The organism is Bartonella queenslandensis (genome assembly GCF_018155095.1).
Classification (GTDB): domain Bacteria; phylum Pseudomonadota; class Alphaproteobacteria; order Rhizobiales; family Rhizobiaceae; genus Bartonella; species Bartonella queenslandensis_B.
This window is the reverse complement of the sequence record NZ_NAAI01000001.1, coordinates 115344-173014: the sequence shown is the minus strand read 5'-3', so window position 1 is coordinate 173014 and position 57671 is coordinate 115344. Positions and strand designations below refer to the sequence as shown.

Sequence of the window (57671 nt, the reverse complement as noted above, 5' to 3'; positions counted from 1 at the left end):
TTATAAAAATAATTTATTAGCTTGTATAATAAAATATAAAATCCAAAATATCGTAGAATACTCTCATTTCAAATGACGTTGAATCAATAAAAATTAATTTCTTGCTCTTCACAGGTAGGGTTGATGTATCAATATAAAAAACTATTAAAGAAAAAATGTCTCTTATGAAGGCTCTAAAATGCAAAAGCTATAAGCAACATTAGAGATTGGCAAATACAATGATAGTACCAATTTGCTCCTTCATAAGAATAAATATGATGATGCACAAAGGTTTTATACTCTATCATTTAAACAAGCGACTTCGTGAAATGGGGTTGAAATCTTTGAGAGATGTTTCTTGTGAAAGAGACACAAAACTACCCTCTCAATGCTATTAGCATATTACTATTTTACGGAAATAATAATCTTCTTATATCAGCACTATAATTCTGTATTAATGAAAACTTTGTATGATAAGTATTGGAAGCACTTTATACACTTTTATATTTTTCCTTTTCCCTAGCGACCAGTAGGTGCAATCTTTGCCGGTTGGCGATAACTTAAAGGCGGTTCCGTGAGATAACGACGGTATTTTGAACTTCCAACTTGTGCTCTCTGACGACGTAAATATTCTTGTCGTTGTTTTTCATTCAACTGTGAAGGATTTTCTGAACCAATACCATTAACTGAAGACCCTTTGTGCGGAAAAGAAGGACTTCCTTGATGCTGTTTTGATTCTGCTATTTTATTGACAGATCTATCTTGTTGTGGCAGCGGTAAAAAACTGCGTGAGCTAGGACTTGGTATTACAAGTTCTGGGCGGGGTTTCAGAACAATCTGACTGTTGTTATTTACTGGTGTTAACGAAGCAATATTAGCAACATCTTCAAAAAACTGTATCGAAACCGGTTTATTTGTCCCATAGGTAGGAGCAGACAAACCGCACCCCGTTAAAACAAAGCATATACTTAAAATTCCCATTGGAAATATTTTTACTTTACGTTTTCTCACTGCTTATTCCATTCCCTAAGTATATGGATGACTAATATTCCCGCTACTCATGAGAGAACAGTCCATACACAAATTCCCCCCCTGCAGATAAAACAACGGAACTCACCTCGTACCACAAAAAACTATATTCATCAATATCAGAAATCTACTTGCATTTCTTTCCTTTGATTTAAAATTTTAAATCTTGCCAAGAATTTTTAATTCTCGTAAAGCAGCTGCATCACGAGCAGAGACATCAGGATAAGTCGGATCACTCCCAACATCTTGCGTATAACGCCATGATCGAGCACACTTTTTTCCCAATGCCTTCTCTGGATATACACCAACACCTTCAACATCATTCAAAGTAAAAGCATCAAAAGGCATTGCATCTTGCGTAATTGTGAGAGCACTGGTAATACAAATTTCCGCCATATCCACATTTTCTAATGCTTCTCGTAAAATCGGATTGGAAATAAAAACAACAGGAGCTGCTTCTAACGAGGATCCAATACGCTTATTAGCGCGTTCAAGCTCTAGGGCACCTGTTACAACTTTACGGACTTGGCGAATTTTTTTCCAACGCTCAGCCAAAGATTGGTTTTGCCATTCTTCTGGTACAGAGCGAAATTGTTCCAAATGCACCGATTGGCTTTCTGGGTAACGCTCTAACCAAGCTTCTTCCATCGTAAAAGGCAGCATTGGAGCAAGCCATGTCACCATTCGTTCAAAAATCTCACGAACAACCTGCAAAGAAGCCTTACGTTTTTGTGATGAAGGCGCATCGCAATAAAGAGAATCCTTACGGATATCAAAATAAAATGCCGATAACTCAATGATTGAAAAATCTAATAATGCGCGCATAATTTTTTTAAAATCAAATTCATCGTAGGCGCGATTTATTAACTGATCCAGTTCAAAAAGCCGATGTAATATAAACTTTTCAAGATCTGGCAGTGCATCATAAGATATTTTTTCTCCTTCATCATACGTTAAAGTTCCAAGCATCCAGCGAATTGCATTGCGCAATTTACGATATGAATCCACATTGGTTTGAAGAATTTTTTTACCTAAACGCTGATCTTCCCAATAATCTGTTGTCATGACCCAGAGACGAAAAATATCAGCACCAGATGTTTTAATGATCTCCTGTGGAACAACCGTATTGCCTAAAGACTTAGACATTTTCTTACCATTCTCATCCAAAGTAAAACCGTGTGTGATCACTGTCTTATAGGGAGAAAAAGCACGCGTGCCACAGCTTTCCAAAAGAGAAGATTGAAACCATCCACGATGTTGATCAGAGCCTTCAAAATAAACATCTGCAGGCCATTTCAAATCAGCACGATCTTCTAACACAAAGCTATGACTTGCCCCAGAATCAAACCAAACGTCCAGAATATCATAAACTTGTATCCAAGGCTCATGTGCACGGTCCCTTAAAAAACGTTCACGTGCTCCTTCAGCAAACCATGCATCGGCCCCTTCTGCCTCAAAAGCTCGTAAAATACGCTCGTTCACGCCTTCATCCTTCAAAACAACACCATCCTCATTGGCAAAAATACAAATAGGAACTCCCCAAGAACGTTGACGCGAAAGGACCCAATCAGGACGATCTTCTATCATAGAAGCAAGACGGTTTTGCCCAGAAGATGGCACAAAACGCGTTTTTGAAATGGCTTCCAAAGCCCGACTGCGTAAAGTTGAACCATCCCCAAGATCTTTATCCATTGAAATAAACCATTGCGGTGTATTGCGAAAAATAACAGGTTTTTTTGAGCGCCAACTATGGGGATAGGAATGTTTTAAACGCCCCCTTGCAAACAATCGATCTGCTTTAATTAAAGCGTTAATGACCTCTTTATTGGCATCACCCATTTTTCCATTATCATCAATAACACGTGCAGGTCCTCCTTCACGATCTGGTCCCAAACCTGGCACATCTTTCGTATAGAAACCCGCATCATCAACAGGAAAAGGTATCGATGTATCAATTCCCATTTGCTCTAATAAAAGCTTATAATCATTCCAAATTTCAAAGTCCTCACGCCCATGGCTTGGTGCTGTATGGACAAAACCTGTACCAGCACTCTCTGTCACATGAGCGCCCTCAAGCAGCGCAATCTTATAATTATAACCTCCAGCCAAACCTTTGAGTGGATGAGAAAGAACAAGAGCTTTCAATTCGTCAGCAGAAATAATACGCAAACGCTTCAAAACGAGTTTGGCTTTTTCTGCACAACTCATCGCTAAAGCATCTGCAAAGAGAAGTTTTTCTCCCACTTGAGGACCAAAATCATTTTCAGCACTTTCTACTTCGTAAATACTATAAGAAATCTGCGAAGAATAACTCACTGCACGATTGCCTGGAATTGTCCATGGTGTTGTTGTCCAAATGACAACATAAGCACCATATAGATCATCAGAATTTGCTTCAAAAATAGGAAACTTAACCCAAATAATCTCTGATTCATGATCGTGATATTCAATCTCAGCTTCTGCCAAAGCTGTACGCTCCACAACAGACCACATTACCGGCTTGGAACCACGATAAATCTGATCTGACATAGCAAATTTTATCAATTCACTTGCAATGCGTGCTTCTGCATGAAACGCCATTGTGGTGTAAGGCGCCTTAAAATCTCCCACAACACCAAGGCGTTTAAATTCTTCACTTTGAACGGTTACCCAATGCCGTGCAAATTCACGGCATTCTTGACGAAATTCGTTAAGAGGGACTTCATCCTTATTTTTCCCTTGTGCTCGATATTTTTCTTCAATTTTCCATTCAATTGGAAGCCCATGGCAATCCCACCCAGGAACATAATTTGCATTAAAACCGCGCATTTGGAATGAACGGACAACCACATCCTTTAGAACTTTATTTAAAGCATGCCCAATATGAATATGACCATTTGCATAAGGTGGACCATCATGCAGAATATAAAATGGACGATCTTTTGCTTGTTGACGCAATTGCGCATAAAGTCCCATATTTTCCCAACGTTCCATTAATTCAAGCTCTTTTTGTGGAAGCCCTGCACGCATAGGAAAATTTGTTTGTGGGAGATAAAGAGTTTTTGAATAATCTATTGTTTCATTTTTCACAGTCATTGTGAAATATTCCTGTCCACTTTTACGATTTCATTTTTGCATAACTTCCCTGAATCCTGCAACTCTGGTTTTTATCTATAGGGAAAGCCGAGCTTATCATTCGTATTAAGCAGCGATCAAGAAAATATATCATCACACCTCATGGGCTTTATCATGAAATTCACAAGAAAAGAAACAAAAAAATAATCTTTAAAAAATAAAGGCTCCACGACCAGTGGAGCCTCTTAGAGAATTACTCTTAAAATAATTTAGAATTTATAAGCGACACCAACACGGAAATCATTGGTTTTGTAGTTAACTTCAAGTTTTTCCTTTGCAAATTTCTTTTTACCAAAATCGGAATAACGATATTCTGCGCGCACAATCACATTATCCAACACAGCGAAATCAACGCCACCACCAAGTGTGTAACCAATCATGGTTTTAGTTTCATCGGTTAGATTCTTAGAAGAAACGACGCTCCCATCCTCATCCTTAACAGATACGGACACAGTGTCCTGGAACTGCCCATAAGCAATACCACCAGCAAGATAAGGCATAAAGCGATCAGCAGCAAAACCGATACGTACCCGTGTAGCCCCACCCCAATTTTGTTTGAAAGTATGGCTTAAAGTTTCAACTTCATCCTCTTGATCAAAACCAAGTTCAGAAGCCATCCTCTTCATTTGTTCTATACCATATACACTGGAATCATTCTTATCCGCTGCTTGTGGACTTTGTGGAGAGCCATGTGAATTACCATGTGCATGAGCACCAGAGCTATGTGGATTAGTACCATGTGCATGAGATATACTATACGGATGAGCATACCCATGACCATGGTGCCCCCCGTGTGCTCCACTCGTTCCATTTGAAGCCTTTGCCTCTGATCCAGAAGATGACCCTGATCTCCCAAGTACAAGTGGTGAACTCGGTACTGTTTTTTCGGCTAATGATGACTGTCCCAATGTAGGTTTTACAGGTATAGATTGACTTGTTTCTAACCTTGTTGATAAGGTAGAAGGCCCTGATGTTTCTTTAACCGTTTGTGTAGACGATAATTTTGCAGGCGTATTTGGTACATTTGAAACAGCTGATGATGATTGCTCTCCTGCGTCTGATCTTGCCAATAAGAGCGTTGTCTGCTTTGGCGAGCTTACTCCTGTGGTAGAGGATGTTGGTTTAAGTGCAACTGACTTTAATTCACTTACCAAGCTTTCTGCACCTGATCTTGGTAATGGAGTCCGTACTAATTTCCCCGAACTTTCCCCTACGCTGGAGGATGCTGACTGAGAAGTAATAACTCTTTCTGCGGGTGCCGCAGATGTTAACGCCCCTGATTCTTTTGTTCCCACCAGTGTTTCTTTTGCTGTAGAAATAACCTCGCCAACTTTTGCTGATACCGCTGATGAAGCTGATTTCACTTTAACAGATTTTTCTGATGCAGAATGTTCTGAAGAAACGATCTGTGTGGTTGTTGGTGTTCCCACTGCTGAAACTGTAGGCTGCGTTACTTTTGTTGATCTGCGGGATCTTAAAACTACATTTTCTACTGTAGCGTTATCAGGTGCACCTATAGTAATGCTCTTTGTGTGCTTTTTCCCAGATAGCGTTAAATCCGTATCGACACCAAAAATAAAGTTGTCTCCGAGATCAATATTAGACCCTGCATAAAAACCACCTGCAAAACCTGAAAGTTTAGGAGAAAACTCTTTATCCAGTGGCAAACTCTTTTCTTGACCGACAAGAGCCATATCCGCTTTGCTCGAAAAACCACCAGCGTGGACACCTAAATAAAGACCTGTCCATGAAAAAGTAGGTGCAACAATAGCAGCAGAAGAAGAAGTCGATGATGCTGGCTGATGAGGAATCATAACATCAGCAGCAAGCGCTGTAGACGCTGAAATTAAAGAAAAAATAGACGCTGTTATTAAACGTTTCGTATTCATAAAATCTCTCCAAATATCCAAAATGAAATGTATATAGAGCATCTTTTTTGAAAGATCTGTAGCAAAAATGACACACTCACAAAAAAATAAGAATATTGTGAAAATAAGGCTTCTTAACTATTTAATTTTGCATTCAATGAGGATTTGTAAATTAAATCACACTAAAATTATCTGTCTTAAAGTTGGATTTATTTTCACTAAATTTTCGCATGGCTATCAATAACAACATCCTTTACAAATTTCTTTTTACAGAAATCTAAATAATGCTATTCTTCATGCAACAGAACATTGCCTATCATTGAAAAATCAACGCCAACAAAACCCATGAAACTTTACTTTTTAAAAACCAAGCACCATCAAAGTTTCATCAAATAAAACATTCACAAAAAATTTTTAAATTCTTTGCAAAAATATTCCCGTCCTGTCGCATCACTTTGATTTATAAAGATAACTTATTGCTGGCATATTGAATGAGAAAAACTAATATCGTAGAATTTTCTCATTTAAAACCTATTCCATGTTGAATCAATCAAAAAGATGTCTCTTGTATGTCAAAACTAGAATGAACGTATAGGTAAAAATATTAAAGACAAGATTAAAAATATTTCTTATAAACGCTCTTAACAGCTAAGGTCCGCCTGCAACATTGGTGGCTAGCAAAATGTATGATGGTGCCACCTTGCTCTTTTTATGAAGCGTAAAGGTTAGTGGTACGCAATAGATTTTTATTATATTGGAGACTTTATTGCTTATTGCCGTACGCTTTTGTTTATTGCGTTCTTTAAATGGAGTCACGACCTTCATGTAAAATAGAATGCCATTGCATTGCATATTCACGGGCTTGTTTTAAAGAGACATCTCTCAAGGTACCCAAGCCTATTTCGCGACGGCGTCCATGAATAGTATAACGATAAAGCCATTGAGCACCTCCATCTTTACACTTATGAAGTAGCAAAACGGCGCCATCGTTATATTTGTCAACTCCCAATGTTGCAACAACTCTTGCATTAATACAGTTCATAAGAGCCATTTTTAGTCCTTTCTTATACAGTTTTTACCCACACGCCAGCCCCACTTGTGACGTGCAAGCAAGAGATTTTGATTGACTCAAGATAAACAGATTTGAAATGAGAGAATCTTACGTTATTCAGAGTTCTAACTCAATATGAATAACGCTAAATTATCATTATAAATCAATATATTGTAGCTTTATACCATTCACGGTTTCTGATATGAAACGGATGTGATATGCTCTGAGAAATATTTCTTTAAAACAAGCTTTTGAGTATGTAAAAATAAGTATACTTTGTTTGGGGTATTTTATTTTGCATAAGGAGTGCAATCCCCATTAGAAAACGCAATAAATAAAAGTATGAAATAATACGTTATCTTCATTATTTAAATGGCATTATTCTATTAAAAAAACATTACTCTCAATGGTTTTAAAAATCATAAAGCTCAATTAAAAGAAGATGGTAAAATTGCAAACTGGTTTTTCTCTTTATGACTTCATATGCTTTCCCAATGGGATTGTATTCTCGTTTGAGAGATTACTCCAACAGATATATTGTAGTACGCCCACTTTAACCTAGCATATAAAAGTAGACTAAAACGCGTCACTGGTTATGATCTTTTTCTATTTTTGAGATGAATTAAATGCTTTTCACTTAAGCGTGAAAAATAGCAGCAGCGATATAAGATTTTACGTACTAAATAGTTATAAAATCTTTTTATATATGGAACCAATTCACCCTTTATAATATAAAACTTCCTTCTTTAAAATTTTACACCATGCAATGGTATAATAAAAATAGAAGGGATTAAAAGAGATAAAATAGGGAGCTAATAAAATAAAAGGCCCCGTTAAACGAGGCCTTTTATTTTATACCTTTTTTGCTTCTAATTTCGTTATTTACGAAATTAGAACTTGTATGCAACACCTACACGGAAATCATTAGTTCTGTATTGAAGTTCAGCTGTGTCTTTAAAGTATTTCTTTTTACCGTAGTCTGAGTAACGGTATTCTGCACGCAACAAAACATTGTCTGTCATTGCGAAGTCAACACCAGCACCAAGGGTATAGCCAACAAGGGTCTTTGTTTCATCATATACGTTACCAGAAGCAATAACCTTATTAGCATCATTACCAGCATTAGCATCTTTTTTCACTTCAATTGCGGAAATGCCTTGCATCTGTGTATAAGCAACACCACCAGCGATATAAGGCATAATACGATCAGTAGCAAAACCAATGCGAACGCGCGTAGCACCAGACCACTTTTCTTTCATCGTAATACTTTCGGTGTATTCATCCAAGCCTGCAACTGTTAGACCATCTTTCCTCGCGATCTTAGCGTCATCAAGTAACTTATTAATTTCTGCAACAGTTTTATTAGTGTTTGATCCAACAAGCTTTGTAGCGTAATTAATTGTGTCTTTTTTACCAACAAAAGTGACATCTGTATCCAAGCCGAAGATCACACCATTGCCAAGATCAACATTGTAACCTGTGTATAGGCCACCGAGCATACCGGAAAGCTTAAGATTGTTTCTTGAAAAATAACCGGTATCTTTGTCAGATTTCATTGCACGACCACCAATCTGAGCACCAAGATAAAAACCTGTCCAAGAAAAGGTAGGGGCTGCGATAGCTGCTGGGGCTGTTTCATGAGGGATGATAACATCAGCAGCTTGTGCCGCAGAAGCAGCTGCCATAACAATAACAGAAGTTGTTACTAAAGATTTTATATTCATAAACTTTGCTCCTAATTTATTTATGAGCACAGTGCTACAAGATTAAACGGAGAAAAGCTGTAGTAAAAATAACACAGTCACAGGAAATGGAGAGTTTGCCGAAGATAAAATGACTTCATAGCTTCGTTTTATACGAGAAACCACAAACTTTGAATGTAAATAACTTATTGATTTTAAATATGATTATTGTATATGATTTTTTTTAATTAAATCTTAATAAGATTTTTTACGTCTACTATAAATATGAGATGTGTGATAATATAGCAACAGAGAATAACAAAGGCTCTGTCTTTGACAGAGCCTTTGTTATTTAACTTACCATCTGTTAAAATTTGTAAGCAACACCAACACGGAAATCATTGGTTTTGTAAGAAGTTTCATATTTATCATTTGAAAATTTCTTTTTACCAAAATCGGAGTAACGATATTCCGCACGGACAATAATATTATTGGTCATTGCTAAATCAGCACCCACACCGAGGGTGTAGCCAACAAGGGTTTTTGTTTCATCAGACAGGGTACCAGAAGCGATGACTTTGTCTGAATCTTTATCTGTTATTGAAATCGATGCAATATCTTGAAGCTGCGTATAGGCGATACCACCAGCAACATAAGGCATAATACGTTCAGCAGCAAAACCAATACGCACACGTGTTGCACCAGCCCACTTTTCTTTAAAAGTGAAACTATGTGTTCGTTTAAAACTAGGTTTAAGGGCATCTTGACTAACATTAATTGAAGCGTCTTTTAATAGCTTGTTAATATAATTAATGTGTTCTGGGGCAATGACATATGTTTTTCCTGTTTTTGTGTCATCTTTATTAGACCACATGATATCTGTATCGACACCTAAAATAAGGCCGTTACCCAGATCAATATTAGAACCTGCGTAAAGACCACCCATGAAACCAGATAATTTTGGCAAATAATCATCACTTACCGGAATCTTTTGTCCTTTAGCGAGAATATCCATCTTCGTTTTACCCGAAAAGCCACCAATCTGCCCACCAAAGTAGAAACCTGTCCAAGAAAAAGTTGGAGCAACAATAACAGGAGCAACGGGTGTTGGACTCGGGGGAACAACAACATCTGCTGCTTTCGCCGCTGAAACTGAAACAAAAGCGAAAGCAGAAGCTGTTATTAACCATTTCATATTCATATTTTCTCTCCATAGCTGAATATTTATTTGAACACATCATATCATATAGAGCCGCAACTCCAGATATCTGTAGCAAAAATGATACACTCATAAAAAAAACAAAATCCCAATCAAAGCACCTTTAATTGCTTGATCTGTAATCAATGAGAATTAAATGATGCTCATGCATAAATGTGTTCTTCTCATCATATTTTCTCTTCTTTATGAATTTTGCAAAAAACTGCGATATTTCCCCGTGTAAAATATATGCTATTGGCTATGGAAAGATGGTATATTGATTATAATGCAAAAATTATCTTTTCGTCTGTAATATTGAAGATGCTCTCATCATTAAATCATTTAAGAAAAATAAAATGCCTCTTATGAAACTTCTCAATATCAAGAACAACCAGAACTCTTACAATATTGAGAACAAGCCAAATGCAATCGTTCTATTTAAATTCATAAAAATAAATTTATACAAATAATGTTTTTAGCTTCATCATTTGTAATACCAAATGTGTATAGCTCTTTGATTATTTTTTACTGTACAGAATGTGTATCGCACATAAAAAAGTTTTGGATACTTCATAGATTGCAACAAGATCACATTTAACTTACCTGTTCTTTGTTTTTGCTTTAGGAATTTATTGTTTTTGAAAGATTGACCATTTTTACTCAACCTTATAGAATTTTTAAAGCTTCAGCATTTTTTGTAGGCGCCCTATTTCATAGTCTTTTATAAAATAAATTGAAAAAACAACTCATGATAAACACCTACCATAAGAAATCTTTCCTAAAGTTTTCAAACAAAACCTTGCTTTTTAAATCATGAATTTGGCAGAAAAGATATTCGATATCTTAAATCATAGACAAACAAAAAATATTTATAATCGAAAAATGCTAAAAAATCAAAAGGGTAACTTAAAATAAGATTCTTTAACTTAATTACAGACCTCTTTCTCGATTTTGATAAAAAATCCTACTCAGATCCTGTATGCAAACAGCCCAGATTTTTGTTGAGCGGGTTTGTCTTTATTTCCCGCTCATGTGATTTACTTAACTGGAGGTTTTTTAGACCAAGCCTTACTTTTGATCCGCAACCATATTCTAAAAACACTTAAAATAAGGGAGATCTCTACGGCTTATATAACCACACGTCAAATGAGAGAATTCACGAAATATGCGATATAATCGATATAATAGAGTAATCCAAAATCTACATATTCATATAATTCCATGAAATTTGTAACGAGCAACCACCATTATACAGTGTATTCTTTCACCAAAACCTCCCTCCCCCTATCTTTTCCGAACAATACCATTCATAACCTCGCACAGAATCATAATACCCTTCCCCAAAAATAGCTCCCTCCTGTTTTCAAATGATAAAAAATATTTCCTTTCTTAAACACCCAAACATACACTCTTTGATATCATTTTCTTACTTTTTAAAAACTCATTGGACCTCTTCTAAATAAATCTGGCCGTCTTCTCTTCCCTGGTCCTTTTTTAGGCTTTTTGCCAGAATGTGATACAGGTACTAAATCAGCTGCTGCCATGCATTGGCTGTTATGCGTGCAAGAAAGTTCCATTTGGACAATTTCAGATAAGATCTTGCTCAACTGTTTACTAGAAAAAAGATCTCTAGGAGGAATAACAGAAGATATTCCCTCTATTAACTTTTGAGAAGATAAAAAAGAAGAACCCTGAGCTACAGAGATTGAAGCAAAAGTAGCAAAAGCTGTAATAAAATATTTTATGTTCATAAATTTAACCTCGTATAAATATCCATAATGGATTTTATCTAGTGTCTTCATTGCAAATTTCCAGAAAAAAGAGCGTGTTTATAGATAAAAAGTGAGAATCCTCAAAAAAAACAAAGCCTTGGAGCATTTTAATTTTAAAATAAATACAAATTATCCTGCTCTACCAACGTAGAAATCACTTGTTTAGAAATGAATAAAGGTTCAACGTATCGCCTAGGAACAATAAACTACACAAATTTCATATTAATATATTGATTTATATAATTTTTCCTATCGAATGCGTGTTCTCCGTATCATAAGATTATCTCATTTCAAACTTGCTCATGATACATTAAGCAAAATTATTCGCTTACATGTGATAAATGAGGTTGATATATAGATAAAACTCGAGAAAAAGCCGTTTTTTTAATAAACTCATTTAAATGCTAAATTTATTATGACATTTTGACTTAGTCAAAAGCGTGTTCCTGCTGACTTTTTTCTAGATATCACTCTTTGTATTGTTCAGTGTAATCGTGGTTAATCTTTATATATTAAGCATACAACATTTTGATTTATAATGATAATATAGCTTTATCCATATTAAATTAGAACTCCGAATACCATAAAATCCTTTCATTCCAAATCTCCCTCATGTTGAATCAATCAAAACCTTTTGTTTGTACATTACAAGTGGGAAAGCCTATATGGAGTGAAACGGTCCAATATAAAGACTAAAATACCTCTTATGAAGTATCTCCTGTGCCAAGGGCCGTCACAAAATTGAGGGCTGGAAAATATAATGATAGTGCCGGTTCTCCTCTCCATAAGCGTAAAGGTGGAGGTGCTCAATAGCTTTATGGTTATACCATTCAAGGGCACCGTCGCGAAATGAGCTTGGGTGCCTTAAGAAACGTTTCTTTAAAAAAAGCCCGTGAATGAGTAAATCAATGGCGTTCTGTTTTGCATGAGGGGAGTAACTCAACTAAAGAATATGAAACACAAAAGCGTCAAGCAATGCGTAATCTGCATTATTTAACAGATATGCTTAGGTACTTTTGAAAGTAGTAAAGAAGAATTCAAAATAATGATAGGGGTAGAAATTGTTTTTTATATCGCTGCCTTTATATTTTCCCTCCATTAGCCTGTATACCAATTTCAGAGATTTAAGTCTCTCACCGTATGTTTCTAGCCTCTCCTCAAAGTCGTTTTTTTAAATAAAGGCTGATATAAACATAAAAAATATGAATTCGTAAATAGACTTTATATTGTTTAAAATTCAAATAAAAGAATACTGATGTATAATCCTTCTGAAAAGATGAGAGGACAAAAGACAAAATGCCTACATTATAGGCATTTTGTCCTCTTACATTAATAATTCACTCCATTAAAAGTCAATTTTTAAAGTTAGCTATGCGCAAAAATATCAACTTCCGACCATCCTAAGAGATCTAGCCTAGCTCTCATAGGCAAAAATTGGAAGCATGCCTTGGCAACACTTTCTCGCTCTTCGCGTCTTAGACGTTCTTCAAATATAACCTTTAAACGATGCAAATATAATACATCCGACGCAGCATATTCAATTTGTGCTTGTGATAACGTTTCTGCCGCCCAATCCGAAGATTGCTGCTGTTTAGAAATATTCACATTCAGCAATTCATTACAAATTTCTTTCAAGCCATGACGATCTGTATAAGTACGCGTAAGCTTTGAAGCGATCTTTGTACAAAAAACAGCCTCTGGCATAACATCAAATGTATGCGCTAAAATAGCAAGATCAAAACGCCCAAAATGAAATATTTTGGTAATTGCGTTATCTTTAAGAAGCTTGACCAAATTAGGGGCACTCTTTTGTCCTTTAGCAATCTGTACAATATCAGCAGTCCCATCTCCAGAAGAAATCTGAACAACACATAAACGATCACGATGCGGTTGGAGCCCTAAAGTCTCGGTATCAATCGCAATGGCATCAGTTTTATAATTGTCCAAATTTGGTAAATCACCTTGATGAACGCGAACCTCAGCCATTCAGCCTCCTATTTGCTAAAGCGACAAGAATACGCGCCCAAGACCGTTGCCCCTTATGAAACGATTTTAAATTATACTTTTCATTAGGTGAATGAATACAATCATCAGCGAGTGCATAACCAACCAAAACAGTTTCCATACCAAGAATTGACTGAAAGTCTGCTACAACCGGAATCGAACCACCCATAGCTGTCAATACAGTAGGAACTCCCCACTCTTGCGATAAAGCATCCTTTGCCACCTTGATAAAAGATGAATCATGGGAAAGCTGAAGAGCTGGAGAAGAACCGTGATTCTTAAATTCAACTGTACAGTCAGCAGGAATTGAACTACGGACATAATCACGCAACGCTTGGCGTATTTTCTCTGGATCTTGTTTATGAACGAGACGACATGACACCTTTGCACTCGCTTGAGAAGCAATAACCGTTTTTATCCCTTCCCCTTCATAACCGCCACTAATACCATTCATTTCCATGGTAGGACGTGCCCATGTGCATTCTAAAATGCTCCGCCCTTTTTCACCAGAAGGAATAGAAAGACCTATAGGACCAAGAAAATTTTCAGCCGTACAATTAAGCTCATTCCATAACTGCAAAATCTGTGGAGATGTTTCTTCAACCCCATCATAAAAACCTGGAAGTGTTACCCTATTATTTTCATCATGAAGGCCTGCCAAAACTTTAGCTAAAATACGAATGGGATTAGCTGCTACTCCTCCAAAATAACCAGAATGCAAATCACGATTAGCTGCTGTGATAATAATCTCTTCTGCCATAATTCCTCGAAGAGAAAGAGCAATAGACGGTGTATTCGCGTCCCACATCGACGTATCACAAACCAATGCGCAATCAGCCTTAAGCTCCTCCTTATTTTCTTTCAAAAAAGGAATAAGGGAAGGAGAAGCACTTTCTTCTTCTCCCTCAAATAAAACAGTCACTTTAATGGGTAGCTGCCCCGTTTCTTTCTTAAATGCACGACATGCCTCAACAAAGGTCATGAGCTGCCCTTTGTCATCTGAAGCTCCACGAGCACAAATAACTTTCTCTCCATTTCTCTCTTTTAAAGAAGGTGTAAATGGATCATCCTCCCATAAACTCAACGGATCAACAGGTTGAACATCATAATGTCCGTAAAACAACACGTGCAAACAATCATCTGAAGGTCCTGGATGATGCCCAACAACCATTGGATGACCCGGTGTATCACGGCGTGAAACTTCAAAACCAATGCTTTTTAAATCCTCTACTAACCAATCAGCTGCGCTACGACATGCATCCTTATAAGCTGAGTCTGTAGAAATCGATTGAAAACGTAAAAGAGAAAAAAGGCGTTCAAGGCTCTTTTCTATATTTCCATCAATATGTGTTAGTACTTTATTCAGCATAAAAAAACCTCTCAAGCCTCGTATATTCATATATTGTAAGAATTTGACTTTAACCCTCTTGTAGGATTTTGCAAGACACCTTATTCATTTTTGACACTGTGAGCAGTAAAAACTTGAACGCCCAGACTGTAAAATACGGATAATAGGCGTTCCGCATTCCAAACATTCTTTGCCTTCTCGTCCATAAACTGAAAAAGCATGTTGAAAATAACCAAGTGAGCCATCTATATGCATATAATCACGTAAAGAAGAGCCTCCAGATAAAATAGCTTCAGAAATTACATCGCGTATATTCTGTACTAAAAAATCTGCAAGTTCACATGCATAAACCGTTTTTGATGCCAATGTAAATGCACCACGCTGTGGAGATAAGCGACTCCGCCAAAGTGCTTCGCAAACATAAATATTCCCAAGACCCGCAACGATAGTCTGATCAAGTAAAACGCCCTTGAGAGATGTTTTTTTATTAGCAAAAGCCTTTTGTAAATAACAACCAGAAAACCCATGACTCATAGGTTCAGGCCCTAGTTTATTTAAAAGCGGGTGTTTATAAAGCTTATCCGTATCAACTAAAAGCATAAACCCAAAGCGGCGCACATCATTATAAATAAGATGGTAAACTTCACCATTCTTTGTCTGAATATCCATGATAAAATGATCATGCTTAACCAATTTACTGGTCGTTGAAAAAGCTTTTCTTAAAAGATTATTCTCTATACGCCATGATCCAGACATTCCTAAATGGCTTAAAATCGTTTCATCCTGAGAAAGATGAAATAATAAATATTTCGCACGCCGACCAAGTCCTAGAATTTTTCTGCCAATAAGCCGTTCAGAAAAAGCCTCAGGAAAAGGAAAACGCAAATCTTTACGATTAAGTTTGATAGATACTATCTTTGCATCAGTGACAACAGACTCGAGTCCACGACGAACCGTCTCTACTTCAGGAAGCTCAGGCATCACTCCTCTTTAATAATTGTGCAATTTCCAGTCGTATCAGTGATAAACTGATCTCTTCCCCGCTCTCAAAGAACGAAAAATTTTAACCCTATCTAGTCTGTAAAAAACTGCAATTCTTGTCAAGCGGTCTCCACTTGACTTCATACTCATGCGACTCACTTAATGAAAAGCTCCACGATCAAGACCTGTCTTGAACATTCATCCTCGTACTCTAAAAAAACTTACCCTGTCAAGAAGACTTACCTACCTTAAATGACGTTTTATGGCATAACAAGATTAATCCCATTCACCCTTACGAAATACAGGAACTCTTACACCTGCCTGCGTAATTCCATCTATGTCAATTTCACCAGAGCCAATCATCCAATCAATATGAATAACGCTTTTATTACCACCACGGACTGCAATCTCTTCTGATGTCAATGAGGCTCCATCTAAAAAGCATTTGGAATAACACTGCCCTAAAGCAATATGGCAGGCTGCATTTTCATCAAACAAGGTATTATAAAAAAGAAGATCACTCTTAGAAATTGGTGAAGAATGAGGAACAAGGGCAACTTCGCCCAATCGGCTTGCACCCTCATCACTTTGCAAAATCTGTTGTAAAACTTCTTGGCCCGTTGATGCACGCGCCTCAACAATACGCCCTGCATCAAAACGTACTTCAATATTATCAATCAGTGTCCCTTGATAGGAAAGTGGCTTTGTTGAGCGAACGAAACCTTCAACCTTATGAGCATGAGGAGTCGTGAAAACTTCTTCTGTCGGAATATTAGGATTGCAAACAACACCATTTTGAGCAACGGAGGCACCACCATGCCATTCGTGATCATCCGCCAAACCAACTGTTAAATCAGTCCCTGGTCCTGTGAAATGCAAGGCAGAAAAACGCTGCTCATTCAACCAAGATGACCGTTTCTTCAAATTTGCATTATGAATAGTCCACGCCTGCACTGGATCTTCTCCTGTAACGCGTGAAGCAGAAAAAATTGCATCAGCTAATTTTTTAATCGCCTCATTAAGCGGTAAAGAAGGAAACATCGTCTCAGCCCACCCTGCTGTTGGATAAGCAACAATCGACCAATTCATAGCAAAATTTGATATTTTTTTGAGAGCAGGTTGGTAAGCTAGGGAAGTTGCTTTATTTAATCGTGCAACCTTATCAAAATCCTGATTGGAAAGGAGCAAAGGATTATCACCAACAATCGCTAAACGCGCGGCCCCATTTTCAAAAGCCTTCGCCATCCCCTCATAGAGCCAAGAAGGCGCACAATCAAAACTAGCCATATGGGCATTTTCAAATCGTGTCAGCGATAACATATCATCACTAAAAATTGGTGTAATGACACCAACACCAGCCTTATAAGCATGATAAGCAATACGCCGAACAAGAGGGAGGGCTGAAACTGGAGCAGTCAAAACAAGATCCTGCCCCTCTTGTAAATTTAACCCTACTTTTACTGTAATCTCTGCAAGACGATTAAGCATTTCAGGTGAAATTTTCTCATGAATATCAAAGTACATTACCCATACCCTTCTTTAAATAAAATGCATTCCTTATGCCGCCATATTCTAAATTGTTTTTCAAGATCCTTTAATTTGGCTTTCTCTACACATACTTGTAGATGCCATTTTGCTAAAGGATTTACTTAATGCATAAACCGCAATGGAGCATAAAATCTTCTTTGGTCGTGTAAAAACCTACCAATTTCTGTGTCGTTTTTCTAACATTGCAACAATTGCATTTAACTGATCTGATGAAGGCAATGCCATAATCGTTTTATTTTCCTCTTTCCTCACTAGATGTTGAGGTGCATAGGTGGGAATAGGAATTTTATCAAGCTGTACCACAGCAAAAGACGTAGGTTGCACTGTCTTGGATTGTGCCACTTCTATCGAAGGAGATACGCTTTTCTCTGCCTTTACTCCCTTAATTTCTAAGTTATCATCGATAAAGCTTGGTGCATGACCAGAGCGTTCTTGAGCAAAAGCATAAGCAACATCATAAGGGCGATTATTCGTAGGAACTTGAAGTGATCCATCACGTGATCGTTTTTCATAAAAAGCATTTCCTCCCGCAACTTGAACATAGTGCATATTTTTATAAGGAAAAGACAAACCAGCCGTATGAAAAAACTTAGCGTATTTAACTTTCTTATCTCGCTCACCCCGCAAAACGGCATCAGCAGCCTCTCTTACACGAGCAACAGATGCTTTCTCTGTCATAGGACGCGTTAAAACACCAGGAGCAAATTGCTTATATTGACCAACAACACCACAAATCGTCTTGGGATAAGCGCTTGAATTAACACGATTCATAACAACTGTCCCAACAGCAATCATTCCTTCACGGCTTGAGCGATTTGATTCAAAATACATCGCACGCATAAGACATTGACGCTCTGTCAATGGATACGTAATTGTTTTTGTATTCTTATTATTTACGTTTCCAGCATCTAAATGATTTGCAGCACACCCCACAACAAACAACGGCGCTACGCAAAAGGTAACAAAAACACTCCAATGATTTTTTTTCATCTTATGCAACACATTCCTATAATTTTCGAGCTATTCAAATTTTGAAATGAGCTTTAAATGTATCTCTCAATAAAGTACACAGCTAATTGTTACCACTCAGTAAAATTTTAATACAAATGGTAATCAAAAACTATCTATGCGAAATAAAAAATAAAAAAACCTTAATTTATAGATCAATATTGTCACTCTTCATGATACAATATAGGCCTATAACAACCTACATATTTCAATCGCAATAAAATAACACTATCCACTCATTCTACATACGAAAAAGATTTGGCAAAAAAGATTTGAATACCAAAACTCTTTGCATCAATATTGAAAAAATAATACAGATATCCCCTTTAATATAAAACTTTAGCAAAATGATCAGAAAGAAAATTCCTCTAGAAAACGCCCCTTCCGGCCATATTACGAGTGATGATATCATCCAACACACAAATATGTCAAATTAAGTGTTGAGAATCTTCCCTGCTCCTCCCATTTGTTGCTTCTTTGTACTTTTCCATAATACGGTTATCATATTTTTCTTATAGCTGTACTTTAAGAAACGGCTCAACGTATCTACAAATTTATTTAAACATCTAAGAAAATTTAATCTATTTTCTTCTCACCTATCCCAACTTTATAAGTAAGGTCATCGCGAGGACGATCAGATGACATATGGTAACCCGTTATGATATAATGCAACATTTCAGCAATATTGGTCACATGATCACCAATTCGTTCAATATTTTTTAAACAAAATAGTAAGTGTGTACAAACTGTAATATTGCGCATATCTTCCATCATATACGTCAGAAGTTCACGAAAAAGAGAAGTATATAAAGCATCAATCTTCTCATCACGCTCACGCACAGCATCAACACGCTCTAATAGGCGACTCGTATAAGCATTTAAAACTTCTTTTAATTGATTAAGCGCTAAAGCTGTAATTGTCTCAAGCCCATGATAAAAGGAAGCGGATTGACGTATTTCTGAAAGAGCAACAGTCCTCTTAGCAATGTTTTTCGCCATATCTCCAATCCGCTCAAGATCAGAAGAAATACGAATGGCTCCAATAATTTCACGCAAATCTACAGCCATCGGTTGGCGCTTGCAAATAATAGCAACCGCTTTTTCATCAATATCACGTTCTGCCTCATCTAAAAACACATCATCGGCAATCACTTCTGTTGCAAGTTGAAGATCACTACATACAACCGATGCAACAGAACGTTCAATCATTCGTTCTGCATGGCTCCCCATTTCTGTAATTCTTGCTTTTAGATATTTTAGTTCTGCGTCATAAGAACGAACAGTATGGTTCATAGACATATCTTACACTCCTCAATTCACCTATCCAAAACGCCCTGTGATATAATCTTGCGTCCGTTGTTCTTTTGGTGAAGTGAAGATCATTTCAGTTGCGCCAACTTCAACCAAATGCCCTAAATGAAACATGGCCGTATATTGAGAAACACGTGCCGCCTGTTGCATGGAATGTGTTACGATAACAATTGTATAATTTTGCCGTAACGCATCAATAAGCTCTTCAATCCGAGCCGTCGCAATGGGATCAAGAGCTGAACAGGGCTCATCCATCAAAATAACTTCGGGACTAACCGCAATGGCACGCGCAATACACAAACGCTGTTGTTGTCCTCCTGATAAACTTGTTCCAAGATCATGAAGACGGTCTTTTACTTCTTCAAATAAGCCGGCTTGCCTCAAACTCTTTTCAACCACATCATGTAATTCAGCGCGCGTCTTTACTAAACCGTGAATTCGCGGCCCATAGGCAACATTTTCAAATATAGATTTTGGAAAAGGACTAGGCTTTTGAAAAACCATCCCAACACGAGCACGCAATTCTACAACATCAATCCGTGTGTCATATATATCCTCCCCATCTAAAGTAATAAGACCCGTTATTTTAGCCCCTTCAATCGTATCATTCATACGATTAAAACAACGCAAAAAAGTCGATTTCCCACATCCTGATGGACCAATCAAAGCAGTGACTTGATGTTCAGGAATATCAAGGGTAATACCATGAAGTGCTTCTTTATCTCCATAAGAAACCTTCACATCCTGACCACGCATTTTAATCTTCATGACAAAAACTTACCTTACAAAAATCTTATCAAAATTGTTATTTTATTAAAATTACTGGCGGCGTTCAAATCGTCGACGTAAAAAAACTGCAGAAATATTCATGATCGCAAGAAAAACCATTAATACAATGATAGCCCCCGAGGTCTTTTCAACAAAAGCGCGCTCTGCTTCACCCGCCCACATAAAAATTTGAACAGGCAAAGCTGTTGCCGGATCCATGGGAGTCATAGGAATATTAACAACAAAAGCAACCATGCCAATCAAAAGCAAAGGGGCTGTTTCACCTAAAGCCTGAGCTACACCAATAATCGTGCCTGTTAAAATACCAGGAGCAGCTAAAGGGACAACATGGTGAAAAACCATTTGTGTTTTTGATGCCCCCAATCCTAAAGCTGCCGAGCGAATAGAAAGAGGAACAGCCCGTAAAGCAGAACGGGTCGCAATAATGATCGTTGGAAGAGTCATGAGTGCTAAAACAAGACCACCAACAAAAGAGGCTGAACGTGGTAGCCCTAAAAAATTAACAAAAACCGCAAGTCCTAAAAGACCAAATACAATCGAAGGAACAGCTGCAAGGTTATTGATATTAACTTCAATAAAATCTGTAAATTTATTTTTACGTGCATATTCTTCCAAATAAAGAGCCGTTGCTATGCCTATCGGGAGCGAAACCAATAAAACGATACCTATCATATAAAGGGAACCGATTATAGCAACACCTAATCCCGCAGTCTCAGGACGACTTGAAGCACCAAATGTAAAAAAACCAATATTAAATGTTTTATAAAGTGTTCCATCACGGGCTAAACGTTTTATCCACTCTATTTGCCGATTAGAAACTTTTCGATTTTTTTCTGCTACATGGAAATCAATCTGCCCCTTATAAGCAGAATCGATATCCGCAGCGGTTAAAACTTTGATTTTCTGCATTGTGCCAATCAGTTTTGGATTCTTTGTCACTATTTCACGGAGTTGCACACGTACACCATTTGAAAACATACGGTTAATATCCCGCAGAGAGGCTCGATCATTTTGATTGACATCAAGTTTTTTTGCTAAAGCATTGCGTACAAGAAGCGGATAATTTGCCGTTATGAGAACTTGTGGTTTTGTTTGACGTTGACCACTTGGATCAATGATCTTTTCATCCAAATAAATCGATAACATCATTTCACTTTGAAAAAAAGCTGTATAGCCTTGACTAATAATAGACCATAAAAGCGCAAATAAAAAAAACAAACCAATAAAAATAGCAATCAAACCATAGGCACGAAAACGACGTTCAGCCCAATAGCGACGCTTAAGGCTAATATTGCGACGAGGAAAAAAATCTTCATTCATTCATATTGTTCCCGATATTTACGCACAATATAAAGAGCGAGAATATTCATCAAAAGTGTCATCACAAAGAGTGTCATCCCCAAGGCAAAAGCCACCAGAGTTTGCGGAGAATTAAACTCAAAATCACCAGTCAATTGATTAACAATCTTAACAGTCATCGTGGTCATTGATTCAAAAGGATTGAGTGTTAAGTTTGCTGCAACACCTGCCGCCAAAACGACAATCATTGTTTCCCCAATTGCACGCGATGCTGTCAACAAAATAGCCCCCATAATCCCTGGAAGTGCTGCTGGTATAACGACTTTTTTAATTGTTTCAGATTGCGTTGCTCCTAAACCATAAGAACCTTCACGCAAAATGCGTGGAACAGCCATAATAACATCATCCGATAAAGAGGAAACAAAAGGAATCAACATAATCCCCATCACAATACCAGCTGTTAAAACACTTTGAGCCATAATAAACCCACCCCCATCTGAGAGAGATGCTGAGAGATCACGTAAAAATGGCCCTACAACCTTCAAAGCAAAAAAACCGTAAACAATGGTTGGGATGCCAGCAAGAACTTCCAACAATGGCTTCACAATTGCACGCAATCGCGCAGAAGCATATTCGGCCATATAAAGAGCTGAAAATAATCCTATGGGTACAGAAAAAAGCATAGCGACAAATGCAATATAAAGCGTCCCAGCAAGGAGCGGTATTAAACCAAATTGTCCCACTTCATCACTTGAACCACTCGCGGAAAAACGCGGATCCCAAACCGTTCCTAAAAAGAAATTTGAAAAGGATACAGACTGAAAAAAGCTTATTGTCTGAAAGAACAGAGAAAGTGCTATAGCTATTGTCGTCAAGATGGCAACGATAGAAGCACAAGCCAATCCAATAATAATTAAAGATTCAACCTTATTGCGCGCACGTTGATGAGGCGCAATTTGTATTATTCCACAGATAAAACCAAAGGAAGCAATAGCAAAAAGGAAACCATAACCAATAAACTGAAGCTTTTTAGAAGAAAACACCCATGACTGGGCTATTTTGAACACATCATCCGATACTTCATGAGATAAAATCAATCCTTTCGCAAGTAATTGTGCCTGCACTTCCTTATAGGAAGCGGTAGAAAGATCCCCTTCAAAGCGGTGAAGCATTTTGACGAGGCTTCGAAGAGTTTCCCAAAGTAGATCATGATTGACAGGTTCTGTTACATGCGCACTATACGCACCAAGCTCTCGAGAAGCATTATATTCTAAATAAATTGTACTCCCAGCATCCCATAAAATTAAAAAAATAAAAGCTGGAATAACCGTAATCAAAAATGTCCACCAGCCATAATAATACGCACGAGAATGCATTTTTTGTTGTCTGTATTCAAGAGTGCGTGCTCGCATGTAAGAAATACAAAAGCCACAAAATCCAAGAAGCAATAACAAAAAAATGATGAAAGAAATGCGCATTTTATCTTTCAGTTTTTATAAAAAAAATAGCACAGAAAACGCCTACTCCGGCAATCCAATAAATTATTCCCAGAAAATTATTTCAACATCATTACCCGACCAGCAGAAAAATCAGTACGTTGTGCTTGGCGCTCTTTTTCAGGAGCAACAATCAAACCATATTCAGCCAAAGGTCCATCTGGACCAATCATTTGATCAGAAAGGAAAAAATCAACATATTCTCGCAAGCCTGGAACAATATCTAAATGTGCTTTTTTAATATAGAAAAAAAGCGGACGAGAAACTGGATATTGTCCACTAGAAATTGTCTCAACTGTTGGTGCAAAACCATTAATATCGGCAACCTTTAGCCTATCGGCATTATTTTGATAAAAAGACAAACCAAAAATGCCAACCCCTGTTTTATTCGAAGTTAGACGCGCAAATGTTTCAGAATAATCACCATCAATATCAACCGCTTTTCCATCCTTACGGACCGCAATACAAGCACCGTGTATCTCTTTATCATCCATCCCTAAAGACTTCATCGCCTCAACTGCTCCACTCTCTTTACAGCCTACAGCAAGTAATTTTTCTTCAAAAACTTCACGCGTTCCATGCTTTTCTCCAGGAATATAGGCGGCTATCGTCCAATCAGGAAGAGCACTATTAACAGCACTCCATTTCGAAACATTATTGGGCTGCAACTTGCCATCTATGATAATTCGAGCCGCAAGGGCTTTATAAACATCTACCGGCTGTAATTTCCAATCAGGTCCCTTAATATCTGTTGCAAAAACAATGCCATCATACCCAATGCGTATCTCCTCAACATCTTTCACACCAGCATCAAAACAAGATTGCAATTCACTCGATTTCATTGCTCGTGAAGCATTAACAATATCAACGGTGTTCTCCCCAACACCACGGCAAAATTCCTTAATCCCCGCCCCTGTTCCACCTGATTCGATAACAGGAACCTTAAAATGGGGATAAATTTCTCCAAATGTCTCAGCGACAATCTTTTGATAAGGTAAAACTGTAGATGAGCCAGTAACCTGTATTTGATCACGCGCATTGCCTACATTTGCTGACAGTAGCAATGCAAAAACCAATCCTATGCCAATTGATAATACTCTGCCCATCTATAAACTCCCTAAAAATTGAAGATAAAGCCTTTTAATTTATATTATACGATCATTCTAATTCACATTTGTAACATAACAAATGTAAAAACAACATGGATCATTTTTTACAAAACCATGGTTGAGCTCTGTGTCAATTAATTTGAACGTTTGAATTCAATAACATCCCAAAATAAATGAGCAACATCTGTACCAGAAAAGCGTTTAATTTCACGAATTCCCGTAGGAGATGTTACATTGATTTCTGTTATATAATCTCCAATGACATCAATCCCCACAAAAAGAAGACCACGTTCTTTTAAAGCTGGACCAATACGTTCACAAATCTCATAATCACGTTTTGTCAACTCAATGTTTTCCGCGCGACCTCCAACATGCATGTTAGAACGCACATCTGTTGTTGTCGAAATTCGGTTAATGGCTCCAACAGGTGTACCATCAAGCAAAATAATCCGTTTATCTCCTTTTCGTACTGCCTCTAAATAGCGCTGAACAATAAAAGGTTCGCGATAAATTTCTGCAAACATTTCCAGAAGCGATGCTAAATTGTGATCATCTTGTTTTAAGTAAAAAACACCAGCGCCCCCATTCCCATAAAGTGGTTTCACAATAATATCGCCAAATGTCTCTCTAAAAGCTGTTATTTCTTCAATATCTTTGGTAATTAATGTTTCTGGCATCAAATCAGAAAATTCGGTAACAAAAATTTTTTCTGGACTGTTGCGTACCCATGCCGGATCATTCACAATAAGTGTTTTAGGATGAATACGTTCTAATAAATGAGTCGTGGTGATATAATTAAGATCAAAAGGGGGATCTTGGCGTAAAAGAACCACATCCATATCTGTTAATTCCGTGCGGACAGGCTTTCCTAACTGATAGTGTTTCCCCTCTTCATCATGAACGGTCAATGGCTCTAGCCATGCAATCACACAACCATCGCACAGAGATAAGCGATCTGGTGTATAATGGAAGAGAGAGTGGCCACGTTCTTGCGCAGCTAAAGCGAGTGCAAATGTCGTATCTCCTTGAATCCGAACTGTTGAAATATGATCCATCTGAATGGCAATTTTCATAAATAAATCCTCTCTATCCTAAATACAGACTGGTTTATGCACCATAAATTTAGTAAACAATAAAATAATGATGACAAGAGAAAATTTATGACACAAAAAATAGATACAAAATTCAATAATGAAGAAATCGAGCGCTATGCACGCCACATCATTTTGCCTGAGATTGGTGGTGCGGGACAACAAAAGCTCAAAAAGGCGCGTGTTCTTGTTGTGGGAGCTGGTGGTCTTGGAGCGCCTGTCTTAACTTATTTAGCTGCCGCAGGTGTTGGAACCCTTGGAATTGTCGATAACGACACTGTTTCACTTTCCAATTTACAACGCCAAGTTATTCATAAGACAAATGCAATCAACCAAAGCAAAACAGACAGTGCTGAAACCACTATAAAAGCAATAAATCCCCATGTTACGGTTGAAAAACACACTCTACGCTTAAATAAAAGTAATGTGGATAAACTGCTCAATGCCTACCATATCATTGTTGATGGAAGTGATAATTTTACCACACGTTATCTTCTTGCTGATCACGCTGCCCAATGCAAAAAACCTTTAATAAGTGGCGCTGTAGAACGTTTTAATGGCTCATTAACCGTCCTTATGCCATATAAAGACAATAACCCTCACTATCGTGATTTATTCCCCACCCCTCCTGCTCCCGATACTATTCCAACATGTGCTGAAGCTGGAATCATCGGTGCTTTACCTGGCGTTATTGGAACTCTACAGGCAATGGAAACTATTAAAATGATCACAAACATCGGAGATTCATTAGTGGGAAAAGTGCTTCTCTATGATGGGTTGTCTGCACAATTTAATGTTGTTACCTATAAACGATCAAATTCCAAAGAAAATGCCCGAGCGATTAAGTAAGAAGCTTGAAAAAGCATGATTTTATCTCTACTCATTTTCAAGAATCTCGTGATATGTATTGAAACTGGAACAGTGATGTTTTATCGTAAATTATCGAAACGCTGTAAACAGTGAGAATGCTTAAACTTATCACAAAGATTGAAAATTTTTTGTGAAAAAAGACGCCTCTATTAATGGATTATCAGCGTAATTTCATGTCATCTTTTATAAACGATTAGATACTTGTGCAAACGTAGCTGCCATCAGTGTTCTTGTGTAAAGAATTTTCGAGGTAGATAAAAAATACAATCAGAAGAGCTCTATTCAACTCTCTCCATTCACGCATAATAACCTCTTCATGTGACAGCGCTTTAATAATTCTAAGTCATACCCCATAAACAGATAACCTCGTGATATTTTAGTTATTGATGAAACGTCTGCGCACTTGCATCAAGACAAAACGTTTACTTTATCAAACATCAGAGCAATCCATTTGCTCTGTTCCTAAAAAATACAGAAGTAATAATGGCGTATAAAAAAGATAAGATCAACTTCATGCAGCGCTTCAATCATACAAACTTTGTCTTCAAAAATAAAAAACTATATTTCATAAATTGATAGTTCTTCAGAAATAATTGCATTTAATAAGAATATATGAAGGAAGTGAAGTAAAAGGCTCTTAAAAAAATAATCTGAATATCACTCCATAAAGAACACATTTTCTTAACAAGAAAATTGCGAGTATCAATATCATTAAAAGTGATCTACACCTAAAAAAAACGTTCGTATCAGTGTAAATTCTAATGTTACTTTATCTGAGATTTTCCTCTATAATCTCAGATATTTAACCAACATGAATGATAATATCTATACCTATAATCCTTTCACTGTAAAGATTCTTTTTAACGAGAAACCAAACACATTTTTTATTTTGAATCAAAATAGCTACACTCTCATCTGTTTAAAGAAGTTATCCCTTTTTATTGCCGACAATTGCTTTGTAATAGAAGGGTGAAAACTTTAGAACACGTAATTTTTTGAGCCATTTTCAATAATTTTTTCTTTCCTCAGCATAAGTATACACTGATTTATAATTTATGGCTTCATATATTAAATTAGTACCCCAAATACTGTAAAATTTTCTTATTTCTCCCCTTATATTAAATCAATCAAAACTATTCCCATCCCATAAGTAAGAATAGTACGTGGATAAAAATATTTAAGAAAAGAATAAAAAGTCCTCCTATGAACTATCTTAATAGACAAAGGCTATTGCAACGTTAGGAATTAGAATAATATGATAGGATCCCTATAGATCTCATCCCATTCACGAATGCCATCACACAATGAGCTTGGATGCATTGAGAAAGATCTCTTTAAAATAAACGTGTGAATGCGCAATGTATAAGCGTGTTGAGAAATGTTCCCTCTATCAAAACATTAATAAGAGCTCTTTTAATACCCCCTGAAACCAAAATTACAAAAAATCGGTTTTTTTCTAAAATAAATATCTATAATGTACGTTATTTTGGCTCGTTCACTTTGTTATTATCCATTGGTAAAGGAACGGGATCATCCGATAGACTGCGTAAATAAAGCAAAAGGTCGGCACGATCTTGGTCATTTTTAATTCCACGGAAAGACATAATGGTTCCAGGAAATGCTTCACGTGGAGAACGTAGATAACGATCTAACGTTACAAAATCCCATTTTTGATCAGAATGCGCACGCAATACCCGTGAATATGCAAAACCTGCGGCGGAGGCCAAAGGGCGGTCAACAATTTCCCACAGAACGGGACCAACGCGTCCTGCTTGATTGCGTCCAGAAGTATGGCATATGGCACATTGACGAAAAATTTTACGCCCATTTTCAAAATCGCCTTGTTGAAGGCGGCTATTTAGTGATATAGGAATATCAGATTCTTTCTGTTTTTCTTTAAATGTATCATTCTTGCTAACTGTATGATAGTATTGGACTGGTGTAGAATGATCGTAAACTATATCGCTGAGTGTGGAAATTCCCACAACAATAACCAGCACACATAAACAAGCGCCAATAAAATAGATAGCTTTCCAGCGATTCATAAAAACTCAAATGTTCACGGTTTCATTACCATTTCTAGTATAAGTTTTTTCTTCACAACACACAACATCATAAATATAGCACAGACGACGTTTGGAATCTTGCAATGGCTCTTGAACCGATTATTCTTATTCCTGCCCGTATGGGATCAACCCGCCTTCCTCAAAAAGCTCTTGCTGAAATCGGTGGAAAGCCGATGATTGTTCATGTCGCAGAACAAGCCAAAAAAGCAGCAATAGGGCGTACGATCATTGCAACAGATCACAATGATATCGCCAAAGCTGTTGCAGAGTATGGGCACGAATATATCATAACACGAGGTGATCATAAATCTGGATCTGATCGCATTTATGAAGCTTTAATGCGTATTGATCCTGAACAACGCTACAATGCTATTTTAAATATACAAGGTGACCTCCCAACAATAATGCCTCGTGAAATCATTCATGCATTACGTCCTTTAGAAAATAGCCTGACTGATATAGCAACCTTGGGGTCTCAAATCATGGAAGAAAGTGAAAAAAAAGATCCTAATGTTGTCAAAATCATTGGAACCCCGCTTTCTCAAAACCGCCTTCGTGCTCTTTATTTCACTCGTGCCACAGCTCCTTATGGAAATGGTCCTCTTTATCATCATATTGGAATATACGCCTATCGGCGCGAAGCACTTGAGAAATTTGTTTCATTCAAACCCTCTACACTCGAGATGCGCGAAAAACTTGAACAATTACGTGCATTAGAGCATAATATGCGTATCGATGTGGAAATAGTCGATACGATTCCTTTAGGTGTAGACACACAACGTGATCTCGAGAGAGTACGTAAGATTCTAGCATGAAAACACTCAAAAAAACCAATAAAATCTCTTTCCAAGGAGAATACGGTGCTAATTCTCATATTGCTTGCTCCAATATGTTCCCCAGTATGGAGGCTGTGCCCTCCGCTACTTTTGAAGACGCCCTTAATTTAGTGGAAAATGGGAAAGCTGATCTTGCTATGATCCCGATTGAAAATACTCTTGCTGGACGCGTTGCAGACATTCATCATCTTTTACCACAATCATCCCTTTATATTATTGATGAATATTTTTTACCTATCCATTTTCAATTAATGGTTTTACCTGGCGTTACCCATGACGAAATTAAAACCGTCCACAGTCATACGCATGCCCTAGCACAATGCCGAAAAATCATACGAAATAATGGTTGGGAACCTGTCGTTTCTGCGGATACCGCTGGAGCGGCAAAATTTATAAAAAAAAGTGCTCAACGTTCACAAGCAGCCTTAGCACCTCTAATCGCAGCAGAACTCTACGGGCTTGATATTCTTGAAAGAAATGTTGAAGATAACTCTCATAATATTACCCGTTTTGTCATCCTTTCACGATCCAAACGACATATCCCCAAACCTACAAATGGCGAAAAAATTATCACCAGTCTTCTTTTTCGAGTGCGCAATGTTCCTGCTGCTCTCTATAAGGCTATGGGTGGATTTGCAACAAATGGTATCAATATGACAAAATTAGAAAGCTATCAAATCGGTGGAAATTTTAATGCAACACAATTCTTTGTTGACATTGAAGGACATCCTGAAGATCCCATGATGAAACTTGCCTTAGAAGAGCTGTCTTTCTTTTCTGCCGAATTGCGCATCATCGGTACTTATCCAGCACAAAATGATCGAGCATCATATATATAAAAACAACAAAACCACCCGCATTTTTTGCTGATATCAAAGAATATTCTAAAAATCCTATAATGCCACGTCTCTTGGAGAAACTCGTTTTTTCTACTCAACGCCTTTCATGAATACTGGAGAAAAAAATAACGCATAAAAGAATATATAAATTTCTCCGATAATATTTTTTGATAAATTATATTATGATAAACAGCAATTCAACGTGTACAAAGATCTATGTGAAGAAATACATAACCAAAAATGAAAGCGTTTGGATCCTCCATTTTCCTTCATATTAAAGTAAAGACTCTTAAGAAAAAATATCATTTCCTATAGCAGTTTATCCTAATAAAAATAAAGAACTTCTAAATTAGCTCATCAAAACAATTTAACTTATCATCAGAATATATTTGAGATAATAAATCATTCAAACCTCTTGAGTTTAAATAATTTTCAACGTATTTTTATAAAACTATAAGATACCATTTAACCATATTTTTTGCATTACGTTTAAACTTTCATATTTATAAAAACTGATTTATGATTCACTTCATTTTAGAAAAAATGGAGAAGATAATGAAAAAAAAATTGATGCAAGGATTATTGGCTGCAAATATTTTCGCCTGCTCTAGTGTCGCATTTGCGGGATTTGGTGAGAGAGAATGGAATTTTGCGCCAAATGAAACTGTTACAATTGGTGCACCTGATACAATAAAGCAAGGTGTTGAATATGGGTGCAAAGCGTTTAACCCCCAAAAAGTATCCTTTACTTTATCGTATTCATCTCCTTCTGACGTCAACAAACTACATATTGTTGCAGATGATGAAAAGAAAATAACGCATGATAAAGAACATAAGATCTTTACGCTTAAAGATGTAAAATCCCTCGATATAGGTTTCCCTCCATCAGGATCTTATACTTTTAAAAATATTACTAAGGAAAAAGTTACTGGTATAGATTGTGATACAGGAGATTTTTAATAATATTTGCATTACCAAGATAACTTGTCTGTACTAAAACATTGTAGTGTATCTGTCTGTGCAATCGAAGCCTCTCAAAATTGCTACGCGTTGTATCGTATATAAACAGAGAAATACAAAAACTTTGTTCATGGCAAATCAGTGTAGGTGTTTATTTCTGAAAATTTAAATCTCCATTACTTTTTGTTGTCTATAATACAAGAATTAAGTTCAAAGAAAAAATCTTGGCTGTTCTTATGATATTTTTCGTTTCTGAGCTTGATTTTTCATTCCAAATCGACAATATAAACTTGGGAGGTTGGTGGTGGACGAACTACTCGCCAACTGGGTCAGGTCTGGAAAGAAGCAGCCCCAACGAGTTCTGGTACGGGTCATCGTGCCAGCCTCCTATTTTGCTGAAGAGGTTATTTTTGTGCTATGTTTTAGCGAAGTATTTTAAGCCTTCAGAGCGGTATTTTTGTGCAGCGCAAGTAAAGGGATTTGGTTTTTTTTGGCAAATTATCCCATAAAAAATGAATTGATTGAGAAAAAATCCTTTTATATGAGAGTACAGTATTGACCTATGTTTTGTGTATGATCAAAATATACGCATAGAGAACTTCAAAGTTGGAAACATTCATGGAAAATGTACCGGTAGAGACAGCCTATCGTGTTCTTGCTCGTAAATATCGACCTCAAAACTTTTCTGACCTTATTGGTCAGGAAGCTATGGTGCGTACTCTCACCAATGCCTTTGAAAAGGGCCGTATTGCACAAGCGTGGATGTTAACAGGGATTCGCGGTGTAGGTAAAACTACAACAGCACGGATTTTAGCACGTGCGCTCAATTATAAAACAAAAGATATTGATCAACCAACAACCCAATTAGATTCTCTTGGTGAACATTGCACACAAATTATTGAAGGACGCCATATTGATGTTATAGAAATGGATGCCGCTTCTCATACGGGCATTGATGATATTCGTGAAATTATTGAACAAATACGTTATCGTCCTGTTTCTGCACGCTATAAAGTTTATATTATCGATGAAGTCCATATGCTCTCAACACAAGCCTTTAATGGTTTGTTGAAAACTCTTGAAGAGCCACCAGCCCATGTAAAATTTATTTTTGCTACAACAGAAATTCGCAAAGTACCCATTACAATTCTTTCGCGTTGCCAACGTTTTGATTTGCGACGGATTGAATCAAAAGCTTTGAGTACGCATTTGCGCCAAATTGCGAAATATGAAAAGGTCGAAGTAGAAGATCAAGCGCTCTCTATGATTGTTCGTGCTGCAGAAGGCTCTGCACGTGATGCATTATCTATTTTTGATCAAGCGATTGCTCATAGCAATGGTAATGTCAGTGCTGTTGCAGTGCGTACAATGTTAGGATTAGCGGATCAAGCACGTATTATTGATCTCTTTGAATTTATCATGAAGGGCGATGTTGTCCATGCATTACATGAATTACGCAGTCAATATGATGCAGGCGCTGATCCTCTTACTATATTAACAGAATTAGCCGATTTTAATCATCTGGTTACACGTTTACGCTTCACACCAGAAATAGTGGAAGATTTCTCACTGACTGAAGAACAACGTTTAAGAAGTTTAGACTTTTCAAAAAAACTGTCTGTTCCTGTTTTATCCCGAAACTGGCAAATGTTACTCAAAGGCTTACAAGAAGTTAATCAAACTGCACGTCCACTGCAAGCAACTGAAATGCTTTTAATTCGTCTTGCACACACAGCTGACCTTCCAACTCTTGATGAAGCTTTAAAAAAAATTACGCAAGAAAAAACACCTCTCGCACTCGTTAAAAATTCTTCTCATCAAGAATCGATAAATGCAAATAATATAACGAAAGAAACAACAATTGATGTCTATGCTTCCTCGAGTGTTTCAAATACATTACCAAATCAATCAAACCTAAAAACATCCTTGCAAGACCAATTAAACCACTCCTTAAAACCAGAAAATTTCGTTAACGATCAAACTACTGACAACGCCAAAGTTCAAGAAGTAACAGAAACTCTTGAAACTTCTCAATCTACTGATCTTTCTGAAGATATTGCAAATTTATCGCATTCTGCCACTCAACCAATCGAAGAGATTACTAAACCTAAAACTCTCGTGATTAATTCTTTGCACGATATTGTTAAATTAGCCGAACAGCATAATGACGTGCCTTTCAAACTCCTTGTTAAAGAATTTGTTCATCCTGTTTCTTTTGACGCTGGGCATATTACTTTAAGACTTTCTGAGAATACCCCACAATTTCTTGCTCATGATATCGAAAAAAAAATCTCTCAATGGTCTGAAAAACGCTATGTGATAACTTTTGTCAATGAAGGAGGTGGTCCAACTTTACAGGAAGAAAGTATAGCAATTCAAAAGACTCTTTTTTCCAATGCAGAGACAGATCCTGATATCGCCAAAATCCTCAACTATTTTCCAGAAGCAAAAATTGTCGATATTCGACTCAATAGAGAAGAAAATGATCTTGATTTACCCTCCAATACCTTTAAAAATGTTGATCTCTTTAAAAGTGAAAATGATAGCAATGATGAATAAGGATATCTATTTCTATGCGTGAAATGATGAGTATGATGAAAAAAGCTAAAGAAATGCAAGAGAAAATGCAGAAAATTCAGGAGGAAATAGCTAATCTGCAAGCTACCGGCACTGCAGGGGGTGATCTCGTCAACATTACATTAAATGGCAAAAATATTATAACAGAAATTCAAATTGATCCTTCATTACTCAAACCTGAAGAAGCTGAAATTCTTGAAGATCTTATTATGGCAGCTTATAATGAAGCAAGAACAAAAATCGAAGTTGCGATAGAAGAAAGAACAAAGAGCATAACGGCGGGGCTACCACTTCCATCTGGTTTCAAGCTTCCGTTTTAATGAAACGGTTTTTTCCCAGGGGACAAATATATGTCTAAATACATTGCAGGCCCTGAGATTGAACGTCTCATTCAAATCTTAGCACGCTTGCCAGGTCTTGGTCCGCGTTCAGCCCGTCGTGCTGCGCTTCATCTTATTAAAAAAAAGGAAACTTTGCTGGAGCCTTTAGGAACTGCAATACAGGCCGCTATAGAAAAAGTCGGCATTTGTTCTATTTGTGGAAATGTTGATACCATTGATCCTTGTTCAATTTGTACAGATTCGCGACGCGATAATACAACGATCATTGTTGTTGAGGATATTGCTGATTTGTGGGCTCTTGAGCGCGCAAAAACTTTAGCCGCACGTTATCATGTATTAGGTGGACGACTCTCCCCGTTAGATGGAATAGGTCCTGACGAGCTTAACATTGCCACCTTAATACAACGTGTTGTACAAAACCCAATTACGGAGATTATTCTTGCTGTCAATGCGACTGTCGAAGGACAAACAACCGCTCACTACATCACCGATCAGCTTTCCAATTTTCCAGTCAAAATTACGCGACTTGCTCATGGTGTTCCTGTAGGAGGCGAGCTCGATTATCTTGATGATGGAACTTTAGCAGCAGCTGTACAAGCAAGAACAAATCTTTAAAACTTTTTCATCTTAACCTTTAGCTCTTCAATGATGGGGGAATATTCAAATGCTAAAGAAAAACCTCTCACTTTTAAATAACTTTGGTCCTGGTATTTTAGTATGTTTACTCATATCAGCTTTAGCGTATGGTTTAGAAGTTCTAGAAAAACAGCTTTTGGGGCAAGCATGGCTTGAAAGTCTTGTTTTAGCAATTCTCTTAGGATCTGTTACCCGTAGTTGTTTTAGGATGCCAACATATTTTCAAAAAGGTATAACTTTTTGTGCCAAAACACTTCTTGAAGTTGCTATTGTCCTTCTAGGAGCAAGCATTAGTATTCATTCCGTTCTTTCCGCTGGTTGGGGTTTGCTTGCAAGCATCGTATTCGTTATATTTGTAACAATTATTCTTAGCTTTATCATTGGTCGATTGTTCGGACTTTCTATGCATTTGGCCATGCTTGTTGCTTGCGGGAATGCTATTTGTGGGAACTCAGCCATTGTTGCTGTAGCTCCTGTTATTAAAGCAAAACATGAAGAAATAGCTGCATCAATTGCTTTTACTGCTCTTTTAGGGGTTCTTATTATTTTATTTCTCCCTTTTGCACAGCCACTTCTGAATTTGTCATTCAACCAATATGGTGTGCTTGCCGGTATGGTTGTTTATGCTGTACCACAGGTTTTAGCAGCAACCGCATCTGTCTCTTTTGTAAGCGTCCAAATTGCAACAATTGTTAAATTGGTACGCGTTCTCATGTTAAGCCCTGTTATTTTTATTCTATCAATTATCTATCATCGCTCAGCACAAACACGTTTTCGTCTACATACTCTTGTGCCATGGTTTATAATCGGCTTTATTATCATGATGCTTATCCGCTCAAGCGGACTTATTTCTGAAACGGCTATAAACCCGATCAAACTTATTGCTCAGATGTTCACGATCATTTCAATGGCAGCATTAGGTTTAGGTGTTGATATCCGATCATTAAAAAAAGCAGGATCGCGCGTTATTTTGGCTTCAACTTGCTCCATAATTATTCTCGGTATTTGTAGTCTTATCATGATACAATTGAATGATTTAAATCATATAACATTTTGAAATATGCAAAATTTTTAAAAATTTGCTCATTATCCTATATTCTATACAAAAAAAAGCGCTCTGATATGAAGTGAAAACTATCAAATTTGCTTTTTCAATGAGCTTTTCAGTCCATAATGATTTGCAACGGTATAGTATTAAATATGTAACGCATAAAAAATACCATTTCTTTCATCTCTGCTCTCATGAAGCTAAAGTTTTTATAAAAAATTGATAGAATATGCTCTTTAATGAAGTCATACCTCTCACGAAGAAACAACACCTAAAACAGAATATATTTATGTTGTACATTCACGTGCTTGTTAGCAAACACCTCTCAAGACATATGAACTCCCTTTCACAGCGGTGCCTATGGATAATATAATGTAAAATCCCTATATTGTGAATTGCCCTCTTCGCTTCATGAAGTAACAAGCCCTAGCATCAGACTATTGCTAACTCCCAATGTTGCAACAGCTCTTGCATTTAAATGGTTTATGAGAGAAATTTTACTCCTTTCTTAAATAGTTTTATCCACACGCCAACTCTCCTTATGTCGTGTAAGAAAAAGGTTTTAATTTATGGATTTGAAATGAAAAAATCTGATAATATCAAAGGGGGTTATTGAGCATGAAAACAATAAATTATTATTATAAATCAATTTATCGACAACCCCAAAAATAAGGATCAAATCAACGTCTCATCCTATGCCATAAAAAGATATTGTTGCTTATTGACACTAGCAACTTTCTTACAAATGAACTATACGATGATAGAAAAGATTAAAAAAATACATTAGACTTTTGTCTATTGTCTTATTCAATTAAAATTTTATGCTTATTCTTGCTATCGATACTGCTTCAATTTATTGTGCTGTTGCGCTTATTCGTCATAAGTCTGTTATTGCGCGGATCGATGAGCGCATGAATAAAGGGCATGCTGAAAGACTTATTGGGCAGATTACACAAATAATGACACAAGCCAATATGACGCTTGATCAAGTTGAGCGTATTGCTGTCAATGTTGGACCTGGATCGTTTACTGGTATCCGTGTTGGTATTGCTACAGCGCGTGCTTTGGCATTAGCACTTGAAATACCAGCTGTTGGAGTGAGTGCACTTGAAGCTTTAGCAGCACAAGTCACAACTAATACAAAGAGTGTATCAGCAATTACTGTCGTCATTGAAGCAGGGAGAGAGATGTTCTACCATCAAAATTTTCATAAGGATCTCACTCCTTTGGGAACACCAAAATTAAAAACAATTGAAAATATCCTTGAAGACTTGCCCAAAAAAACTCAATTAACTGGCCCAGCAGCTGATATCGTTATGCAGCATATTGAAAACCATAAAATAAACGAAAAAATTATCCTAGAAACAATCCCTTGTGAAGCAGCAGATATTGTGAACTACGCTTATCTTGCTGCAAACAGACAGCCACAAAATTCGCCTCGTCCCCTCTATCTACGCAGCTCTGATGCAAAACAACAAACCAATTTTGCTTTACCACGAAAAAAATAATGTTTAAATTTTCATCAACAAAAAAGCATTTTGGAATTTCCCCACTACAAGTTGATGATAGTGCTTCTCTTCACCAAATTCATCAACATTGTTTTACCCCTGCTTGGGGAAAACAAGCTTTTGATAATTTCTTAACAGATCACTCTGTCTTCGGCTACAAAGTCTTTTTCATTGATCGCTCTGATCAAATTTTAGGCTTTTGCCTCTGCCGTCTTATTCTTGATGAAGCAGAAATTATCACAATTGCTGTTCACCCTCATTATCGTCAACAAGGAATTGGTATCTTACTTATCGATCATACAATTCGCCATCTTCATGATAAGCGTGCTACAAAATTATTCTTGGAAGTAGAATCCACAAACCTTTCTGCTTTAAACCTTTATCAACGCTTTGAATTTCAAAAAATTTCTGAACGTCTGGCCTACTACCCGTCAAAAAATGGTCGCGGTGATGCAATTATCATGCAAAAAACTTTTAAGCAAATAGATTGAGATTTACGTAAAAAACATTTAGATATGCGCCATGAATAAAGTAAATCCTAAAAATACGCCTCCTGTTGCTCCTAAAAAGGTTTTTATCAAAACCTACGGATGTCAAATGAATGTTTATGATAGCCAACGGATGACTGATAGTCTCAGTTCACAAGGCTATGTGACAACACAAACTCCCGATGATGCCGATCTTATTCTTGTTAATACCTGTCATATTCGTGAAAAAGCAGCAGAAAAACTTTATTCTGATCTTGGTCGTTTGCGCATTATGCGTCAAGAGCGAACGCCTGATAAACCCCTAACAGTTGGTGTAACAGGTTGTGTTGCACAAGCTGAGGGAAGTGAAATCTTGCGTCGCGCTCCAACAGTGGACCTCGTTATTGGTCCGCAAATGTATCATCGCTTGCCAGAATTATTAGAAAAAGCCAAACAAGGCAAAAAAGTTATTGAAACGGATTATGCTGTTGAAGATAAATTTGCTCATTTACCACCTCATAATAAACGTGCAGTCAGAAAAAGGGGTGTTAGCGCATTTTTAACAGTACAGGAAGGATGCGATAAATTTTGCACTTTTTGCGTTGTTCCCTATACGCGGGGGGCTGAAATATCGCGCTCCGTCGAGCAAATTACCGAAGAAGCCCGTCAACTCATTGAAGCTGGTGTTAAAGAAATTACGCTGCTTGGACAAAATGTCAATGGTTGGCATGGGCAAAGTGCTGATGGCAAAACTTGGCGTCTTGGTGATCTTCTTTATCATCTTGCAAAACTGGATGGTTTAAAGCGTTTGCGTTACACAACCAGCCACCCGCGTGATATGGATGATAGCCTTATTGCCGCACATCGAGATCTTGATATGTTAATGCCTTATCTTCATCTCCCTGTTCAATCAGGTTCAGATCGCATCTTAAAAGCGATGAACCGCCAACACAAAAGCTCTTATTATCTTCATCTTATCGAAAAAATTCGAGCTGCACGACCAGATATTGCCTTTTCTGGTGATTTTATTGTAGGGTTTCCAGGAGAAACAGATGAAGACTTTGAAGAAACCATTAAGCTTATTCAACAAGTACAATACAGTTCAGCTTATTCTTTTAAATATTCCCCCCGTCCTGGAACAGTGGGGGCCACCATGAAAAATCACGTTGATGAATCTGTAAAAGATGCTCGGCTTCAACATTTACAAGTTCTTCTCCTTGAACAACAAAATACATTTTTACGTTCTAAAATTGGACAAAAAACCGATGTTCTTATCGAAAAACCTGGACGTCATTCAGGGCAAATGGTGGGGCGCTCCCCTTGGCTTTTACCTGTTGTCGTTGATACAGAATCCTCTACAGGTAGCGTAGTAGAAATTCATATTAAAAATGCTAGCTCAAATAGTTTTGTCGGTGAAGTAACAAATAGATAAATATGTATCTACCCTCTTGTTTACAATAAAGATTTTGAAAACTCTTTTATTTTCAAAGAAAATGATTACATCTAGAGAATGAATTTCTATGAAAGAAAATTTGTCTTTTATAAAGTTTACTCAAAAAAATGTTTAATACTTATGTCGATATGGAGAATAGACTGAAAGTTTCAACTGAAAAAATAAATACTGACATTGAAAAAACAGCCTCCTTGGAACAAGAAAGCGCTTCAGAGACGAGCCAAGTTGTTTTGATTTTCGAAAATAATAAATATGCAAAAGCAGTTTTTGGTAAATTTGATGAAAATCTTGCTTATATCGAAAAAAAACTCAAACTTAGTATTCATCCACGTGGTAATGAGATCTTAATTCACGGAAATATTTCTGTTATAAAGCGTGCGCGATATGTATTGCAGCAGCTTTATGAACGCGCAAAAACACATCAAGAGCTCACTTTATCAGATATAAAAGGAGCGATTGCTATGGCAGCTATACCACAAAAGCAGAAAGAGGATACCATAACACAAAAATCTGTAAAACGTATACCAGCACAGTTGAGTATCCATAAAAAAATAATTCATCCAAGGACTCCAACACAGGATGCTTACATACGTGCTATGGAGCATACTGAACTTGTGTTTGGTATAGGACCAGCAGGAACAGGAAAAACGTATCTTGCTGTTGCTCATGCTGCGATGCTTCTAGAACGTGGTATCGTTGAACGAATTATTCTCTCGCGGCCCGCTGTTGAAGCCGGAGAACATCTGGGGTTTCTTCCTGGTGATCTCAAAGAAAAAGTCGACCCCTATTTACGACCACTTTATGATGCTCTTTATGATATGATGCCTGCTGCAAAAATAGAACGTATTTTAGCTTCTGGTGTCATAGAAATTGCTCCTCTCGCCTTTATGCGCGGGCGAACACTTGCCCATGCCGCTGTTATTCTTGATGAGGCACAAAATACGACGCCCATGCAAATGAAGATGTTCCTCACACGTCTTGGAGAAGGAACACGTATGATTGTTACTGGTGATGTAAGCCAAATTGATTTGCCTATAGGACAAAAATCTGGTCTTATTGAAGCAATCCGTATTCTTTCAAATGTAGAAAATATTGCAATTGTGCGTTTTGATGAAAAAGATGTTGTACGCCATCCGCTTGTTGCTGCTATCGTCCATGCTTATGATCGTGATTCTATCATGCAAAATAAAAAAAAATCACTCGCGCGCGATGCATTAAAAAATGAATTTGATTCATGATGATTATTATTGATATAATGATTAAAAGCGCAGGGTGGAATGATGAGAAAATGCTTTATAATATCACCGAAAAAGCATTAACGGTAACAATGAATCATATTTCATTGGGAAATGTTGTAAGCGAAATTAGCCTGCTTTTTACGGATGATGAACATATGGCACAAATCAATGCACAATGGCGTGGTAAAAATAAATCCACCAATGTATTATCCTTTCCTGCTTTCCCCATTAAAGCTGGAAACCCTCCTGGCCCCATACTGGGTGATATTGTTATTGCCCGAGAAACTGTTGTGCTTGAAGCTGAAAAACAAGAAAAAACATTTCAAGACCATTTAACGCATATGATCGTTCATGGTATCTTGCATCTGCTTGGCTATGACCATGAAACCGATGATGAAGCACATCAAATGGAAAAGCTTGAAAGAGAAATTCTTCAAAAGCTCTCTATAAGGGACCCTTACGCCGAGTTATTGATCAATAATAAAATTTAACTTTTAAAATTGATATTACCAGCATACCATTTAAAACCTTTTATTTATCACTTATAAAAAGAAAGTCTAGAAGATTTCAAAATCATGGCAAACAAAATAAATGCACAAAATAATAGTCAAGCATCTTCTAATAATGAAAAAGACCCCTCTCAACAGACGAATCATACAGAAAAATATTCCTTGATGAATCATTTGTTTTCATTCTTACGTGGTCGTAATTGTGCGTCTACATCACTGCGCGATGATCTTACTGTTGCCCTCACAACTGACAATGAAAAAGACACCGCCCTTTTCTCACCTGAAGAACGTACGATGCTGCATAACATTTTACGCTTACGTGAAGCACGCGTGGATGATGTTATGATACCGCGTTCTGAAATCGAAGCATTAGAAATAAACACCTCTCTTGGAGAAGCCCTTAAATGTTTTGCAAAAATTGGTCATTCTCGCATGCCCGTTTATGCTGAAACTTTAGATGATCCACGCGGCATGATCCATATTCGCGATATTCTTAATTATATGACTCGCTTTATTATCACCCCTACACAAACTGAACAGAAATCCGATTTACTTCAATTAAATCATAAAGATTTACATACCCCAATCGGTGAATTAGATTTGATCCGAACCGTTCTCTTTGTTCCCAGTTCTATGCTTGCAAGCAAATTATTAACACGGATGCAAACCACACGAACACAAATGGCTTTAGTTATTGATGAACATGGGGGAACAGATGGTCTCGTTTCAATGGAAGATATTGTTGAATTAGTCGTTGGTGATATCGAAGATGAACATGATCATGTCGACAATGCTATCGTACGCGAACACAACAATAAATGGCTTGTTGATGCAAGAACCGAATTAGAAGATGTGGAGAAAGCTCTTGGACCTGATTTTATCGTAGGAGAATATGGTGATGAGGTTGATACTATTGGTGGTTTAATTGTCTCCATTCTTGACCGTATTCCTGCAAAAGGTGAAATTATCGAAGCTGTCCCTGGCTATAAATTCCGCATCTTAGAAGCTGATAAACGCCGAATTAAGCGGTTGCGTATTTTTCGCATTCCAGAAAATGAGAATCTTGAAAACAATGCTATCCCTAAAGAATAATCGAGCGTTTTTTAACAATTTTATCGTTTTTTTGTTCTTTGTTACCGGTTGGAAGAGGCAGGCGGGAATATTTCTATGTGGCGCTCTTACTTCCTTTGCACTTCCACCCTTTTATTTAACACCTCTTTGCTTTCTAACTTTTCCTATTTTTATTGTTTTGCTTGACTCAATACGGTCCTCCCCAAACAATAAAAAATATTTTTTTACCTATGCTTTAAGCTGTGGAACCTTTGGTTTTAGTTATTTTATTGGTGGACTTTGGTGGCTCTGCAACGCTTTATTGACAGATCCAGATTCTTTTGGTTGGGCAGTCCCACTCGCCATTTTATTCCCCCCTCTCTACCTTTCTCTTTATTGGTTTTTTTCTGGTTTCATTGTTGGTTTATTATGGACAAAAGGAATAGCACGCTTTTTTGTTTTAGCCTTTGCATTAGGATTGGCCGAGTGGTTGCGTGCGTTCTTATTCACAGGATTTCCATGGAATGCTCTTGGCTATACAGCTATGCCAACCCCAATGTTCATGCAATCTGATGCCATCGTGGGACTTTACGGAATGAATATTCTTGCTGTCTTAACCTACAGTTTGCCAACAGTGTTATTTACAGATGAAAAAAAGAAAGTAGCTCTTTCTCTTTGCTTAGCACTTATATTCATTCACAGTGGTTTTGGATTTTATCGTTTCCATACGATAGAGAATACAGCTGAAGATCAAAAAAGAAATTATTGGGTGCGCATTGTTCAACCTTCTATCCAACAAAATGTAAAATTGCGCGATAATACACGAGAAGCTATGTTGGAAGCTCATATGCATCTGAGTGCAACATCAATAACTGGTAAAAATCCAGAACCTGATTTTATCATATGGCCCGAAGCATCTGTTCCTTATCTTCTCTATGATAACTCATTTGTCACAATGCACATTGCCTCTCTTTTAAAACCTAAACAATGGGCTATTATCGGAGCAATACGCGCCAGCAATGATCTTTCTCACTCTCAAACACAATATTTTAATACAATTGCAGTCATTAACGCTCAAGGTAATATTTTACACACTTCCGATAAACTTCATTTGGTCCCTTTTGGTGAATATCTTCCCTATCAGAATTTATTGAAAAAAATTGGATTGCGTATTCTTGCTGATAATATTGGTGGATATAGTGCTGCACATGTGCGCAAAACTGTCACAATGCCAAACGGATTTTCTTATCTGCCCTTGATCTGTTATGAGGCAATATTCCCCCATGAAATGACTTTTAAAGGTTCCCCACCTCAAGCAATCATTAATATTACAAATGATGCATGGTTTGGTGTAACACCAGGCCCCTATCAACATCTTCAACAAGCACAGCTGCGTGCCATTGAACTGGGAATCCCCCTCATACGAGCAGCCAATAATGGAATATCAGCTGTTATTGATTCTTATGGACGAATCGTTGTAGCTCTTCAACAAAATGCTGTGGGCATTATTGATTCAAAAATTCCATCATCCATTACCCCTATAGGAAGCAATGAATACAGAACTTTCTCTCCTTTTATCTTATTCATCCTTATGCTATTGTGTCGTATTGGTTTTGGTTTTACAAAACAGCTTAGATGATTCAAGTGCTCCTTGTGCGGTATTATGTTGCGTATACCAGTAATATTGGGAAAAAATATTACATATTATTTTAATTATATGATAAATCAGCTTCGCATAAATCTGATGTTGGTTTAAAAGAAAAGTGCTGGAAATTAAAGAGTTGCATTATGACCGAAACTAGAAAAAAACCTGACCCTATAGATATCTATGTTGGAACTCGTATTCGTTTACGTCGTAATATTTTAGGACTGACTCAAGAAAAACTAGGTGAAAAATTAGGTATCACTTTTCAGCAAATCCAAAAATATGAAAAAGGAACAAACCGTATCGGTGCCAGTCGTCTCCAAGCGATAGCAGAAATTATGGATGTTCCTGTTTCTTACTTTTTTGATAAAGGACTTACCTCTCAACAAGTAGAGGGTTTTGCTGAAAATGATCACAATTTTATGGACTTTTGTTCTAGCAGCGAAGGTATCCAACTCATGCGAGCTTTTACGAATATCTCTGATGCTAAAGTGCGTCGAAAAATCATTGACTTGGCAAAAGCACTTTCTGAGGAAGATTTGACAGATAAGCTATAAAATTAAAATTATATTTTTTCTCTCTTATTCATATAAATTCACATTGACGATTTGCTGTGGAATTGGCAAACCGTAGAAATTTTAGTAGGCAATTAATTGAATTGTTGGTTTTCTTTTTTGAAGGAGTTCCTATGCCGCATCAAGATTATCTTTTTACGAGCGAATCGGTATCGGAAGGTCATCCTGATAAAATTTGTGATCGTATTTCTGATGAAATCGTTGATATGATCTATAAAGAAGCGCAAAAGACTGGGACTGATCCATGGTTAGTACGCGTTGCTTGTGAAACTCTTGTCAGTGTCAATCGTGTTGTTATCGCTGGTGAAGTCCGTGTTCCCGATACGCTTTTAAAAAAAGATAAAAATAAAGAATTTATCTATGATGAAGCTGGCTTTCCACTCATTAATCCTACGCGTTTTCGTACAGCAGCGCGCCGTGCTATTCGCGCCATTGGCTATGAACAAGCAGGTTTCCATTGGAAAACTGTTAAAATTGATGTTCTTTTGCGCCCTCAATCCGCTGACATTGCCAGAGGCGTTGATAATGCGACGGATCGGCATGGTGAAGAAGGAGCAGGTGATCAAGGCATCATGTTTGGATATGCTTGCCGTGAGACACCTGACTTTATGCCTGCACCAATTTATTATGCGCATAAGATTCTCAAACTTCTTGCCGCAGCCCGTCATAAAGGAGAAGGAGAAACTGGAAAATTAGGACCAGATGCTAAAAGCCAAGTCACCATACGCTATAAAGATGGAAAACCTATAGAGGTCACATCCATCGTTCTTTCAACGCAGCATCTTGACGAAAGTTGGGATTCCAATAAAGTTCGTACAGTCGTTGAGCCTTATATTCGTCAAGCTTTACATGATATTCCCATTGCACCTCAATGCAGTTGGTATATTAACCCAACAGGAAAATTTGTCATTGGTGGTCCTCAAAGCGATGCTGGATTAACAGGACGCAAAATTATCGTAGACACTTATGGAGGTGCGGCTCCCCATGGAGGCGGTGCTTTCTCTGGAAAAGATACAACAAAAGTTGATCGTTCTGCAGCCTATGCGGCGCGCTATCTGGCTAAGAATATTGTTGCTGCTCATTTAGCAGAGCGATGCACAATTCAACTCTCTTATGCAATTGGTATTGCACAACCTTTGTCGATTTATCTTAATCTTCATGGAACAGGAAAGGTTGATGAAAACGTTATTGAAGCAGCCATTCGCAAAATAATGGACCTTTCCCCCACCGGAATTCGCAAACATCTTGACCTTAATAAGCCGATCTACACAAAAACAGCTGCTTACGGTCATTTTGGGAGAAAACCAAAGCATGATGGTTCGTTTTCGTGGGAAAAAACTGATCTGGTGCAAACGCTTCAAACAATGATCAAAACGCCATGATTCAATATAATACACGCAAGAGTGAAGCCTTTTTTGGACGCCGAAAAGGAAAGCGGCTGCGAAACAATCAACTTGCACGTATAAAAATGCTTCTTCCCAATTTTAATATTGATTTAAATGTTCCTCCTCCCTCAGACCTTACATCCTTATTTTCAAGCGAAGTAAGAGAAATTCGACTTGAAATCGGCTTTGGTAGCGGTGAACATTTACTCCATGAAATGGAACATTTTCCACAAACCGGTTTTATCGGCATCGAGCCCTTTATCAATGGCATGGCAAAAATATTGTTTTCCCTTGAACAACATACGCACCATCAAAATCATCTTCGCCTCTATAATGATGATGCTACACGCCTGCTTGATTGGCTCCCTGATAACTCACTTGATGGCATAGATCTTTTCTATCCTGATCCTTGGCCAAAAAAGAAACACTGGAAACGACGTTTCATCAATATAAAAAATCTTACCCGTTTTGCTCGTGTGCTTAAAACAGGGAAATTTTTTCGCTTTGCTAGCGATATAGACAGTTATATAAACTGGACTCTCTATCATTGTGCACACCATGGTCACTTTGAATGGAAAGCAGAAAGCCCCCAAGATTGGAAAAACCCTTATCCACTATGGAAAGGAACCCGCTATGAAGCAAAAGCATTACGCGAAGGACGAACGCCTGCCTATCTCACCTTTATAAAGAAATAAATGATCAAGTGCTTTTCTTATAAACATCTTGAAAAATTTTGAATTTAAGAGTATCAATAGCTAAATTCTTGGTCGTATGATGAAGAGTGGGTCTTGGGCCTGCTCTTTTTTAATATCATAAAACTGACGAAAAGAACTTGGATAAAATGTATGAACGAAGCTGAAAAAATAAGTAATCTTGATGAACCACGCCTGTTTAAAGAAGATGGTGTCGAGGCACGGGTTGCTGCTCTTGTCATACCGCTGCTTAAACCTTTAGGTTTTCGTTTGGTTCGTGTAAAGCTTCTTGGACAAAATGGTTTAACACTTCAAATTATGGTTGAACGGGCTGATGGTTCTCTGACCGTAGAGGATTGTGAAATTGTTAGTCGAACTGTTTCCCCCCTCCTTGATGTGGAAAATGTTATTGAACGCAAATATCATTTAGAAATCTCATCCCCTGGAATTGATCGTCCATTGGTAAGAAAATCTGATTTTTTTCATTGGCAAGGACATCTTGCAAAAATTGAAACCAAAATAACCATTGATGGGCGCCGAAAATTTCGTGGAATACTTACCAATATCACGCAAGATGGATTTATTTTAAACACTGATAAAGCTGCTTACGGAGAAGCCATGTATACCTCTATTTCCTTTTGTGATATCATAAGCGCGCATTTAGTGCTTACCGATGAGCTTATTCGCGATGCATTGAAAAAAAATAGAGATTTAAGTCAACAATTCATTCCCGAAGATAATCCTACCGACTCAATACAGAGGCTCAATTTCAAAAAATAAGATCACTGGGGAATACCCATCGTGTGGCACAAAGAAGGAGAAAATTGATGGCTACAAGCGCTAACAGGCTTGAGATTCTGCAAATTGCAGATGCTGTTGCACGTGAAAAGTCAATCGATCGTGAAATTGTCATTTCTGCGATGGCTGACGCTATTCAGAAAGCAGCACGTTCTCGTTATGGTCAAGAAACCAATATCCGTGCTGAAATTAATTCCAAAACAGGTGAAATTAAATTACAACGCCTGCTTAAAATCGTTGATGTTGTTGAAGACTATACAACGGAAATTGCTTTGTCCGATGCACTCAAACGTCAAGAAGAAGCAAAAATTGGTGATTTTTTTGCAGATCTTTTACCTCCTATGGATTTTGGACGTATTGCCGCACAATCCGCTAAACAGGTTATTGTACAGAAAGTACGCGACGCAGAGCGTGATCAGCAATATGAAGAATTCAAAAATAAAGTCGGTGAAATTATTTCTGGTACAGTTAAGCGTGTGGAATATGGCAATGTTATCGTTGATCTAGGACGCGGTGAAGCTATTGTGCGCCGTGATGAGTTAATTCCCCGTGAATCCTTCCGCTATGGAGACCGTATTCGTGCTTTTGTCAATGATGTACACCGTGAAACACGTGGACCACAAATTTTCCTTTCACGCACACATCCTCAATTTATGGTAAAACTTTTTACTATGGAAGTTCCAGAAATTTATGATGGTATTATAGAAATCAAATCGGTTGCCCGTGATCCTGGTTCACGAGCCAAAATCGCCGTTGTTTCACGTGATGGTTCTATTGATCCGGTTGGAGCATGTGTTGGAATGCGAGGAAGCCGTGTACAAGCTGTTGTTGCAGAGTTACAAGGCGAAAAAATTGATATTATTCCTTGGTCACCTGATGCAGCAACATTTGTCGTTAATGCACTGCAACCTGCTGAAGTTTCTAAAATCATCCTTGATGAAGATGCTGAACGCATTGAAGTTATTGTGCCCGATGACCAACTCAGCCTTGCTATTGGACGACGTGGACAAAATGTTCGCTTAGCTTCGCAGCTAACAGGATGGAATATTGATATTTTAACGGAAAAGGAAGAATCTGAAAATCGTCAAAAAGAATTTACTGAACGCAGTAAATTGTTTATGGAAGCCTTAGAGGTTGACGAAATGATCGGACAGGTTATGGCATCAGAGGGTTTTTCTTCTATTGAAGAAATCGCCTATATTGATCTTGAAGAAATCGCTTCTATTGATGGTTTTGACCATGATACCGCTTCTGAAATCCAAAGTCGGGCCCGCGAATATCTCGATCATCAAGAAAAAGAACTTGATGAAAAACGCAAAAAGCTTGGAGTTTCTGACGAATTGCGAACACTTCCTGGAATGACAAGTGCTATGCTGGTTGCTGTGGGTGAGGATGGTGTAAAAACAATAGAAGACTTTGCTGGCTATGCCGTTGATGATTTAGCTGGTTGGAGAGAACGTAAAGAAGGTCAAACAAAAAGTTTTTCTGGTATTTTAACCCCTTTTGACATTACACGCGCGGATGCAGAAGCTATGATTTTAGCCGCACGTGTACAAGCAGGTTGGATAGACCAAGCTGATCTTGTTACAGAAAATCCTGTAGAAGATGAAAATTCTGCAGAAAATGAAAAAACAGATGATTTGGATGTGGATACACTTTAAATGAACGAACGGACTTGCATTGTGACTCGACAAAATGCTTCAGCACAAACGCTGATCCGTTTTGTTATTGGTCCCAATAACCAAATTGTTCCTGATCTTAAAGCGAATTTACCAGGGCGTGGCGTTTGGATTTCTGCCCATCACACTGTTATTGAGAAAGCGATCAAACAGAAAGCTTTTCATAAAAATTTTAAAACAGATGTTGAGGTTGCACCAAATCTTGTGCATATTGTTGATACACTTTTACTCAAAGCTGCTCTTTCAAGCCTTTCCATGGCAAGAAAAGCGGGAGCTGTTGTCATGGGAGCAACAAAAGTTGATGCTGCTATCCGCTCTGGTCAAGTTATTCTTGTACTTCATGCTAAAGAAACAACAGAAGATGGAAAACGAAAAATTGCACAGGCCATCCATACAATACAACAACAAACAAATCGGACGATAAAAACCATATCTTTATTTACAAGTGATGAAATGCGCGTGGCTTTTGGTTCTAATCCTGTCATGCACGCAGCCTTATTGGACACAAAGGCTGCTGAAGTATTTCTCAAAACAACATATAAATTGATCAGCTATCGTGATGACAAGCATAGTAAGCACGGTGAGATGACGGCACAAGCCGTGAAGGAAGTACAATGAGTGAAAATAACAACGACAAAACAACAGGCAAGAAGACACTAACTCTCAAGCGGTCTGTCTTGGAAACGAGTACGGTCAAGCAAAATTTTAGCCATGGTCGCACAAAAGCTGTCGTTGTCGAAACTAAACGACGTAAAATTACGCGTCCTGATGAAAAAACTGAAACCCTGCAGCCTATTACAAAGCCGCATGTGGCACCCCAGCGCTCTAAACCGCGTTTTGAAGAAAAAAAACCTCAAGAATCTGTGGCCAAAAGTAATCTTTCATCGGCTGAAATGGAAGCAAGACTTCGTGCGTTAGAAGAAGCACATATCCAAGAAAAAATAATGCGAGAACAAGCTGAAAAAGAAGCAAAGCGCGCTAAAGAGCGTGAAGAAATTTTAAAGCAAGAAATTAAAGAAAAAGAAATACTTCAAAAACAAGAAGAAGAAAAATCACCAATACAGATTTCACCTGTTCTCTCTGAGCCTCCCCTCATCGAAAAGACAGATATTCCTATTGTGCCTAAAAACACAACCGTGATTGAAAAACGCAAAATAGATGAAAATCAAGAGGAAGAACGGCATAGCAGACGTGCTAATCCTGCTAAATCAGAAATACGTGCACCCAAAATTGTCAAAGGAGCTGATGAGCGACGCCGTGGAAAACTGACTCTTAACAGCGCACTGGACGAAGAAGGGAGTGCACGCGGACGATCAATGGCTGCAATGCGGCGCAGACAGGAAAAGTTTAAGCGTGCACAAAATCAAGAACCAAGAGAAAAAATTTCTCGCGAAGTTGTTCTTCCTGAAACGATTACCATTCAAGAGCTCGCACAACGTATGACTGAGCGTTCTGTTGATGTCATTAAATTTTTGATGAAACAAGGACAAATGATGAAACCTGGCGATGTTATTGATGCAGACGTTGCTGAACTCATCGCTGTTGAATTTGGTCATACTGTTAAACGGGTTTTAGAATCTGATGTAGAGGAAGGTATCTTTAATATAACAGATAATCCTCAAAATATGCAGCCGCGCCCCCCTGTTGTGACCATTATGGGGCATGTTGACCACGGAAAAACTTCTCTTCTTGATGCTATTCGCAAAGCAAATGTTGTTTCTGGTGAAGCAGGTGGTATTACGCAGCATATTGGAGCCTATCAAGTAGAACAAAACGGACAAAAAATTACCTTTATTGATACACCAGGTCATGCTGCATTTACCGCTATGCGTGCTCGTGGAGCTCGTGTTACCGATATTGCCGTTCTTGTTGTCGCTGCTGATGATAGCGTCATGCCGCAGACGATTGAGTCAATCAATCATGCCAAAGCTGCTGGTGTCCCTATCATTGTGGCTATTAACAAAATTGATAAACCCGCTGCGAATGCACAAAAAGTACGTACAGAACTTTTACAACATGAAGTGTTTGTTGAAACGATGGGCGGTGAAACTTTGGATGTTGAAGTTTCTGCTAAAACCGGTCAAAACCTTGATAAACTTCTCGAAGCTATCCTTCTTCAAGCTGAAATGCTTGATCTGAAAGCAGATCCCCAGCGAACTGCAGAGGGCGTTGTCATTGAAGCCAAATTGGATCGCGGACGTGGATCTGTTGCAACCGTTCTTGTTCAAAAAGGTACATTACATCCTTCTGATATTATTGTTGCAGGAAATGAGTGGGGTCGTGTGCGTGCTTTAATTGACGACCATGGTCGCCATGTCAAAGAAGCCGTTCCCTCTACACCGATTGAAATTTTGGGCATGCAAGGAACACCACAAGCTGGAGACCGTTTTGCGGTTGTCACCCATGAAGCAAAAGCGCGTGAAATTTCTGAATATCGTCAACGATTAGCACGTGATAAAGCTGTTGCTCGACAAACGGGATCACGCGGTTCTCTTGAACAGATGATGACAAAGTTGCAAACAACAGGTATTAAAGAGTTTTCTCTTATTATCAAAGGGGATGTGCAAGGATCAATTGAAGCAATCGCTTCGGCATTGGAAAAACTAGGAAATGATGAAGTTCGTGCACGTGTTGTACATTCTGGTGCTGGAGGAATTACCGAAAGTGATATTTCTCTTGCCGAAGCTTCTAACTCAGCTGTCATTGGTTTTAATGTTCGAGCCAATAAACAGGCGCGTGATTTTGCTAAAACACAAGGAATTGAAATTCGTTATTACAACATCATTTATGATCTTGTTGATGACATAAAAGCGGCCATGTCTGGATTACTCTCACCAGAACAGCGTGAAACTTTCCTTGGCAATGCTGAAATTCTAGAAGTCTTTAATATTACAAAAATCGGAAAAGTTGCTGGGTGTCGTGTTACAGAAGGTAAAATAGAACGAGGAGCTGGTGTTCGCCTTATCCGCGACAATATCGTTATCCACGAAGGAAAACTGAAAACGCTCAAACGCTTTAAGGATGAAGTTAATGAAGTGCAAAGTGGTCAAGAATGTGGAATAGCCTTTGAAAACTATGAAGATATGCGTGCAGGAGACATTATTGAGACCTTCCGTATCGAACATATTAATCGCACATTATAAAATAATCCCATAACTTACTCTTTTTTGAAATGAGGAAAGTTATTGGAATTCTATACGCAATATCTCTTTTTTCCTTATCCGGATGGTCAAAAAAAAAAGAGGTCTTGGAGCAAGGATAAAATTTTGATGAAAAATGCAGGGCCATCACAGCGACAACTTAGAGTAGCAGAGCAAGTCCGTCACGCAGTCGCGCATATACTGCAACGTGGTATTTTGCTTGATGATGTCTTGAAAGATATTGTCATTTCTGTCTCTGAAGTACGCATGTCAGCAGATTTAAAAATTGCTACTTGCTTTGTATCACCTCTCAGTACTCTTAAAAATACTTCCCATACCGATGTCATTCATACTCTCAATAAACATAGTCGTTTTCTCCGTGGAGAAATCAGTCATGCGTTGCGACAAATGAAATATATGCCCGAATTACGTTTCCGACTTGATAATAGTTTTGATAATTTTTCAAAAATTGATGCTCTCCTTCGTTCCCCTGAGGTTGCACGCGATCTTCACCATAGTGATCAAGATGAGGATTAAAGATATGGCACGGCAACGAAAAAAAAAGGGACGTCCTGTTTCTGGCTGGGTCATATTTGATAAACCAAAAGGCATGAAATCAACAGAAGCTGTCTCAAAAATCAAATGGCTCTTTCATGCACAAAAAGCAGGGCATGCGGGTACGCTTGACCCTCTTGCTTCTGGTCTCCTCCCCATTGCATTGGGTGAAGCAACCAAAACTGTTCCTTATGTAATGCAAGGCAAAAAAACTTATCGTTTTCATATCGCTTGGGGGCAAGAGCGCTCAACAGATGATCTAGAGGGAGAAATAACAAAAACATCTCTCAAACGTCCAACACAAGAAGAAATACTTGCTCTTCTTCCTCAATATACAGGTATTATTTTGCAAACACCTCCACAATTTTCAGCAATTAAAATTGCTGGAAATCGCGCCTATGATCTAGCGCGTGAAGGGGAAATCATTGAAATTCCGCCCCGTGAAGTGGAAATAGAAACTTTCAAGCTAATAGAAACTCCTACTAAAGAGCACTCAGCCTTCGAAATAACCTGTGGAAAAGGAACTTATGTGCGCTCTTTAGCACGCGATATGGGACGTGATTTGGGGTGCTATGGGCATATTGCTGACTTAAGACGTATTGCCGTCGCACCTTTTGATGAAGAGGATCTCGTTACATGGGATGAACTAAAAGCAGCAATATTGCCCAATAAAAACACAACAGATGAAAATAAGAGTTCTTTTGAAAAAGACTTCTCAACACTCGATGAACTGTTAATTGAAACGGGAGCAGCACTAGATTGTCTCTCTCATTATCGGCTTACTGAACCCCAAGCGCAGAGAATTATGAGGGGGCATTCTATTCCTTTGTATGCTCAAAAAACACTTCTTGATGAAGAGGAGGTTTGTGTCTTCTATAAGGAACAACTTCTTGCTATTGGCGCTCTCGACAAAGGTCTATTTAAGCCAAAGCGGATTTTCACAATTTAAGTATTTCTTTCTTATAATCATCTCTTATTAAAAGCTATTGTTCTCTATCAAATTAAGAGAAATATGCTGCTTTGCATTCCTCTACACTCACTCTATTTAGACCAAAACTTAAAGATAGTGCTACAAGCCAACATCATCATACACTTTGCCATCCCCTAATATTAAAACCCTCGTACTTGAAAAGCTTCATAAGAGGCTCTTTATTCCTCAATCGTTTTTACCCACACGCTAGCCCGTTGGTAATGTGCAAGAAAATAAATTGGATTGATTTAACCTAAACAGATTTGAAATGAGATAATCCTATGATTATTGGGGAATCTTACATTCAACATGAAAAACAAAAATTTATTCTTATAATTAATTGTTTTGCAATCACATTTATTAAATCCAATCTTAAAAGCTCAGAAATTGATATCCTTCTAAGCCACTATTTTAGTCATTACAAAATACATATATACAATCTATTTTTGCTAAGAGAATGATTTAGAATAGAACAACTCAAATCTTAGAGTTTAAACATAAAGATGATATTCTCCAACTATCTGTCTCATAAAAATCGATCGTTTCCCCCTACAAATGGTATAATTATGCTTACAATCGACCATTATTCTAATTGTCATAAATATTATGCAAAGAACTCGTAAACACATCTGTAAAGAATAAAAAATTTCAAAGCTCGATATCTTATTGTTGTTTTTTGTATCAAATGAAAAACCGATACATCTCTTCAATCTATTGTTGGTATATTTTTTGTTTCATGACTTTTTTTACCTGATAAAATTGTACTTCTGCTCTTTCTTTTAAATCAATATGCAATCCTGATACTGCTATATATTCGAAACAAAGATTAAAAGATTTTAGTATTTTGTAAACAGTTCCAACTTTCTATGTCGGATATGATTAGGCATATATCTATTTGAGTAATATTTAAAAAGGTAAAACAGTTTCATTTGAGAAAAATATGAAACCATAAAGAAAGAAAACTATTTTTATCCCTTTAATTTGGCTTTACCTTTTAAATAATGGATATTATGCATTATCTATATCATTCCTTTATTTCTCTTTGTCTGTAAATATAGTTATCTTTCACTCAAAGTAGAACGCCCAAAACAGAAAATTGTTGTACGACTTATTCACATGCTTTTTTAAGAAACATTTCTCAATACACTCGAGCCTATTTCACGACAGCGTTTGTAAAGTGCATAAAATCCATTGCACATCACCCCATCTTTTATGCACAATAAAAGTACAAGCTGGTATCATAATCCTATTTTTCAATTTAAAATGTCGCAATAAACCTTGGCAACGAACATCGTTCATCAAAAATCCTTTTTTTCTATCGTCTTTCTCATACTTACTTTACTTGCAACGTACAAAAAATAATTTAGATTGATTCAATATAAATAAGATCAATCGATTTAAAATGAGAGAATCTTAAGGATTTTTAAGGCTATCGCTCAATATGAAAATGACAAAAATAATATTATAAATCAATAAATTAAATCATTTATTTTTTTACTTACACTAATCAATTGATCAAAAGAATAGACTATATTTAATATCTTACAAAAAACTGTTCTAACCTTAAGGAAGATGATCAGAAGGGACTTTTAAAAGCATCTCATTAGCTTGAGGAATTGTCTGTCGTTCAATCATGCGGTGCACCCTTATACCGTTAGGAGAACAATTTAAATGACGTAAACACTTATTCACTTCAGCATCCGCTTTTATACGACGATGATTATGGCGTAAATAATCGACCCATGTTGGCATATGATAAGCCTCTGTCCAATATTCAGGTTTTTCAAGATCTCGTAAAAGGACCCATTGACGCGCTCCATCACGTAAACGAATATGGCGTCGACGCGTCATCACTTTGAGAAACTCTTCCAGATCATTTTCATGAATTTGATAATCGATCATTATCATGATCGGGCCACTTCTTGCTTTTAAGTCGAGTAAGAGTTCTGGCTCTCTAAAATGATCAAGAGGATTTAAATCTATTTGAGGAATCTCTTGAATTCTAACCTTTACCCCAGCAAGAGCCCCAACGATCAAGAATAGAGAACAAATACTTAAAGCAATTGTTGGAGAATAACCATCAGCTAAAATTCCCCAGATCGCACTCCCAATAGCCATCCCTCCATAAGATGCCGTTTGATAAAGAGCTAAAGAACGTGCAACAACCCAGCGTGGTGTCGAGAGTTGTACAGATGTATTAAACAATGATAATGCCAAAACCCAACATAAACCTGCAGGAAATAAAGCAATATGGCTTATAATCAATGAACGGCTTATTCCCAATAAAAAGCAAGAAAAGGCGAAACCAATAAATGCACTTGCAATAATTGTTTCTGAACGAAAATGATGCCGTATAAATGCATTAATAATCCCTGCTGTCATGGCTCCTAACCCAAAACAACCCAGCAACGTCCCATAAAGCAGGGCATTTCCTCCAAGAACTTTATGCGCAACAATTGGCAAAAGGGCTAAAATCGAAATTGCTCCTATACCAAAAAGGAACGCTCGAACCATAATGTTCAAGAGATTAGGAGACATCGCAACATAACGCAGACCATCTGAGACAGCCCCTAACAGTCTTTCTCTTGGCAATGGGTTTTTTTTATAATTCGATTTCCATAAAAATAATGCACCAATAAGAGGGATATAACTGATAGCATTAAACAAAAAAGCAGCAGATGCCCCCAAAGTTGCAATGACTCCCCCTCCAATAGCAGGACCAACACTTCGCATCAAATTAAAGCCAACACTATTCAAACTAACAGCAGCAGGAATATCTTCCCTGCTCACAATATCTCCTATCGTTGCTTGCCAAGAAGGATTATAAAAGGCTGTGCCACATCCAATCAAAAACGTAAAACATAACAAAAGCCAAGGTGTTAAAAATCCCATATAGGCTAAAATAGATAAAATCATGGATATGACCATCATCATAATCTGTGCACACAACATAATTTGACGCCGATTAAAATTATCCGCTAATGCCCCTGCCATCAAAGAAAACATAACAAGTGGTAATGTTGTCGCACTTTGAACAAGCCCAACCATGGAATGCGAAGAACTAATCAACGCCATTAACCACCCTGCTCCAACAGCCTGTATCAGCCCCCCTAAATTAGAAATAAGAGTAGATGACCACAAATTTCGAAATACCGAATTACGAAAAAGTTTTAATGTTGAAATGCTTTGCATCTTTTCCCTCCAAATCGGTATTTATCACTTTTGTTACCACATACACTTTCTCATAATCTTTGTCTCAAAAGGATGCATAAACCTTTAAGAAAATTCTCATAAAACCCTATTTAAATCAATGTTTCAAAACAAAAGCCTTTATTGAAAGAAAGACTTCAAAATATTTATCAGGACTAGTATTTTAACCTTCTTTCCTATATAAGAGCAGAAATAAGTAAGAGTCTTTGGCCCTTCTTATTTCCTCGCTGACCCTAGCTGAACGACATCTCGGCTATGGGTGACTTTTGGTTTCTTCGTTTTTTGAAAGGATAATACGATGTCGATTACAGCTGAACGTAAACAAGCTCTTGTCGCAGAATATGCAAATAAAGTTGGTGATACAGGATCACCAGAAGTACAAATTGCTGTACTTTCTGAACGTATTTCTAATTTAACAAACCATTTTAAATCTCACAAAAAGGATAATCATTCTCGTCGTGGTCTTTTAAAGATGGTGTCTCAACGCCGGCGCCTTCTTGATTATCTTAAAGGAGTTGACCAAAACCGTTATCAAACACTTATCAAGAAGTTAGGTTTGCGTCGCTAAAAAAAATGGGGTGGTGTAAAAAAACCACCCATTCTTTCAACATGTTGCTTTTAGTTAAATTTTAAAAACTGACAAGTTATTTTATGGGATAGGACTGCTCATCATTTCGCATTTAAGGTGTTTATCTCTCTCTTCTCTTAGCAAAGATGGAAGTAACTTGTTGTCTACCCCAGAGCTTGAAAATATGCTACGCAAAGCCAGAATGTGAGCAATCAAATGTTTAAAAACACTGGTCATTAAGGATAAAAAATGTTCAAAACGCACAAGATAGAAATTGAATGGGCCGGGCGTCCGCTCACCCTTGAAACAGGGAAAATAGCGCGTCAAGCTGATGGTGCAGTGATTGCTACCTATGGAGAAACGATTGTCTTAGCAACCG

45 protein-coding genes, 1 other RNA gene and 2 pseudogenes (1 of these 48 only partly in view) are annotated in these 57671 nt (G+C 37.5%); 28 read left to right on the top strand and 20 right to left on the bottom strand.

What is annotated here, in order from left to right:
* Positions 1 to 498 precede the first annotated feature (498 nt).
* The 7 genes and pseudogenes from B5V81_RS00640 to B5V81_RS00610 form a co-directional block, all read right to left on the bottom strand.
* Positions 499 to 990 (bottom strand): hypothetical protein, encoded by a 492-nt coding sequence (locus B5V81_RS00640; protein ID WP_212111207.1) that lies wholly within the window; start codon positions 988 to 990, stop codon positions 499 to 501.
* A 177-nt stretch (positions 991 to 1167) separates the two neighbouring features.
* The gene (gene ileS / locus B5V81_RS00635) at positions 1168 to 4083 is read right to left on the bottom strand and encodes an isoleucine--tRNA ligase (RefSeq protein WP_212111205.1); all 2916 of its coding nucleotides are present in this window, start codon (positions 4081 to 4083) and stop codon (positions 1168 to 1170) included.
* Positions 4084 to 4331: 248 nt separating this feature from the next.
* Positions 4332 to 6011: an outer membrane beta-barrel protein gene (locus B5V81_RS00630; protein ID WP_212111203.1), complete on the bottom strand. Its 1680-nt coding sequence runs from the start codon at positions 6009 to 6011 to the stop codon at positions 4332 to 4334.
* Positions 6012 to 6755: 744 nt separating this feature from the next.
* Positions 6756 to 7041: pseudogene (locus B5V81_RS00625) on the bottom strand (Arm DNA-binding domain-containing protein); the annotation flags it as partial.
* An 890-nt stretch (positions 7042 to 7931) separates the two neighbouring features.
* Positions 7932 to 8765, bottom strand: a complete 834-nt coding sequence (locus B5V81_RS00620; RefSeq protein WP_212111201.1) for an outer membrane protein — start codon at positions 8763 to 8765, stop codon at positions 7932 to 7934.
* Positions 8766 to 9090: 325 nt separating this feature from the next.
* Positions 9091 to 9924 (bottom strand): outer membrane protein, encoded by an 834-nt coding sequence (locus B5V81_RS00615; protein WP_212111199.1) that lies wholly within the window; start codon positions 9922 to 9924, stop codon positions 9091 to 9093.
* A 1430-nt stretch (positions 9925 to 11354) separates the two neighbouring features.
* The gene (locus B5V81_RS00610; protein WP_212111195.1) at positions 11355 to 11672 is read right to left on the bottom strand and encodes a hypothetical protein; all 318 of its coding nucleotides are present in this window, start codon (positions 11670 to 11672) and stop codon (positions 11355 to 11357) included.
* Between the two features lie 741 nt (positions 11673 to 12413).
* Between B5V81_RS00610 and B5V81_RS09145 the strand changes: the two are divergent.
* Positions 12414 to 12818, top strand: a pseudogene (locus tag B5V81_RS09145) (integrase); the annotation flags it as partial.
* Positions 12819 to 13058: 240 nt separating this feature from the next.
* On the opposite strand, the gene B5V81_RS00605 reads toward B5V81_RS09145, so the two are convergent.
* From B5V81_RS00605 to gshB, 11 genes are all read right to left on the bottom strand, one after another.
* Positions 13059 to 13679 carry a ribonuclease D gene (locus tag B5V81_RS00605; RefSeq protein ID WP_212111193.1) on the bottom strand — a complete coding sequence of 207 codons (621 nt, stop codon included), beginning with the start codon at positions 13677 to 13679 and terminating at the stop codon, positions 13059 to 13061.
* A complete protein-coding gene (locus B5V81_RS00600; protein ID WP_212111192.1) occupies positions 13672 to 15066 on the bottom strand; it encodes a M20/M25/M40 family metallo-hydrolase in 1395 nt (464 codons plus the stop codon). Before B5V81_RS00600 ends, B5V81_RS00605 begins: the two co-directional genes overlap by 8 nt.
* 84 nt (positions 15067 to 15150) lie before the next feature.
* Positions 15151 to 16026 (bottom strand): bifunctional DNA-formamidopyrimidine glycosylase/DNA-(apurinic or apyrimidinic site) lyase, encoded by an 876-nt coding sequence (gene mutM, locus B5V81_RS00595; protein WP_212111190.1) that lies wholly within the window; start codon positions 16024 to 16026, stop codon positions 15151 to 15153.
* Positions 16027 to 16302: 276 nt separating this feature from the next.
* A complete protein-coding gene (locus B5V81_RS00590) occupies positions 16303 to 17550 on the bottom strand; it encodes an aminopeptidase (protein WP_212111185.1) in 1248 nt (415 codons plus the stop codon).
* Positions 17551 to 17727: 177 nt separating this feature from the next.
* Positions 17728 to 18564, bottom strand: coding sequence for a cell wall hydrolase (locus B5V81_RS00585; protein ID WP_212111184.1), 837 nt, complete (start codon positions 18562 to 18564; stop codon positions 17728 to 17730).
* Between the two features lie 594 nt (positions 18565 to 19158).
* Positions 19159 to 19881, bottom strand: coding sequence for a phosphate signaling complex protein PhoU (gene phoU, locus B5V81_RS00580; RefSeq protein ID WP_212111183.1), 723 nt, complete (start codon positions 19879 to 19881; stop codon positions 19159 to 19161).
* Between the two features lie 21 nt (positions 19882 to 19902).
* Entirely contained in the window at positions 19903 to 20661 is a 759-nt protein-coding gene (gene pstB / locus B5V81_RS00575) for a phosphate ABC transporter ATP-binding protein PstB (protein WP_212111182.1), read from the bottom strand.
* A 51-nt stretch (positions 20662 to 20712) separates the two neighbouring features.
* The gene (gene pstA, locus B5V81_RS00570) at positions 20713 to 22002 is read right to left on the bottom strand and encodes a phosphate ABC transporter permease PstA (protein ID WP_212111180.1); all 1290 of its coding nucleotides are present in this window, start codon (positions 22000 to 22002) and stop codon (positions 20713 to 20715) included.
* Positions 21999 to 23459: a phosphate ABC transporter permease subunit PstC gene (gene pstC / locus B5V81_RS00565; RefSeq protein WP_212111178.1), complete on the bottom strand. Its 1461-nt coding sequence runs from the start codon at positions 23457 to 23459 to the stop codon at positions 21999 to 22001. The genes pstA and pstC overlap by 4 nt, the downstream gene beginning before the upstream one ends.
* 77 nt (positions 23460 to 23536) lie before the next feature.
* Positions 23537 to 24583 carry a PstS family phosphate ABC transporter substrate-binding protein gene (locus tag B5V81_RS00560; protein WP_212111176.1) on the bottom strand — a complete coding sequence of 349 codons (1047 nt, stop codon included), beginning with the start codon at positions 24581 to 24583 and terminating at the stop codon, positions 23537 to 23539.
* A gap of 137 nt (positions 24584 to 24720) precedes the next feature.
* Positions 24721 to 25659 carry a glutathione synthase gene (gene gshB, locus B5V81_RS00555; RefSeq protein WP_212111174.1) on the bottom strand — a complete coding sequence of 313 codons (939 nt, stop codon included), beginning with the start codon at positions 25657 to 25659 and terminating at the stop codon, positions 24721 to 24723.
* A gap of 87 nt (positions 25660 to 25746) precedes the next feature.
* On the opposite strand from gshB, the gene B5V81_RS00550 reads away from it, so the two are divergent.
* Positions 25747 to 26526, top strand: a complete 780-nt coding sequence (locus B5V81_RS00550) for a molybdopterin-synthase adenylyltransferase MoeB (RefSeq protein WP_212111172.1) — start codon at positions 25747 to 25749, stop codon at positions 26524 to 26526.
* Between the two features lie 1502 nt (positions 26527 to 28028).
* Here the strand turns inward: B5V81_RS00550 and B5V81_RS00545 are convergent.
* A complete protein-coding gene (locus B5V81_RS00545; protein ID WP_212111171.1) occupies positions 28029 to 28592 on the bottom strand; it encodes a c-type cytochrome in 564 nt (187 codons plus the stop codon).
* A 104-nt stretch (positions 28593 to 28696) separates the two neighbouring features.
* On the opposite strand from B5V81_RS00545, the gene B5V81_RS00540 reads away from it, so the two are divergent.
* The 24 genes from B5V81_RS00540 (at position 28697) to truB (ending at position 53493) form a co-directional block, all read left to right on the top strand.
* Positions 28697 to 29428 carry a 3-deoxy-manno-octulosonate cytidylyltransferase gene (locus tag B5V81_RS00540; protein ID WP_212111169.1) on the top strand — a complete coding sequence of 244 codons (732 nt, stop codon included), beginning with the start codon at positions 28697 to 28699 and terminating at the stop codon, positions 29426 to 29428.
* The gene (locus tag B5V81_RS00535; protein WP_212111167.1) at positions 29425 to 30288 is read left to right on the top strand and encodes a prephenate dehydratase; all 864 of its coding nucleotides are present in this window, start codon (positions 29425 to 29427) and stop codon (positions 30286 to 30288) included. Before B5V81_RS00540 ends, B5V81_RS00535 begins: the two co-directional genes overlap by 4 nt.
* 555 nt (positions 30289 to 30843) lie before the next feature.
* On the top strand, positions 30844 to 31248 hold the full coding sequence (locus B5V81_RS00530; RefSeq protein ID WP_212111165.1) for a hypothetical protein: 405 nt from the start codon (positions 30844 to 30846) through the stop codon (positions 31246 to 31248).
* A gap of 293 nt (positions 31249 to 31541) precedes the next feature.
* An RNA gene (gene ffs, locus B5V81_RS00525) (signal recognition particle sRNA small type) lies at positions 31542 to 31639 on the top strand.
* 227 nt (positions 31640 to 31866) lie between these two features.
* Positions 31867 to 33807, top strand: a complete 1941-nt coding sequence (locus B5V81_RS00520) for a DNA polymerase III subunit gamma/tau (RefSeq protein ID WP_212111163.1) — start codon at positions 31867 to 31869, stop codon at positions 33805 to 33807.
* Between the two features lie 14 nt (positions 33808 to 33821).
* On the top strand, positions 33822 to 34145 hold the full coding sequence (locus tag B5V81_RS00515; RefSeq protein WP_212111161.1) for a YbaB/EbfC family nucleoid-associated protein: 324 nt from the start codon (positions 33822 to 33824) through the stop codon (positions 34143 to 34145).
* Positions 34146 to 34175: 30 nt separating this feature from the next.
* The gene (recR, locus tag B5V81_RS00510; protein WP_212111159.1) at positions 34176 to 34781 is read left to right on the top strand and encodes a recombination mediator RecR; all 606 of its coding nucleotides are present in this window, start codon (positions 34176 to 34178) and stop codon (positions 34779 to 34781) included.
* A gap of 49 nt (positions 34782 to 34830) precedes the next feature.
* On the top strand, positions 34831 to 35859 hold the full coding sequence (locus B5V81_RS00505; protein WP_212111157.1) for a YeiH family protein: 1029 nt from the start codon (positions 34831 to 34833) through the stop codon (positions 35857 to 35859).
* An 812-nt stretch (positions 35860 to 36671) separates the two neighbouring features.
* Complete coding sequence (gene tsaB, locus B5V81_RS00500) at positions 36672 to 37358, top strand: tRNA (adenosine(37)-N6)-threonylcarbamoyltransferase complex dimerization subunit type 1 TsaB (RefSeq protein ID WP_212111155.1); 687 nt, start codon at positions 36672 to 36674, stop codon at positions 37356 to 37358.
* On the top strand, positions 37358 to 37849 hold the full coding sequence (gene rimI, locus B5V81_RS00495; RefSeq protein WP_212111153.1) for a ribosomal protein S18-alanine N-acetyltransferase: 492 nt from the start codon (positions 37358 to 37360) through the stop codon (positions 37847 to 37849). Before tsaB ends, rimI begins: the two co-directional genes overlap by 1 nt.
* A gap of 31 nt (positions 37850 to 37880) precedes the next feature.
* Entirely contained in the window at positions 37881 to 39257 is a 1377-nt protein-coding gene (gene miaB / locus B5V81_RS00490; protein WP_212111151.1) for a tRNA (N6-isopentenyl adenosine(37)-C2)-methylthiotransferase MiaB, read from the top strand.
* Positions 39258 to 39385: 128 nt separating this feature from the next.
* Entirely contained in the window at positions 39386 to 40516 is a 1131-nt protein-coding gene (locus B5V81_RS00485; RefSeq protein WP_212111149.1) for a PhoH family protein, read from the top strand.
* The gene (gene ybeY / locus B5V81_RS00480; protein ID WP_212111422.1) at positions 40516 to 41007 is read left to right on the top strand and encodes an rRNA maturation RNase YbeY; all 492 of its coding nucleotides are present in this window, start codon (positions 40516 to 40518) and stop codon (positions 41005 to 41007) included. Before B5V81_RS00485 ends, ybeY begins: the two co-directional genes overlap by 1 nt.
* 84 nt (positions 41008 to 41091) lie before the next feature.
* On the top strand, positions 41092 to 42117 hold the full coding sequence (locus tag B5V81_RS00475; protein ID WP_212111147.1) for a hemolysin family protein: 1026 nt from the start codon (positions 41092 to 41094) through the stop codon (positions 42115 to 42117).
* Positions 42080 to 43714, top strand: coding sequence for an apolipoprotein N-acyltransferase (gene lnt, locus B5V81_RS00470; RefSeq protein ID WP_212111146.1), 1635 nt, complete (start codon positions 42080 to 42082; stop codon positions 43712 to 43714). The genes B5V81_RS00475 and lnt overlap by 38 nt, the downstream gene beginning before the upstream one ends.
* A gap of 149 nt (positions 43715 to 43863) precedes the next feature.
* Positions 43864 to 44277, top strand: a complete 414-nt coding sequence (locus B5V81_RS00465; protein WP_212111145.1) for a helix-turn-helix domain-containing protein — start codon at positions 43864 to 43866, stop codon at positions 44275 to 44277.
* A 131-nt stretch (positions 44278 to 44408) separates the two neighbouring features.
* On the top strand, positions 44409 to 45677 hold the full coding sequence (gene metK, locus B5V81_RS00460) for a methionine adenosyltransferase (RefSeq protein WP_212111144.1): 1269 nt from the start codon (positions 44409 to 44411) through the stop codon (positions 45675 to 45677).
* Positions 45674 to 46375, top strand: coding sequence for a tRNA (guanine(46)-N(7))-methyltransferase TrmB (locus tag B5V81_RS00455; protein ID WP_212111143.1), 702 nt, complete (start codon positions 45674 to 45676; stop codon positions 46373 to 46375). The genes metK and B5V81_RS00455 overlap by 4 nt, the downstream gene beginning before the upstream one ends.
* Before the next feature lie 150 nt (positions 46376 to 46525).
* Positions 46526 to 47152, top strand: a complete 627-nt coding sequence (gene rimP, locus B5V81_RS00450; RefSeq protein WP_212111142.1) for a ribosome maturation factor RimP — start codon at positions 46526 to 46528, stop codon at positions 47150 to 47152.
* Positions 47153 to 47199: 47 nt separating this feature from the next.
* Positions 47200 to 48831: a transcription termination factor NusA gene (gene nusA / locus B5V81_RS00445; RefSeq protein WP_039760948.1), complete on the top strand. Its 1632-nt coding sequence runs from the start codon at positions 47200 to 47202 to the stop codon at positions 48829 to 48831.
* Positions 48832 to 49467, top strand: a complete 636-nt coding sequence (locus B5V81_RS00440; protein WP_212111141.1) for an RNA-binding protein — start codon at positions 48832 to 48834, stop codon at positions 49465 to 49467.
* Complete coding sequence (infB, locus tag B5V81_RS00435) at positions 49464 to 51992, top strand: translation initiation factor IF-2 (protein WP_212111139.1); 2529 nt, start codon at positions 49464 to 49466, stop codon at positions 51990 to 51992. The genes B5V81_RS00440 and infB overlap by 4 nt, the downstream gene beginning before the upstream one ends.
* Before the next feature lie 126 nt (positions 51993 to 52118).
* On the top strand, positions 52119 to 52526 hold the full coding sequence (gene rbfA / locus B5V81_RS00430; RefSeq protein ID WP_212111416.1) for a 30S ribosome-binding factor RbfA: 408 nt from the start codon (positions 52119 to 52121) through the stop codon (positions 52524 to 52526).
* 4 nt (positions 52527 to 52530) lie between these two features.
* Positions 52531 to 53493: a tRNA pseudouridine(55) synthase TruB gene (truB, locus tag B5V81_RS00425; RefSeq protein ID WP_212111137.1), complete on the top strand. Its 963-nt coding sequence runs from the start codon at positions 52531 to 52533 to the stop codon at positions 53491 to 53493.
* 1584 nt (positions 53494 to 55077) lie between these two features.
* Here the strand turns inward: truB and B5V81_RS00420 are convergent.
* Positions 55078 to 56706, bottom strand: a complete 1629-nt coding sequence (locus tag B5V81_RS00420; RefSeq protein ID WP_212111135.1) for an MFS transporter — start codon at positions 56704 to 56706, stop codon at positions 55078 to 55080.
* A 316-nt stretch (positions 56707 to 57022) separates the two neighbouring features.
* On the opposite strand from B5V81_RS00420, the gene rpsO reads away from it, so the two are divergent.
* Positions 57023 to 57292 carry a 30S ribosomal protein S15 gene (rpsO, locus tag B5V81_RS00415; protein WP_005774142.1) on the top strand — a complete coding sequence of 90 codons (270 nt, stop codon included), beginning with the start codon at positions 57023 to 57025 and terminating at the stop codon, positions 57290 to 57292.
* A gap of 249 nt (positions 57293 to 57541) precedes the next feature.
* Positions 57542 to 57671, top strand: partial view of a polyribonucleotide nucleotidyltransferase gene (gene pnp, locus B5V81_RS00410; protein ID WP_212111133.1) — the 5' portion only. 2066 nt of this gene lie beyond the right edge of the window; only the first 130 of its 2196 coding nucleotides appear in the window; its start codon is at positions 57542 to 57544; its stop codon lies beyond the right edge, outside the window.

What these genes read in the sequence shown, in the direction of transcription:
- B5V81_RS00630 (WP_212111203.1), bottom strand. Translation starts at nt 6,011, where the DNA reads ATGAATACGAAACGTTTAATAACAGCGTCTATTTTTTCTTTAATTTCA.
- B5V81_RS00615 (WP_212111199.1), bottom strand. Translation starts at nt 9,924, where the DNA reads ATGAATATGAAATGGTTAATAACAGCTTCTGCTTTCGCTTTTGTTTCA.
- nusA (WP_039760948.1), top strand. Translation starts at nt 47,200, where the DNA reads ATGGCTACAAGCGCTAACAGGCTTGAGATTCTGCAAATTGCAGATGCT.
- tsaB (WP_212111155.1), top strand. Translation starts at nt 36,672, where the DNA reads ATGCTTATTCTTGCTATCGATACTGCTTCAATTTATTGTGCTGTTGCG.
- B5V81_RS00420 (WP_212111135.1), bottom strand. Translation starts at nt 56,706, where the DNA reads ATGCAAAGCATTTCAACATTAAAACTTTTTCGTAATTCGGTATTTCGA.
- pstA (WP_212111180.1), bottom strand. Translation starts at nt 22,002, where the DNA reads ATGAATGAAGATTTTTTTCCTCGTCGCAATATTAGCCTTAAGCGTCGC.
- B5V81_RS00550 (WP_212111172.1), top strand. Translation starts at nt 25,747, where the DNA reads ATGACACAAAAAATAGATACAAAATTCAATAATGAAGAAATCGAGCGC.
- B5V81_RS00620 (WP_212111201.1), bottom strand. Translation starts at nt 8,765, where the DNA reads ATGAATATAAAATCTTTAGTAACAACTTCTGTTATTGTTATGGCAGCT.
- B5V81_RS00590 (WP_212111185.1), bottom strand. Translation starts at nt 17,550, where the DNA reads ATGTACTTTGATATTCATGAGAAAATTTCACCTGAAATGCTTAATCGT.
- pstC (WP_212111178.1), bottom strand. Translation starts at nt 23,459, where the DNA reads ATGCGCATTTCTTTCATCATTTTTTTGTTATTGCTTCTTGGATTTTGT.
- B5V81_RS00505 (WP_212111157.1), top strand. Translation starts at nt 34,831, where the DNA reads ATGCTAAAGAAAAACCTCTCACTTTTAAATAACTTTGGTCCTGGTATT.
- rbfA (WP_212111416.1), top strand. Translation starts at nt 52,119, where the DNA reads ATGAAAAATGCAGGGCCATCACAGCGACAACTTAGAGTAGCAGAGCAA.
- lnt (WP_212111146.1), top strand. Translation starts at nt 42,080, where the DNA reads ATGAGAATCTTGAAAACAATGCTATCCCTAAAGAATAATCGAGCGTTT.
- metK (WP_212111144.1), top strand. Translation starts at nt 44,409, where the DNA reads ATGCCGCATCAAGATTATCTTTTTACGAGCGAATCGGTATCGGAAGGT.
- ybeY (WP_212111422.1), top strand. Translation starts at nt 40,516, where the DNA reads ATGATTATTATTGATATAATGATTAAAAGCGCAGGGTGGAATGATGAG.
- B5V81_RS00560 (WP_212111176.1), bottom strand. Translation starts at nt 24,583, where the DNA reads ATGGGCAGAGTATTATCAATTGGCATAGGATTGGTTTTTGCATTGCTA.
- recR (WP_212111159.1), top strand. Translation starts at nt 34,176, where the DNA reads ATGTCTAAATACATTGCAGGCCCTGAGATTGAACGTCTCATTCAAATC.
- mutM (WP_212111190.1), bottom strand. Translation starts at nt 16,026, where the DNA reads ATGCCTGAGCTTCCTGAAGTAGAGACGGTTCGTCGTGGACTCGAGTCT.
- phoU (WP_212111183.1), bottom strand. Translation starts at nt 19,881, where the DNA reads ATGTCTATGAACCATACTGTTCGTTCTTATGACGCAGAACTAAAATAT.
- B5V81_RS00530 (WP_212111165.1), top strand. Translation starts at nt 30,844, where the DNA reads ATGAAAAAAAAATTGATGCAAGGATTATTGGCTGCAAATATTTTCGCC.
- B5V81_RS00540 (WP_212111169.1), top strand. Translation starts at nt 28,697, where the DNA reads ATGGCTCTTGAACCGATTATTCTTATTCCTGCCCGTATGGGATCAACC.
- B5V81_RS00515 (WP_212111161.1), top strand. Translation starts at nt 33,822, where the DNA reads ATGCGTGAAATGATGAGTATGATGAAAAAAGCTAAAGAAATGCAAGAG.
- B5V81_RS00545 (WP_212111171.1), bottom strand. Translation starts at nt 28,592, where the DNA reads ATGAATCGCTGGAAAGCTATCTATTTTATTGGCGCTTGTTTATGTGTG.
- B5V81_RS00520 (WP_212111163.1), top strand. Translation starts at nt 31,867, where the DNA reads ATGGAAAATGTACCGGTAGAGACAGCCTATCGTGTTCTTGCTCGTAAA.
- miaB (WP_212111151.1), top strand. Translation starts at nt 37,881, where the DNA reads ATGAATAAAGTAAATCCTAAAAATACGCCTCCTGTTGCTCCTAAAAAG.
- truB (WP_212111137.1), top strand. Translation starts at nt 52,531, where the DNA reads ATGGCACGGCAACGAAAAAAAAAGGGACGTCCTGTTTCTGGCTGGGTC.
- B5V81_RS00585 (WP_212111184.1), bottom strand. Translation starts at nt 18,564, where the DNA reads ATGAAAAAAAATCATTGGAGTGTTTTTGTTACCTTTTGCGTAGCGCCG.
- B5V81_RS00465 (WP_212111145.1), top strand. Translation starts at nt 43,864, where the DNA reads ATGACCGAAACTAGAAAAAAACCTGACCCTATAGATATCTATGTTGGA.
- rpsO (WP_005774142.1), top strand. Translation starts at nt 57,023, where the DNA reads ATGTCGATTACAGCTGAACGTAAACAAGCTCTTGTCGCAGAATATGCA.
- infB (WP_212111139.1), top strand. Translation starts at nt 49,464, where the DNA reads ATGAGTGAAAATAACAACGACAAAACAACAGGCAAGAAGACACTAACT.
- B5V81_RS00610 (WP_212111195.1), bottom strand. Translation starts at nt 11,672, where the DNA reads ATGAACATAAAATATTTTATTACAGCTTTTGCTACTTTTGCTTCAATC.
- rimP (WP_212111142.1), top strand. Translation starts at nt 46,526, where the DNA reads ATGAACGAAGCTGAAAAAATAAGTAATCTTGATGAACCACGCCTGTTT.
- ileS (WP_212111205.1), bottom strand. Translation starts at nt 4,083, where the DNA reads ATGACTGTGAAAAATGAAACAATAGATTATTCAAAAACTCTTTATCTC.
- rimI (WP_212111153.1), top strand. Translation starts at nt 37,358, where the DNA reads ATGTTTAAATTTTCATCAACAAAAAAGCATTTTGGAATTTCCCCACTA.
- gshB (WP_212111174.1), bottom strand. Translation starts at nt 25,659, where the DNA reads ATGAAAATTGCCATTCAGATGGATCATATTTCAACAGTTCGGATTCAA.
- B5V81_RS00535 (WP_212111167.1), top strand. Translation starts at nt 29,425, where the DNA reads ATGAAAACACTCAAAAAAACCAATAAAATCTCTTTCCAAGGAGAATAC.
- B5V81_RS00455 (WP_212111143.1), top strand. Translation starts at nt 45,674, where the DNA reads ATGATTCAATATAATACACGCAAGAGTGAAGCCTTTTTTGGACGCCGA.
- pstB (WP_212111182.1), bottom strand. Translation starts at nt 20,661, where the DNA reads ATGAAGATTAAAATGCGTGGTCAGGATGTGAAGGTTTCTTATGGAGAT.
- B5V81_RS00440 (WP_212111141.1), top strand. Translation starts at nt 48,832, where the DNA reads ATGAACGAACGGACTTGCATTGTGACTCGACAAAATGCTTCAGCACAA.
- B5V81_RS00475 (WP_212111147.1), top strand. Translation starts at nt 41,092, where the DNA reads ATGGCAAACAAAATAAATGCACAAAATAATAGTCAAGCATCTTCTAAT.
- B5V81_RS00600 (WP_212111192.1), bottom strand. Translation starts at nt 15,066, where the DNA reads ATGCTGAATAAAGTACTAACACATATTGATGGAAATATAGAAAAGAGC.
- B5V81_RS00485 (WP_212111149.1), top strand. Translation starts at nt 39,386, where the DNA reads ATGTTTAATACTTATGTCGATATGGAGAATAGACTGAAAGTTTCAACT.
- B5V81_RS00605 (WP_212111193.1), bottom strand. Translation starts at nt 13,679, where the DNA reads ATGGCTGAGGTTCGCGTTCATCAAGGTGATTTACCAAATTTGGACAAT.